This window comes from Pseudomonas sp. MAG002Y, assembly GCF_019400845.1.
In the GTDB taxonomy this organism is placed as follows: Bacteria; Pseudomonadota; Gammaproteobacteria; order Pseudomonadales; family Pseudomonadaceae; genus Chryseomonas; species Chryseomonas luteola.
In genome coordinates, this window is sequence record NZ_WOEJ01000002.1 from 228,631 (window position 1) to 286,301 (window position 57,671).

Here is a 57,671-nt window from a genome sequence, read left to right on the forward strand (position 1 = left end):
GATGAACAGCTTGACTGGAATCCCCTGCGGGAAATAGCTAAATACCAGCACGATGCCAAACTCGCCTATCACCCTTACCCAAGTAATGGCCAGTGCAGCGGCCAGCCCGCGGGCTGCCTGGGGTAGGGTGAGCCGCAGAAAGATCTGCCAGGCACAGGCCCCCAGCGTTCTACCGGCTTCTTCGGTCTCGACCGGCACCTGCTCAAATGCCGAGCGAGCCGACAGTACAAAGTAGGGGAGTCCGCCGTAAATTTGTGCCAGGACAAAGGCGGCTGCGTTGTTATTGAGTTCAAGGCCAATGGCAGAGAGCACTTCCCCCAGCGAACCATAGGCTCCGTAGGCAGATACCAACAGGATACCCAGCGCCAGGGGCGGCGCCAGCAGCGGTACGAGAACAGCCACTTCCACTGCGCCTCGCCACACGGATCGAGTTCTGGCCAGCCATACGGCCAGAGGCAGGCCAAGCAGAATGATTAACGGCAATGAGATAGCGCTCATACCCAGTGACACGGCCACTGCCTGGCCATCGCCATAGGCAAGGTGAAAGCCTGACCAGGGCGTGACCAGTACCAATGTCATGAAAGGGATGATCAACAGAAGGACCGCCGGTATCCCCAACCAGAGCGCGTTCAACTCAGATCGACCCACCTTTCGGGCGGTCATAACCGTTTTTCTCGAACAGCGCCTGGCCTTCCGGACTCTTCATGAACGCAATGAATTGTTGAGCCTGTTCAGGATGAGGTGCGTTTTTTAACACGGCGGCATAGAACACCAGCGGCTGGGTATGGAGCGTCTTGCGCTTGCCTTGCGGGTCGGTAATCTCGAAGCTGGCCTGGTTGTACCAGTCTGCCTCCATGGCCGGATTGCTCAGATTGATCTCGTCCGGCAACTTGACATAGGGCAAACCGGCTGAGCGCGTAGCACTTTCATAGCCGGAGGCTGCGTCGACCTGACCGGCTTCCAGCCGCGTCAGCAGCCCACCTTCGGCAAATACCTGCTGCGGATTTCGCGTGTCGCCCAGTACCTTTTCAGCCAGATCAGGCTGATGGTAATACCGGCTGGCCAGCATCAGCGTGAAGATAATGTTTTGTCCCTGGGGGTCGGTTACCGGATCGGTGCGGCCAAAGCGCAGTGATGGTGTCTGCAGGACTTTCCACCAAGGAGTCGCCTGCGTCGGATTTTCACTGGCGGCGCGAAATGCCTCGGCATATTTTCCCTTCGGGTTGTAGGCGATCACCATGCTGGTACTGGCGACCGGTTCGGCGGTATCGACCAGCCCGGCCTTTTGCAGAACGGCAATCGGCCCAGGCGTGATGGATACAAAAACGTCCGCTACCACTTTCCTGGACGCCAGCAGATTGGCCATGCCATAGGCGCCCTGGCCTTGTCCCTGGTAATTGACCTGTTCACGTTGCGCGAAAGCCGGGCCAAGCGACTTGTCCATCACCACGCCCATCGACCCTGCATAGGTCACACGAAAATCATCAGCCGCATGGGCGGGGGAGGTCGAGAAGAGGAGCGACACAAGTGTAACGCCCAGCAGGCGAGACGGAATAAGAGCTTTCAGAGTGAGGTTCATCATGCATAATCGCTATATAGTTAGCTATATAACGATATGGATTTTCAACGCGCTGTCAATGAACGTGACGGCGCTAGCGCTGAACGTGCTTGAGGCCACCTGTTCGAAAGCGGTTGGAAGAGCACCTTTTTGCAGGCAATAAAAAACCCGCCGAAGCGGGTTTTGCTGACCATACTCGACATCCCTGGCAAGCTGCCATCCTGGCGTGGTCATTCATCCTTGATCTCCCTGAGCGCTTCCTGCGCTGCAGTCCGATGTGTGTAGATTACGCAGGAGAAGGCGCGGGCAATAGCGCTGACTACAGGCATGCGATGTAAGCCTTTTGCTATTGCGTGAGTAAGACGCCTGTAAGTCGACCGTTAGGGCTTCTTCTCGTCAGAGGCTCTGGCAGCGGGTGCCAGTTCCTGCTTGACGCCCTGCTCGCTGGCAGGGCTGGACACGGCGCCTTGCGCCTGCTCGTTGGTAGGCTGACTGCCAGTCTTGTTGTCTTCGGAAGTCTTTTCACAGGCGGCCAAGCCAAGTGCACTGGCCAGCAAGACGGCAGAGGCAAGAGTCTTGTGCATGATGTTGTCCTCGGATGGGTGCGTTATTTCGAGCCTGCACCCGGAGGCGAGTTCCTGAGCGATCCTCCGGCACTTTCGTCCATCTGCTTTAATGACGTAACGACGAATAGAGGGAATGCTGCATGAGAATCGCATGGATACTACTGTTGGTGACAGTGGCAGGATGCTCGAAAGTGTCTACCCCAACGGAGTCCGCAGATACCCCGGACTGGTTAAAGGCCAGGATCAAGTCGTTACAGGCGCTGCCTGAGGCCAATCCGCCCAGACGTATTTTCAGGACGACGTTTGAGGGAGAGACCGCTTATTACGTTTCTCCAGCCTGCTGTGACATACCCAGTGAACTCTACCGGGTTGACGGTACGTTATGGTGTTATCCCAGCGGTGGCATCGCCGGTGGTGATAGGCGCTGCCCTACGTTCAGTCTGGATCGCCAGCGCATGGAGCCTCTCTGGCAGGACGATCGCTCCTCCAAGGCCAGCCGCACGCCTGCCAGGAACTAGGGTGCCGTTGTACTCTTGAGCCTGAACATTGGCAAAAGTGATTGCCCGCGTACGGATCCTGGCGGCTACGGCCTTGAAATACCGTTTAGCTGATCTATTCCTCAGAAATATTCTAGACGGCTGTGTTTGTTTTGGCCTGTGGTAGACTAGCCAACTCTTTGTTTTTAAAGGAAATCAAGAGGCATGCCCATGCCGAATCGGTATAGGGCAGATAGGAGCGGCATTAGACGGTAGTGTCTCGTCAGCCAATGATGGCCGCCTTTTTGCGCCAATTCTCTTTTTCTGGCGCCTTCCATTACAACGCCAAAACTAGAACAACGGGGATATACATTCATGTCCAAGCCCAAGCTTAGTCTTGCCTGGCAGATTCTCATCGGTCTTGCCCTGGGAATTGCAGTCGGAGCGCTTCTCAACCACTTCAGCGGCGAAAAAGCCTGGTGGATCGACAATATTCTCAAGCCAGGCGGCGATATCTTCATTCGCCTGATCAAGATGATTGTCATACCCATCGTGATCTCCACCCTCATCGTAGGCATCGCCGGGGTAGGGGACTCGAAAAAGCTGGGGCGCATCGGCCTCAAGACCATCGTGTATTTTGAGATTGTCACCACGATTGCCATTGTGGTGGGACTGATGCTGGCCAACTTCTTCCAGCCTGGCTCGGGGATCGACATGTCTACCCTGGGTACGGTGGATATCTCCCAGTATCAGAAGACCACGCAGGAGGTTCAGCACGACCATGCGCTCGTGGCGACCATCCTCAACCTGATCCCTTCCAATATCTTTGCTGCGGTGGCCCGTGGCGAGATGCTGCCCATCATCTTTTTCTCGGTGATGTTCGGACTGGGCCTGGGCGCGCTGCCTGACAGTACGCGTGAGCCCGTGGTTCGTGTGTTCCAGGGCATTTCCGAAGCCATGTTCAAGGTTACCCACATGATCATGCGCTACGCGCCCATCGGTGTGTTCGCGCTGATTTCGGTAACCGTGGCCAACTTTGGTTTCTCCTCGCTGCTGCCGCTGGCCAAGCTGGTGATCCTGGTTTATGTCGCCATCCTGTTCTTTGCTCTGGTGGTGCTAGGACTGGTGGCCAGGCTGTTCGGCTTCTCGGTGATGAAGCTGATCCGCATCTTCAAGGACGAGCTAATTCTGGCGTATTCCACGGCCAGTTCCGAAACCGTACTGCCGCGTATCATCGAAAAAATGGAAGCCTACGGTGCGCCCAAGTCGATCAGCAGCTTTGTGGTTCCAACAGGGTATTCCTTCAATCTGGACGGCTCGACGCTGTATCAGAGCATTGCCGCCATTTTCATCGCCCAGCTCTATGGCATCGATCTGAGCCTTGGTCAGCAACTTCTGCTGGTCCTGACCCTGATGGTGACCTCCAAGGGCATCGCCGGTGTACCGGGTGTGTCCTTCGTGGTGCTGCTGGCTACCCTGGGCAGCGTGGGTATTCCATTGGAAGGTCTGGCATTCATTGCCGGCGTGGACCGCATCATGGACATGGCGCGTACGGCCCTGAACGTAATCGGTAATGCCCTGGCGGTTCTGGTTATTGCCCGTTGGGAAGGTTTGTACGACGCTGAAAAAGGCGAGCGTTACTGGAACTCCCTGCCGCATTGGCGTCATGATAAGACGCAGGCATACGGCAACATGACCAAGTCGGATATTGCACAATCCTGATCGAAAAGAAGCCGCTGAAAAGCGGCTTCTTTTTTGGGTGCAGATTGGTGACCGGCCCGTTTTTCGTCTGTCAGGATACCTTGCTGAGCGAGATGAATCCGATGTTTTCCAGGGCCGAAGCGATCATGGCACCGGTTTCTTCGAGTTGGCTGGCAAGGTCATCGCTCGAAACCCGCATTGACCACTCTTCTTCTTCAAGCGGCGGCCAGGGTTGTTCAGGGCTGGCCTCTACCTGATCCACTGCATTCAGGAAGGCACCCAGGTCTGGCAGGAAGACGGTATAGCCATCCCCCTTGAGCGCCATGGTACGAATGCCCAGCAAACGGCAGATTTCCGCCTTTGCGCCTACTTCTTCGCGGTCCGCCTGCCGGGAGCGCTCGATCAGAGCTGCCAGCTCTGTATCCATGAGGCGCCCTCCATGAATCAGCTCAGGGCCGGACTGCCAGGTTTCAGGCGCGCAGTCCTTTAAATCCGGGCGCAGCGGAATATGCGGATTGATTTCCATGGGGTAGATCCGGCAGACCAAGGGGCGACGCTCATAGATCGAACAGCGATTACTGTCGTCCAGGTTGCGGCACGGGCCAACGTTATACGCGGCGAAGGTGATAGAGACGTAGGCCTGTGTATTGCCGCAACGAACCGGTAGCGAACGGCGTTGTACATGCTCACGCTGGTTGACAGGCACTCCGTAGCCATTGTCCAGAAAGCCTTCGACCAGAATGATCAATTGGCCGCCATCGGTTGCCCAGGCCTTGGCTTCCTGAAGCGTCAAAGGGACGTGATGATCGTTGCAGCACTTGCCGCAGCCGTTACAGGCGAATCGAGTATTCATGTCGGACCCAGAACTGGTTGAACGAGCGGCGGAAAACAGGCACCGCCGCCAGGAAAACCTCTTCCGAGCAATTAGCGCGCCAGCCTTGCAAGGGCTGGCGAACCTGTTAGTGCTCGATCATCTCGCGGATACGAATGGCCAGCTTTTCCACGGCAAAGGGTTTGGTGACCATTTCCATACCGGGCTCCAGAAAGCCGCTCGCCAGCGTCGCGTTTTCAGCATAGCCGGTGATGAACAGAACCTTCAGGTCGCTGCGTAGCTCGCGGGCGGCATCAGCCAGCTGGCGACCGTTGAGGCCGGGCAAACCAATGTCGGTGATAAGCAGATCGATAGGCTGGGATGACTGAATGATCTTGAGCCCGGACGGTCCGTCATGGGCTTGCAAGGCCTTATAACCCAAGTCCTTGAGGACCTCGACGATCAGCTCGCGAACAATGGGCTCGTCCTCGACAATCAGCACCGTCTCGCCGTGCTCGGTGCGGTAGGCGTCGGTCAGGCCTGTTTCTTCACGATCCTCTTCGTGCGAGCCCTGAAAACGCGGCAGATACAGTTTTACCGTCGTACCGATGCCCACTTCAGAATAGATAGTGGCATGGCCCTCGGACTGACGAATGAAGCCATAGATCATCGACAGGCCAAGCCCCGTACCTTGCCCGATGGGCTTGGTCGTGAAGAAGGGATCAAATGCCCGCTCGATGACTTCCCTGGGCATGCCGACGCCGGTATCGGTTACGGAGATGCACACATACTGTCCAGGCTTTATGTTGCGCTGGCGTGACGTATAGGCCTGATCCAGATGGGCATTGCAGGTTTCGATCACGAGACGGCCGCCGTTGGGCATGGCATCGCGCGCATTGATCGCCAGATTGAGGATGGCGCTTTCCAGCTGGTTGGCATCGCATAGGGTGATCCACAACCCGCCCGCAGTGACCATCTCCATCTGAATGCTCTCGCCCAAGGTGCGATGCAGGAGGTCTTCCATCGAGACGACCAGCTTGTTTACATTGACCGGCTTGGGGTCCAGCGGCTGTCGGCGGGCAAAGGCCAGCAGGCGATGAGTCAGCGCGGCAGCTCGGTTGGCGGAGGTCATCGCGGCCTTGGCGTAACGCTCGATAGCCTCGACACGGCCCTGGGCCAGGCGGGTCTGCATGATATCGAGCGAGCCGATGATGCCGGTCAGCAGGTTGTTGAAATCATGGGCGATGCCACCCGTTAGCTGTCCCAACGCTTCCATTTTCTGCGACTGACGCAAGGCTTCTTCAGCCATTCGCAGCGCTTCGGCCTGCTCCTTTTCCGCGGTGATTTCTCGACCTACGGCATGGATGAGCGTGCCATCCGGAACGGCAATCCAGGACAGCCAGCCGTAGCTACCATCCTTGCGCAGGTATCGGTTTTCGAAGCGCATGGTGGTGATTCCCTTGGCGAGACTTTCTGTCTCGGCCAGGGTGCGCTGCCTGTCATCAGGATGGGTAAAGTCGAAGTAGGAGCGGCCAATCAACTCCTTTTCGTTCCAGCCAAACAGTGTTTTCCAGGCCGGGTTGGCCGCCGTAATGGTGCCATCGAAGCGGGCCACCAGCATGACGTCTGTTGACAGTCGCCACATCCGGTCCCGGTCGGCGGTGCGTTCGGCTACCTGCGCTTCCAGCGTCTCGTTCAGCTTGCGCAGTGCCTGCTCCGCCTCCAGGCGCTTGAGTACGGCCCCGGCCGCGCGCGCCAGCGCTTCAAGCGTAGCAATCTCGGCCGGTTCAGGCGTATGGAGTCTGGCCCAGTACGCGCCGATGGCAGCGGTAGCGCGTCCATCGCTGACCAGGGGCACCATCACAAGACTCTTGATGAAGGTAGGCGTGTAAAAGCGTTTGATCAGCCTCGGATCATCCTGCACATCGGGAATCACTGCTGTTTCCAGGTGAGTCATGGCCCAGCCGGAGATGCAGTCGGTAATGGCGAACCGTTGACCCTTCCACAGCGGTTCAGGCGTGATCTCGGCAGCATAGAAACACTGATCGCCTTCGCGCAGCACGATCGCGACCCCATCGGCATTGGAAAGCCGACGTGCTGCATGACTCACGATCTCGATCAGCTCCTCCAGCGTGTGGGCGGAAGGTGCTTTCTCGATGGCCTCGGACAGCAGCTCTAGGCGGTTGCTGCGCTCATGTGCCAATTGCTCGGCCCGCTTGCGTTCGGCCAACTCGTTCTGGGCCTTGCGGAAGAGACGGGCATTGTCGATGGCAATGGCCGCCTGACCGGCAATGCCATCCAGCAGGTATTCGTGCTCTTCGGTAAACATGCCGGGCTCGGCGTGGCCAAACAGCATGCCGCCCAGTACCTCGCCGGAGCGTGAAACCACCGGGACGGCCAAATAGCTGCGCACTGGCAAATGCCCTTCAGGCATTCCTGCATGGGGGGCGCTTTTTCCGTAACGGGGGTCCTGGGTGATGTCATCAGAGCGTACGATGCCCTCGCCCTTGAAGGTTGGCGCAAAGACGGCGGTGTTACGCGGCATGGGAAAATCAGCAAACGCTTCGCGCGGTACACCCGACAGCGCATACAGCATGTAACTTTCACCCTGCTCGTTCAGCACGTTGTAGAAGAACGCGCCGAACTGCGCATGAATCAACGCAACGGCTGCATCGGTCGCTTCCTGCACCAGCTTGTCCAGGTCCAGTTCGGCGGCCAGGCGGGCACCAATCCGGTTGAGAATTTCAAAGCGATCCACGTCTGGAGTGAGCGCATCCTGCGGCATGATTGAATTGAGTTCGACATCCAACATGTAAACGGCTCTACAACGGGGCAGGCAGAAACAAAGCCGCCGGCTAGCGGGACCTTGGGTATATGAGGAGGATGTTAGGCTGCTTGACGTGGCTTCGCTCTGTTAAAAACAGGCCGCAGGGCGCGCGTGGGCGATCAAGGCGCGCAGCTACTCATCAGGCTTACCAACAACTTCATCTACAGCCGATGGGCATTGGGCGCGGAATCTACTGGCAGGAGGGGAGGCTGGCAATACAGATCTGACGATCGTCACAGTTTTATGGTCTCAAACCATTTCGTTGTCAGGTGGGGGGATGGCCTCCAAAGAGGCCATCCAGATGCTTAGAAGCGCAAGCTCAGGTTGGCTTTGACATTCTGATCAGTGGTATCGCTGCTGAGCTGACCACCATAGCTGATCCCTACGCTGACCGTTTCATTCAGGGCCATATCCACTGCACCCTCGATAACGGCTGCGTTGCGAGCAATCGGTGCGCCTTCCAGGGTGAATGTATTGCCACCCTCGAACGCTGCCTTGTGCTCGGGCGTTACGTCACCAAAGGCATGCCGCCATCCGAGGGTTGCGCTGGGCTTGAGTTGTACCCTGCCAACCGACGCCGTAGTCGATGCACGCAAGCCCAGAGTGCTGAAGGTCACGTCTGTATCCTGGGATTTGTTATCCAGCGCCAGGGCACCGCTGCGCTCATGGAAACTGTCGGTATGCACTCGGACATGGGCAAGACCCGCGAAGGGCTCCAGCGTCACCTGATCCTGCCTGATCAGATAACCCAGTTCGCCAAACACCTGCGTGGTGCCTGCATCATAGTTGGGCGACAGCCGATCGGCACTGCCCAGAACGGACAGGGTGCGCTTGGCATCAATGTCATGCCAGGTGTGCGCCGCGCCCAGCTTCAGGCTCAGGGCATCCCATTGGGCGCCGGCGTACAGACCCAGATGATAGTTGTCGCTCTTGGACGAGCCCGAGATGTGGCGCAGGTCGAAGTCACTGTAGCTATAACCTGCCAGCGCGCCCAGGCGCCAGGTATCGTTAAGCGGTGCATCAGCGCCGAACAGGATGCCGGTGGTGTGCGTATCCAGACCTGAGACGTTATGTGTGCTGTCGGTCTTGCCCCAGGCGCCAAGGGCTTGCGTCCAGACCACACCTCTAGCGTTATCGCCCATCAGGTTCTGCATGCCCGGCGCGGTATCAGCTGCCGAGACCTGGGCATTATGCAGGCGATCCGTCATGGCGTTACGGACCAGACGGCTGTCCTCGACCAATGCTGTCTGGGTAGAGGCGTGCAGTTCATTCGACAGCGCACGGAAGGTCTGCTGCGCCGTCGCCGTGTCCAACTGTGCCACCTGATCCCACAACGCACTGCCAGCTACGACGCTATCCAGCCCAGCCGCAACGGCACGCTCGTTACGGGTCGTGCCCAGGGAGGCAAAGGTAGTGCTGTTGCGCTCCAGCGCCAACTCAACACCATTGGCAGAGTAGCTGAGCGTGGGCGTCAGAAAGGCATAGTTTGAGGTGACGTTGGCAAAGGTGCCCGTAACCCCGCCATTGGCTGTCAGGATGGAATAACGCGTCAAGGGTTGCCAGTTGCCGCTCTGGACCAGCGACAGCGTGCTGTTATCGATCGTAGCGCTACCGGTCGCGACGATGCGATCCGTCTGGCCGGCCTCGTTGGTTTCAACCTGATAGACCGCTCCATTGGCGAGCGTGACATTACCGTTCACGTTCAACTGTCCGACGGAATTTCCGGGCGCGACGATGCCGCCCTGGGCCACGACGAGGGTGCCGACCGTACCGTTGCCACCCAGGGTCGAGCCCTGGTTGACGGTAACGGCAGAGTTGGCGAGGCTGCCGTTCACGGCCAGGCGGCCTTCGTTGACTGCTGTGGTACCCGAAAAGCTGCTATTGCCGGTCAGGTCCAGCGAGCCGGCTCCGGTCTTGATCAGCGAGCCGTTACCGGCAAGGGTGTTGCCCATCGTATCGTCGACGGACTGGTCCAGTACAAGGGTGGCGTTGTTGGTGATGGCACCGCTGCCAAACGCGCGGGCATAGCCCCTGAGCGTACCGCCATTGATCATCGTGCCGCCGGTATAGGTATTTTCGCCACTTAGCGTCAGCTCGCCGGTGCCATTCTTGATCAGCCCACCGCTACCGCTGATGTTATTTCGCCAGGCATCCTTGGCGTTGAAGCCGCCGAGGCTGGCATCCATGTTGACCGTTACGTCGGAGGTGAAGGCCCCGTAACCATCACCAGCCGCCAACAGGTTCAAGCGGCCATAGCCGTTGGACTCATCGATGACCACATAGCCGGACGAGATTTCGGTACTGGCCAGCACATCACGACGCTGGCTGGCGTCCAGATAGGGGAAGCGGGTTTCCAGCAGCACTTCGGCATTGACCGGCACGATGGGCGCAAGGTCTGTCGGGCCTACCGGCGCAAAGCCATAGGTCATGCGTGAGGTATACAGCGCCTTGTCCTGCGCATGTTGCGAGAAGCGGTCCGTTGCCGGGTCGATTGGATCCATGCAGTTGTTGATATCGCCACCGCACTGCTCGGTGAAGTATGCCTGCGCCTGCTGAAAGGCCTCGTTGCGAAGTTGGGCGTTATTGGTGAGGTTGTCGATCGCAAAGTAGGTCGCGGTGATACGGCCGCCTATTACATCGAACGGCGAATGCATACCTGCGACGATCCGGTTGTTACCTACCTCCGAGGCGCGCAGCATCAGTTCTTCGAAGCGCTGCGGGATGGCATAGCTCAGGGCAATCGAGGAAAGATAGGCCGCGTTGGTATGTCCACTGGGAAAGCCGCCGTCCGTTTCTGGAGTGCTGCTGCGAGCCGGCCGCAGGGAGGGCTGAATAATCTCTTCCTGGGTCTGGCGCCAGGGGCGAGGGTACTGATAGGCATTCTTGGCGGGTGTAGTGGATGCATCGTTGCGCACCGCACCGACCAGCTGGACAACCTTGCCCAGGGCGGATGAGGTCTCGCCTGCACCGTTGCCCTTGTCGTCGTATTTGACGGTCTGGTTGGAGTCGTCGAACGTGGTGATGGTGGTAAAGGCACCGGAACCTGCGCGGTATCCGTCCGCCAGTGAGCCCAGCCCATCGATGGCGCTATAGCTCTGGTTGCGACGGTCATCGTAATAGGCTGCGATTTCCTGCTCACGTGTCCGAGTATGGGAAAGGTCCACAACATACTGAACGTTACGCTGAAGAATCGGTGCCCCCAGCACGGTCGGCGTACCGGTATTCCACGTGGCGCCGGGTGTCCAGAGCGTGTTGAAGCCAGACAGCAGGTCCACACCGTTGATGGCGTTGTTATCGGCACGACCGGCCGCTTGTACTGATGCAGCCAACAGGGACAGAACGAACGATGAAGCGACCACACACGAACTGACGTTTGACGGTCTCACTAACGACTCCTTTCATGTATCCGAAGCTTTACGAAAAGGTACAAAGCGGTACAAAGGTCGAGGAGCGTACGTAGCCAGCTTTTCAGTTCTGTGGCGAGAACATGACAATTGGGTTGTGCGATGACGTTTAGGCGGCCATGAAAAAGCCCGGTCTAAACCGGGCTTCATGCTGACGCAGGCTGATTACTGCTGACCGAATACGCGCGTCAGGTGCGCCTTGTATTCGGCCTGATGACGCTCGATGTCCGGCGCCTTGATGACATCATTCGCCAGATAGGTCGGCAGGGCCTCAAGGCCTACAAACTGCTGCGACTTGTGGAAGGGGAAGTACACACCGTCCACACCTTTGCCCTCGAAGAAGTTGCCCGGCTCGTCGAACGCTTCACGCGGTGCGTTCCAGGTCAGGGACAGCATGTAGCGACGGCCCTGCAGCAGGCCACCGGTGCCGTACTGCTTGGTAGGATCGCTACGGGTACGACCGTCGTTGGCATATAGAGAGCCGTGGCCGGCGGTCAGGACCTCGTCCAGATACTTCTTGACGGTCCAGGGGGCGCCCATCCACCACCCCGGCATCTGATAAATGATGGCATCAGCCCATAGGTACTTCTGGACTTCAGCCTCAACATCGTAACCCGACTCGATCACGGTTTCCTTGACGGTATGACCCAGCTCGCTCAGATGGCCTACAGCCAGAGTGTGCAGGGTTTCGTTATAACGCCCTGCGGAATGGGCGAACGATTTGCCGCCATTGATCAACAAGATATTCATGAAAGCTCCCACTTAAACGGGTAGGGCGCAAAAGGGGTGCGCCAGAAAGCGGTACAGTGTCCTCCGCACATGCTTGTCGTTAAAGTAGATAAACTGGAAAAGATAATTGATTTGAAATCAAGAATGGCGGACGAAGGCAGGCATGAAAACCACGCTGGAAGAACATCTGGTATTCAAGACCGTTGTCGAAACGGGTTCCATAACCGCAGCGGCCGACCAGTTGGGACAAACCGTTTCGGGCGTGAGTCGCGCTCTTAGCCGCCTCGAGCAAAAGCTTGACACCACTCTGTTACGTCGCACGACCCGGCGTCTGGAGCTTACCGATGAGGGACGGCATTTCCTGACCCAGGTCCGTGCCATACTGGCCTCGGTCGATGAGGCCGAGGAGCAACTGGCGATCCGGCGGCAACGGCCGGCAGGCCGTTTGCGGGTAAATGCGGCACCGTCCTTCATGTATCACGTTGTCGTCCCGTTGGTGGGTCTGTTCCGTGAACAGTATCCCGGCATTACGCTGGAGCTGGACACGAATGACCGCTTCATCGACCTGCTGGAACAGCGCACGGATGTTGCCATCCGGATCGGCGAATTGCGTGACTCTACTCTGCACGCGCGACCGTTGGGGCAGAGCAGGCTCGGCCTGCTGGCCAGCCCGGGCTACCTGAATAGGCATGGGACACCGCTTGCTGTCGCTGACCTGCATAAACATACCTTGATCGGTTTCAGCCAGCTTGATCACCTCAATCAGTGGCCGCTACCAAACGAGCGAGGTGCTACGCTGGCGGTTTCGCCCGATATATCCGCCTCAAGCGGGATGACGATTCAGGCATTGGCACTGGCCGGACAAGGAATTGTGTGCCTGGCAGACTACATGACACGGTCGGCTCGCGAGCAGGGTCTGCTTGTTCCGATCATGAGGGATCAGGTGCAGGACTCCTTTCAGATCATCAATGCGGTTTACTACCGCAATACCCAACTCTCACTGCGGATCACGCTGTTTCTGGACTTTATTGCAGAGCATTTGCGCGAGCGCTTGTAGCGTCTGTCGACCGGTAGCGATTGCTGTTCAGGCACTTCGGCCCGAATACAGCCTCCTAATAAAATGTTATCCAGAACAGGTGATGCCTATGAGCAACGCCTGTCCGTGCCTCGAAGGAGTTTGCCATGTACCGGATCGGCTTTGCCTGCAATTACCGCCATCCCGACAGAAGCCTGCCTGCAAAAGAGATCGAAGCCATCGAGCGGCTCTACAATGGCAAGACCACCACGCTACGTTGGCTGTCCAGCCAGACAACCGAGGCGGCCGAAGAGAAGCTGCTCTATGTGATCGAGCACAATCTTCAGGCCCAGATGCGTCTGTTGCAGTATGTCAATTCCTTGCCGGCTCACCTGCACATGATGCGCATGAGCAGCGATATCCTGCCGTTCTACAGCCATCCCAGTTATGCCTATTTCTACGACTCCACGGCTATCCGGGATTTCATCTCCGAACAGTTCCAAGGTATCGGTGACTATGCGCGTACCCATGACATTCGCCTCTCCATGCACCCGGGGCAGTATTGCGTGCTGGCCTCGGATAACCCGGATACGGTGGAAAACAGCATCCGCGAATTTGAATACCACGCCGATATGATCCGCATGATGGGCTATGGACGGCAGTTTCAGGATTTCAAATGCAATATCCACATTGCGGGCAAGCTGGGCGTCGAAGGCATCCTGCATATCTGGCCGCGCCTGTCAGACGTGGCCCGCAACTGCATTACCTTTGAGAACGAAGAAAAGAAATACGGTGTCGACGCCTGCCTTGAGCTAGCCGACCACGCTCCGGTCGTTCTGGATATCCACCACTGCTGGATTCACGAAGGTCGCTACATCGACCGTCATGACCCACGGGTAAAGCGCATCGTCGAAAGCTGGCGGGGCGTACGTCCGGCCATGCACTACTCACAGTCCCAGGAAATGTTGATGGAGCTGGGCATCTCGGCTGACGAGAAGATTGAAATGGAACAGCTGCTGACTAAGGTCAACAAGCGTGACCTGTATGGTCACAGTGACCGGATGTGGAACCGCTGGTGTAACGAATACGCCAAGTCATTTCTGGACGAGTTCGACATCATGTTCGAAGCCAAGCACAAAAACCTCGCCGTGATCGATTTCTACGAACAATACATGGTTCAAAAAGCTGCCTAGGTCTCAAACCTGGACACTCTCCGGTTTCTGGCCTGCAAAGCCCCGTAAGCTGGCTATAGTCACTAAAACAATAATAAGAGGAGCACTGCCATGCCTGAACTCGCCCGTCGTGAATTCTGGAAAGAACTCCAGCCGATTCCCAACAGCTTGAAGCCCGATGCCAGGCCTGAGGTCTACATCGAGGACGCGCCGACAGAAGACGAGCGCTATTACGTGCCGTTTACCGATACCGTCTCGAGTCGCCCGTTATGGATCTCGCCCTCCGAGAACAAGTGGTGCGATGTCCTCATGGCCAAACAGGCGGGCCTGGTGAACCGTCATTACCATCCCCATGAGGTTTTTGCCTATACCATCTCTGGAAAGTGGGGCTACCTGGAGCATGGCTGGACGGCCAGAGCCGGCGACTTCGTTTACGAAACGCCTGGCGAGGGGCATACGCTGGTGGCTTATGATTATGATGAGCCGATGCGGGTCTTCTTTATCGTCAAGGGCCCTCTGATCTGGCTGGATCAGGACGGCAACGCCGCGGGCTATTTCGATGTACACGACTATATCAAGCTCTGCCGGGAGCATTTCGAGCGCGTCGGTATCGGCGCAGATTACGTCGATACCTTGTTCCGCTAGGTAAAAGCGCCCTGCGATCCTGCCTTGCAGGGCGCTACGTCATACCGGGACGTTCATATTGATACGACGCCATACCGCTTCAGCAAAGCTGTAGACCGCAAAGGCGATCAACCCCAGCGCAACCACCAGCAGAATGATATGGCCGAAAGGCAAGTTCTGAAGCCCTTTGAGAGCCTCCTTGATTCCCGGTGGGTGCATTGCATCGTAGCGTGAGCCACTGACAGCCAGCAGTACGGCAATCTCGATAAAGGCCACCCCCCGTGCAATCAGTCCGAATCGGGAGACGGGGCGTACCATGCGCATGACACCTTCATCCGCCTCGAAATACCGTTCGAAGGAGGCCTTCCACCCCTTAATGATATGGGCAATGCCTACACCCAGCGGAATCAGGGCTATCAGCCGTATCACTATATTGGAGTGGTCCCAGCTGAGCAGGTGTGAAAGAAAGTCCTGTGCCTGACCACCACCTCCAGAGCCTCCGCCCTCACCAGAAGTTTTGAAACCGCTGATCAGAAGGCCCAGGGCGAAGAGCGCCAGGAGGACATATGTCACGCCACTGGCGAGGAGTCCTGTACGGATCGTTAATCCTTTGAGATCCGTGCCGTGATGATCCGAATCTCGTAGAGCCTGTACGGCACGCCAGGCTGCAAAGGCTGCAAGCCCGATCACCACAATCCAGAGCAGGGTACTGCCGGACGGTTGCGCCAATACGGTTTGCAGGCTCTGATGACTGTCGACGGGTTGTCCTGAGCCTATGGCTGCCAGTAACGCGAAGCCACCGATAATGAGGTACACCACGCCTCGGGCAGCGTAGCCACCACGGGCCAGCCAGGTAAGGCCTCGGTTGGGAGTCATGCTGATTAGGTTTCCTGTAGTTAGGAGGGATACAGGAAAAGACCCGGCGACTGAGGCGGCGGTTCGCATTCACGGCTGGGGTAGCAAGCCAAACGGACGAAAGGCGACTGGCCAGTATTTGTAGGAAAAAGCTTACAAGGACTCTCAGCGGTTGGCTCTAGGGGAAGCGAAGGGAGAGGCGTAATCTATTTACATCGGAGCAGCGCACGGAAGCGCTCATGGTAGATCAAGGATCCGATATGACCGCCAGGATGGCAGCTTGACAGGATGTCGAGCATGGTCAACGAAACCCCGCTACGGCGGGGTTTTTCCGTTTCACCGCTGTTTAGCGGTCTATTTTCCGGGTCAGTCGACGTTCCAGACCGACGCGTCCTTTGTACGTCCTGCCCTCATCGATCCATCCTTCGGTTAAATAGAGCCCCAGCGCCGATACATTGTGGGCGTCTACTGCCAGTTGAATATGCCGGATATCGGGCCACTGCCTGCAGACCAGCTCGGGAAGCGCCCGCAGGCAGGCTTTGCCCAGCCCTCGGCCCTGTGCGCGAGCCGCGATTTGCAAGGCATGGAGCGAGCAGGCATCGGCGCTGACCCACTGGGGAGACAGGGGAGGCCGCTTGAGTAGAAACAGACCTGCCGGCAGGCCTGCTTCCAATAGGGCGAACCCTTGTACATGCCGAGGTGACTGCCCCTCAAGACTCACCAGTGCAGCCTCAGGCGTGCCTGAAAAGGCTATCTGCTCAGGGTGTAATTCAAGGCTGAGCAGCGCCTGGCGCTGGGTATCGTCAAGGGCGGTAATGGCTTCAATCAAAAGAGGGCCATCATTTCGTCGGACCTTTGAACCGTTAATGACCACTATCAATCCTGTCGATTTCTCAAGGTATCAATCACAGCGTACTGTGAAGCCTGGCTTAAGAGTAGATAGAGGTCCTTATGCCCATTGTTCAAATCATGTCAGTAGTAGGCAGTGCCGTACCTGCTGCGCTTCGGGAGGCCGGGTTTATGGTCTGCTGGTATCTGGTACGCAATGGCGAGCGCATCAGTGGTCCGTTCACGACGCGTCAGGAGGCACAAGTGCAAATGAGTACCTTGGCCGAGTTGCATACCGTCGCCTGATCAGGCGGTTCGTTTCAGCATTTCCCAGAGCCTGGGGTCGTTGAAGTCTGCTATTGCCAGATCGGCGCCGGCTGCCAGCAGTTCATCGGCTGTCAGTGTTGAGGTAATACCGACCGTAACGATTCCGGCAGCCTTGGCTGCCGTCAGGCCGGGAATAGAGTCCTCGAAAACCAGCGCCTGCCGGGGCTGGATCTCCAGCGTATTCAACGCAGTGGTATAGGGAAGGGGATCCGGCTTCGAACGTTCCAGCTCTTCACCCAGCACGACCAGGGGAAAGCGGTTTTCCAGTCCAAGCGCCTTGAGCATGTGGTGGACATTGGCACGCGGGGCATTGGTCACGATCGCGCGTTTCCATCCCTGTTGGTCCGCGTAGCTCAACAACGTTTCAAGGCCAGCGGTGGGCTCGAGTGTATTGGCTAACTCACGCAGCAAGGCTTCCTTTTCGTTTGCAATCACCGTGTGCTCATCGGGCGTCTTGTCTGGATAGAGGTCTTTGCAAACTGCGTCGTTGGCGCGACCCGAGATGTGACGCCTGAAGTCCTCTTCATTCAAGTTGCGTCCCTCGCGGGCCAGGAGTTGCTTCCAGGCCTGGTAATGAACCGGATCGGTATCAGTCAGAGTCCCGTCGAGATCGAATATCAGTGTATTGAGCATCAGCATGTCCTGAATGGCTTCAAGGATGAGCCTGAAAGGACTCAGGCTCACCGAGAGGGAGGTGGCTTACCAGATCTTGATACGTTTATCCGGGGGCAGGTACATCTGGTCGTCTGGCTTGACGTCATAGGCCTCGTAGAAACCAGGCACGTTGCTCAGCACCCCATTGGTGCGGTATTGCGCCGGTGAGTGCGGGTCGGTTTTCAGACGATTGAGCAGGTTCTGTTGTGTGTACTTGGTGCACCAGACCTGCGCCCATCCGGTAAAGAAGCGCTGTTCGGCCGTCATGCCGTCAATGACAGGGGCAGGTTTGCCATTCAATGACAGGTGATACGCCGAGTAGGAGATCGTTACGCCACCCAGGTCGGCAATATTTTCACCCAAGGTAAAGCGGCCATTGATGTGATAGCCCGGTACCGGCTCATAGGCCGAGTACTGTTCAGCCAGCGCTGTCGCACGCTTTGCGAAGCGCTCGCGGTCCGTCTTGGTCCACCATTCCCGCAGATTGCCGTCGCCATCGAACTGCGAGCCCTGATCATCGAAACCATGACTGATTTCGTGGCCGATGACTGCACCGATACCACCGTAATTGACAGCATCTTCTGCCTGCATGTTGAAGAAGGGCGGTTGCAGGATGGCGGCCGGGAAGACGATCTCGTTACGCAGCGGGTTGTAATAGGCGTTGACTGTTTGTGGCGTCATGCCCCACTCATCCGGATCGACCGGCTTGCCGAGTTTGGCAAGGTTGCGCTGATACTCGAATGTCTGGGCCCGCTGCAGGTTGCCGATCAGGTCATCCGGGGCGATGTGCAAGGATGAGTAGTCACGCCACTGGTTGGGGTACCCGATCTTGTAGGTGAACTTCGCCAGCTTGGCCTTGGCTGCCTGGCGGGTGTCTTCGCTCATCCAGTCCAGCTTATCCATAGCCTGCCCATAGGCGGCGATGAGGTTGCGAACCAGCGCCTCCATGCGGGCCTTGTTTTCCGGCGGAAAATGACGCGCGACATATTCCTTGCCCAGAGCTTCACCCAGGCTGCCTTCAACCGCACTTACGCCACGCTTCCATCGTGGACGCTGCTCCTTGGCGCCGTTCAGGGTCTGCTGGAAGAATGCGAAATCCTCCTGGGCATAGGCGTGCGGTAGTGCCTGGGCATAGGCATGCAGGACGTGCCACTTGAGATAGGTTTTCCAGGTGGAGAGCGGTGTGGATGTCAAGAGCTTGCCAAGCCCCGTGATGTAGCTGGGCTGCTCGACAATGATCGGATGCTGACCGACAAAGCCGGTCTCCTTCAGGTACGACGGCCAGTCGATGGCACGGGTCAGCGTACGCAGTTGGGTGGGCTCATAGGCATTGTAGGTCTTGATGGGGTCGCGGTTGTCGACTTTGTCCCACTGGGCCAAGGCGATCTGCTTTTCCAGTGCAGCCACTTTGCGGGCACTACCGGCAGGGTCAGGGAGGTTGGCCAGGTCCAACATGCGCTGCACGTGCGAAACGAAGCCGGAGCGGATCTCGGCGAATGACGTGTCATCGATCAGGTAGTAATCCCGGTCGGGCAGGCTGAGACCGGACTGGGCAATCTCGGCTACGTATCGCTTGGAGTCCTTAGCATCCTGGGTGACATAGGGTTCGAGCGGAACATCGATACCCAGCTGCTGGAGGCGGACCATTGTGATGAGCAGCGAGCGACGATCATGAATGGAGTCGATAGCATCGAACGCACCCTGCAAGGGTTTGAGTCCCTGCGCCTCGATGGCGGCTTCATTCATGAAGGAGGCATATAGGTCGCCGATTTTCTGCTCGTCGCTGCCAGTAGCCTTGTCGGGCTTGGCGGCCAGCGCCTCGATGATGGCGTGCAGCTGTTTCTCGGTGGTATCGGCAATGGCATGGAAGGCGCCGTAGCTGGTCTTGTCGGCCGGGATAGGGGTGTTTTTCAACCATTGACCGTTGATGGCGTTGAAAAAATCATCCTGAGGCCGGACGCCGGGATCGAAGTTCTCCTTCTTGATGCCGGACTGCAGCGTGTTGGCAGGGGTTTGGGGCTGGACAAATTCCGATTTACCGCAGGCGCTCAACGCCAGTACACAAACGGCGCCGGCAAAGATATGTCTCATGGGATCTCCATTGGGATTAGCGGTCACGCACGTGACTATAACGGGCTCGCTTATGGCGAGGCCAACGGCTTTGCAAGGGCGGGGCCAGGCACTGCCGAGGGCGTATCACACCCGTTATGTCTGCGGTGAACGTACCAGAGGCACGCGGCTCTGGCACTGTTTTGGGCTATGGAACATCCTTTTGTAGAGCCCCTGGCTGCAAAATGGTGCCCGCTATCGGCACGGTAAGGTGTCACTCCGGGCAGCTGGCCGCCAGGGTAGGTTGCTGCGCTACCTGAAGTTTTCGCAGGAGATCCCGCTTCTTGGAGTGATGCGCCTGCATGCGTGCCAGCAGATCGTGCAGAGTATGGACGGCCTTCAGAATGTGCGGACCCTTGTTCAGCATCACGCATTCGGCCCGTACGCCCATGGCGGCATCCGTAATCTCGGCCCGCGACGGCGCGCCTTTCTTGGCCAGGGTTTCCAGTACCTGGGTCGCCCAGATCACCGGCACATGGGCCGCTTCGCACAGGCAAAGTATTTCTTCCTGAAGCTCAGCCAGTCGTTCGAAGCCGCTTTCTACCGCCAGATCGCCCCGCGCGATCATGACGCCGAAACGCGGAAGATTCATGCCTGCAAAGAGCAGCGCCGGCAGGTTCTCGAAGCCTCGACGTGTCTCGATCTTGAGCACGACGCCCAGCTCATGGGCGTTCAGTCGATCGATGTGATGGAGCAGGGTCCTGACGTCATCGGCCGTGTTAACGAAAGAGAACTCGACCACGTCGGCATGCTCGGCTGCGAACGCCAGGGCTTCGATGTCATGGGGCGTGAGCGCATCGAGACGCAGATGGCTGTCCGGAAAGTTGATGCCTTTGTCGCTCTTGAGCTTGGCACCCCCAGGCGCGTGGGTGATACGGATACGCAGCGTCTCGCTCTGCACCGAATCAATAATTCCACCAATCTTGCCATCGTCGAACCAGACTGGCTCGCCAGCCCGTACATCCTCGAAGATTTCCGGCAGCGTGCAGCCGATGGACGCTGGGGTCAGGACTTCTCCGAAACTGTCGTAGGTTGCCGGATGCCCGGTATGTTGATCCTTGGTCAGAATCAGCACATCGCCCTCCACCAGCTTGATGGCCTGCTCTTGAGCCGGGAAGGGCGCAATGCGTGTCTCGCGTTTCCGGCCTTTCCTGTCCTTGATCGAGAGGGCTGTGTTCGGCGTCAGGTAGGCGGTCTTGTAGAGTTCGCCCCAGCACCCTTCGCGGGAGATATCAACGATCTCGATCTGCCGCTTCGAGCCGCGGGCATCGTGAAGGATTATCTGTGTATGTGGCTGGAGATTCGATAACCAGTCCGCTGCCACCGGCAGGCTGGCATCTGCCTGGGTCGGTGGAGCTTGAGGGTTTTCTCTGGCGGTCAGCCAGAGGCGGGCTGGCTTGACTGCTCGACCGAAATCATCGCGGGTCGGCTTGACGCGTATCACGGCCGGGCCTGCGTTGACTTGCCCGGTGCGCAGCTTGGGACCCGCAAGGTCCATCATGACGCGGCAAGGCTTGCCAAGGGCCTTTTCCGCTCGGCGTGCATGTTCAATCATCTGTTTCCAAGTCTTGGCGTCGTCATGAGCACAGTTGATGCGCATGCTGTCCATGCCGGCCGCCAGCAGATCATGCACAAGCGAGTAGTCTTGTGCGGCCTCGCTGGGCATGGTCACCATGATTCGGACTCCACGCCCTACAGGCGTTGCGCCAAACAGAGCCTCGGTGTGCTCATGCAGCAGCTGCTCGCCCCGGTCCATGCCCAGCGGCTCATAAGGAGGGCGCGCGTTCTTGCTGCCGGAGAGCTTTTGCAGGATTTCGATAAGGGTGGTGATTGCAGCCAGGATGTAGGCTTCCGAACGACCCAGCGACGACAGTCCCAGCCGTGCCAGGCGTGCCTGTAGCGGCCGGATGTCATGACGGCGTAGCGCCAGATAGTTAAGCAGGTTATGTGCGCTCTCGGTATAGCTCTGGTGCACATGCTCCGCCAGGATGGGTGCGTCACAGGCCGCCGTGATCATCTCCTCACGCAGCGCGATCAGTTCGGACAGGGCCGCTTCGATATCGGCCGGTATCAGTGAGCCTGGGGGAAGTGTCCTGGTGTTCAAGTGATAACCTCAACAGTCAAAGTCCGGATGACAACAGGCGTCATTACGTCGCGTCGGCCGAGCTAAGCACAGGTATGTGACGTTGGTATGTAGGGGTGCCCTTATGGGGACAGGCGAAGGTTTAGAAAGAACCAGGCTGTGGGTGTTCTGCAGGATAGCGGACGCTTTGTTTCATGAGATTACGGTAATGGCATATCTGCTCAGAAAGCTATCTATGTAGGCAAAGGCTTACAGGAAGTGACTGTGATTGACGCTAGGGAAGAAGGCGGCGGTGGCGTAATCTTCTTACCCATGGAATGCAGCGCAGGACGCGCTCATGAGCCTCAAGGATGAAAGACCCGCCAGGATGGCACTCGATAAGGATATCGAGCGGTCAACAAAAAACCCGCCTAGGCGGGGTTTTTTCGTTGGGCCGGAAAAAGGATCTCCTCGAAATCCTCTCCGGCAAGTCCTCACTCACGTATGGGAGTGAGGGGCTGGTGTTTCGCTCTGGGCGGTATTGGTAGGCGGCAGGTTGTCGGGCGGAATGGCCAGCGCGCGTAGCGCACCTGACATGATTTGGCTGAACACCGGTGCCGAAACCAGACCGCCGTAGTAGCCGATCTTGGTCGGGGAGTCCATCATCACGGCCAGTACCAGCTTGGGATCGCTGGCGGGCGCCATGCCTACGAACATCGAACGATAGGCATGCTCCTTGTAGCCGCCGCCCCCGGAGCGACGGGCAGTACCACTTTTTCCTGCCACCTGATAACCCGGCACTCGAGCGCGCACGACGCCGCTGGGATCTTCCACTACCTCCTTGAGCATCATGCGAATCCGATGCGCCACCTGTGGGTCCATCGCAGGTACCAGTTGTTGTGGGTTATCGCGCAGCAGCGAGAGTGGGGCAAGCTTTCCGTCATTGGCAAAGACCGTATAGGCCTGGGCCAGCTCGGCGGTATTGACGGCCAGACTATAGCCATAGGACATGCTGGCTGTGGCGATTCTGGACCATTTCACATGGTTGGGCAGATAACCTGCGTTTTCACCCGGGAAACCCAGAGACAGGGGCGAGCCAAAGCCGACCCGGGCCAGCTGTTCAAGGATAGGTTTGGGACCGACTTCCAAGGCAACCTTGCTCATGCCGATGTTCGACGAGTTGATCAGCACGCCGGTCATGGTCAGGATGTCTCGACGTGCTACGTCGCGAATCGTGTGGCCGTCGATGACAAACCAGCCCGGCGCCACACTCACCTGGGTATTTTCGTTGAATTTTCCCGTGGCCAGCGCTGCTGACATGCTGAACGGCTTGATAACCGAGCCGGGTTCGAACACATCGGTTAACGCGCGGTTACGCATGAAAGTCGGGTTGATGGATGCCCGGTTGTTCGGGTTATAAGACGGAAAGTTCGCCATGGCCAGGATCTGACCATTCTTGGGGTTGACCAGTACGGCCGAGCCGGACAGGGCACCAAACTTGGTTACGGCCTCCTGCAGGGCGCGATAGGCCTCGAACTGCAGACGCAAGTCAATGGACAGGGCAATGTCCTGGCTGGGCTTGGGCTGTTTGTCGACCTTGATGTTCTTGACGATGGAGCCGCGCGGGTTGATCAGCACCTCGCGAACGCCTGCTTTCCCGCTGAGCCACTCGTTGTAGCCCAGCTCCACGCCCTCCTGGCCTTCACCATCCAGGTTCACCAGACCAATCAATTGGGCTGTCAGGTCAGAGGTGGGGTAATAGCGCTTGTACTCCTTGAGCTGGTGCACGCCCTTGATATCGAGCGCCATGATGTCCTCGCCTTCGATGGGGGACAGGCCACGGGCCAGGTAAAGGAAATGCTTTTCCGAACGGGCGCTGATGTAGGACACAAGCTCGCTGGCGGGACGATGCAGTGCCGCTGCCAGCGCAGGCACCCGGTCCATGCTCTCCTTCATTTCCGAAGGGTTGCACCAGATCGTCGACACTTCGGTTGAGACGGCCAGGGGGGAGCCATTGCGGTCGGTAATCAGGCCGCGGGTAACGGGGATGGGGATATGACGAACGCTGCGTCGTTCGCCCTGATCGATCAGGAACTCACTGTCATGAACTCGGAGATAGACCAGCCTGGACGCGACGGCCAGAGTAAGCAGGAACAAAAAAAATAACACCGCATGAAAACGGTAGCGGTTTGAAAATCCATTCATGGTCTTGGCAACTTGACGTGTTCAATGCCTGGGCAGGCCATCGTCAGGCCTGCTGGCCCGATGAGGCGAGAAAGCGCGGATAGTACCGTAAAGGTGCCTGTAGTTGGCGATGGGTTTCGCATAGACGTAGGCATCTTTCGATCTCGAAGGCGCGACACGACCAATGGTCATTCCGCCAAACCACCGGTCTTGAGCGGCTCTCACAGGCGGGATCGCTAGCGTCTGGGTGTAATGCCGTGCTTGTGCAGCTTCCGGTAAAGCGTGTTTCGGCTTATGCCAAGGCGTTCGGCCGTGCGTGTCATCTGCCAATGTTCCTGCTCCAGTATCTGGAGCAGGGCGGTCTTTTCGGCATCTTCCAGAGGCGCATCCAGCGTCAGGGCGGACAGGCTCGTCGGGCTGGAAATCTCCTGCGGCAGATCACCCCTGCGAATCACCCCGTCCTCGCACAAGGCCACCAGGGTTCGCAGGACATTGCGCAACTGACGAACATTGCCTGGCCATTGGTACCCAAGCAGGGCCTGGCGAGCCTCGGCGTCCAGGTGCAGGCTCTGGCCCTGCGCCTCTTCAAGCAGCAAGTGATTGAGCAGCGCGGCCTTGTCGAGCCGCTCACGTACCGGCGGCAGGCTCACCACCAGACCGTTGAGCCGGTAGTACAAATCCTCCCGAAAGCTGCCGTCGCCTACCCGTATCCTGAGATCGCGGTGGGTGGCGCTAATGATGCGGATGTCAATCGTCTGCGGTTGTCCGCCCAGCGGAACGACCTGCCGTTCCTCCAGTACGCGCAGCAGGCGGGTCTGCAACATCAGGGGCATATCGCCAATTTCGTCGAGAAACAGGGTGCCGCCGTGGGCTTCGAGTAGCTTGCCACGCATGCCTTCCTTGCGCGCACCGGTAAACGTGCCACCGGCGTAGCCGAACAGCTCGCTTTCTATAAGTGATTCCGGGATCGCCGCGCAGTTAAGAGCAATAAAAGGCTTGCTGGCGCGCGAACCGGCCAGATGCAGGGCCTTGGCGAAGGCCTCCTTGCCAGTTCCTGTCTCACCGGTAAGCAGCACCGGAACATCGCGCTCCATGACCTTGCGGGCGCGCTCGAACTCCCGTGCAAGGGCAGGATCTTCGAGGCACAGTGCTGGACGCGGCGGGGTACGGACAGGCACGGAATGAACAAGCTTGTGCGGCGCTCGCAGCTGTCCATAGAAGCGTGTTCCTTCAGTGCTGTACAGCGGCCAGCAATGTGTAGGATGCGGTTGTGCACGATCAAGTAACGAAGCAAGGGGAAGCTCGATGAGCGTCTCTACGGGTTGCCTCAGAAGGGCCGGTCGCGTCGTGCCTAGCAGGTTCAGCGCGCTTTCGTTGATGGCGCTGATTCGGCCAGACTCATCAAACGCCAGCAAGCCTTCACTCAGCAGCCCGACGTAGTCCGGCTGGGTATGGAAGCGCAGCAGATAACTGTCCTCGCATTGACGCAGGAAATAGCAGCTTTCGATGAGCTTGGCCGACAGGTTGACCAGCGCCATGGTGTGAAACTGGCTCTGCCGGGAAACGGTGCGCCGCGCCGAGGACACATCCAGCACGGCCAAAAGGTCTCCGGCAGGGTCGAATACCGGGCTGGCGGAGCATGTCAGGATGGTGTGGCGATTGCGGAAGTGCTCATCCTGATGAATCGTCAGTGCATGCCGTTCGACCGCGCAGGTGCCGATGCCATTGGTGCCCTCGCAGGATTCGCTCCAGTCTGCTCCCAACCACAGGCCTGCCCGCTGAAAGGTGTCTCGTTCGGCCTCGTGGGTGATGCAATCGAGAATAAGGCCGCTGGCATCGGTAAGCAGGACGGCATGACCGGCACCCGCGAGCTGCTGATGCAGGCGATTCATCTCGCCATGGGCGATTTCCAGCACCCGTTGTGAGCGCTCGCGCTGCTCAAGGATACGAGGGTGCTCGAGTACGCTGGGCGAGGTGGCAGTGGACGGATCCAGGCGGTGCTGTTCAAGACAGCGACGCCACGAACGGGCAATGGCAGGATCGGTGTCGGCCTGGCCCAGACCATGACCAACGGCAAGCACCTGACGCGTGTGACGACTCATGGGTGTGGCAGTCATTCTTATTGTGCTCCGCAAGGTGAATTCCGGGTCCTTGATTCACAGGAACCCTCCGATTCAGCGAAGTGCGTAATAGCGCCTATGCTTGATCAGGCGCAGGTTAAATGCAATGCAGATCATCGACTGTGTCAGAAGTGGTACAGCCTGTCACGCCTGCTGTCCTGGCGCTGACACACAATGTGACACCTGCCGGTTCGTGCCGGACAGCCGAAGCCGCCTGCGGCGCACATTTGCCACAGTTGGCCCAGGCCTTGCTATTTCTCAGGTATTACCGGTCCTCATAACAAACACAACATCGGGAGAACCACCATGCGTTACGCAGCCCCTGGCAGCCAAGGTGCTCTGATCACCCTGCAATCCCGTTACGGCAATTACATCGGCGGCGAATTCGTACCGCCGGTCAAGGGCCAATATTTCACCAATACCTCGCCGGTCAATGGCTCTGTCATTGGCGAGTTTCCCCGTTCCTCTGCTGAAGATATCGAAAAAGCGTTGGATGCTGCCCATGCGGCGGCAGATGCCTGGGGCAAGACGTCAGTACAGGCGCGCTCGTTGACCCTGCTCAAGATTGCCGACCGCATCGAGCAGAATCTGGAAAAACTGGCCATTGCCGAAACCTGGGACAACGGCAAGGCCGTGCGTGAAACCCTTAATGCCGACGTGCCGCTGGCTGCCGATCATTTCCGCTACTTTGCAGGTTGTATCCGGGCTCAGGAGGGGACGGCGGCCGAAATCGACCAGCATACGGCGGCGTATCACTTCCATGAGCCGCTCGGCGTGGTCGGGCAGATCATTCCCTGGAACTTCCCGCTTCTGATGGCTGCCTGGAAGCTGGCGCCCGCGCTGGCTGCAGGTAACTGTGTGGTGCTCAAACCGGCCGAGCAGACGCCGCTCTCCATTACGCTCTTCGTTGAGATGATTGGCGACCTGCTGCCACCCGGTGTGATCAATATTGTGCAGGGCTACGGCAAGGAGGCGGGGGAAGCCCTGGCGACCAGCACACGCATCGCCAAGATTGCCTTTACCGGCTCGACGCCGGTGGGCTCGCACATCCTCAAGTGCGCAGCGGCCAATATCATTCCAAGTACGGTCGAGTTGGGGGGCAAGTCACCCAACATCTATTTCGACGACATTATGGGGGCCGAGCAAAGCTTTATTGAAAAGGCGGCCGAAGGGCTGGTGCTTGGCTTCTTCAACCAGGGAGAGGTGTGCACTTGCCCATCCAGGGCTCTGGTGCAGGAATCTATCTACGAGCCGTTCATGGCGGAAGTCATGAAAAAGGTTGCGCAGATCAAACGTGGGGATCCGTTGGACACCGACACCATGGTCGGCGCCCAGGCCTCTCAGCAGCAGTTCGAAAAGATAGTCTCGTACCTGGAAATCGCGCGTGGCGAAGGGGCCGAATTTTTGACTGGCGGCGCTGTAGAAACCCTGCAGGGCGACCTGGCCAATGGGTATTACATCCAGCCGACCCTGCTCAAGGGCCATAACAAGATGCGGGTATTCCAGGAAGAGATCTTCGGGCCGGTCATCGGCGTGACCACGTTCAAGGACGAGGCCGAAGCGCTTGCCATTGCCAACGATACCGAGTTTGGCCTGGGCGCGGGGGTCTGGACGCGGGATATCAATCGCGCGTATCGCATGGGTCGCGGCATCAAGGCCGGGCGTGTGTGGACCAACTGCTATCACCTCTATCCTGCCCATGCGGCATTCGGTGGCTACAAGAAGTCCGGCATCGGTCGCGAGACCCACAAGATGATTCTGGATCATTATCAGCAGACCAAGAACCTGCTGATCAGCTACGACACGAATCCGCTGGGCTTCTTCTAGGCCCGTCATGGGGGCCGGTGAATCCTCATCGGCCCCTGGGACTGCGGCGTATCTACTCCTGTGAAGGCTCAACCTGAGCCTTCCTTGAGCCAGGTCATCATTTCTGTGCCTTGTTTGCTCCAGGCTTGCAGTATGGAGCGCCGGAACGATTGACCTGTATTTGCCAGCACTACTCCATACGTCATGTATCCATGAGGGATCACGTCATGCCTAAAACAATGAAAGCTGCCGTCGTTCGTGAGTTTGGTAAACCGCTGGAAATCGAGGAGGTGGATGTCCCTACCCCAGGCGCAGGACAGGTCCTGGTGAAGATCGAAGCCTCCGGGGTGTGCCATACCGACCTGCATGCCGCCGAAGGCGATTGGCCGGTCAAACCCAATCCGCCCTTCATCCCGGGGCATGAAGGGGTTGGGTATGTGGTCGGGGTGGGTGCTGGCGTCACCCATGTGAAGGAGGGGGATCGGGTCGGTATCCCATGGTTGTACTCCGCCTGTGGTCATTGCGAACACTGCCTCGGGGGTTGGGAAACACTGTGCGAGGATCAGAAGAACACGGGCTACTCGGTCAATGGCGGCTTTGCCGAATATGCCCTGGCTGATGCCGGCTACGTGGGACGGCTGCCGGATAATGTGGGCTTTGTGGAGATTGCGCCGGTGTTGTGTGCCGGGGTGACCGTTTACAAGGGACTCAAGATGACCGAAACCAAGCCCGGGCAGTGGGTAGTGATCTCCGGAATTGGTGGCCTTGGACACATGGCCGTGCAGTATGCCAAGGCCATGGGCATGAACGTGGCCGCAGTCGATGTGGACGATAAGAAGCTGGAACTGGCGCGCCGGCTGGGGGCTGAGGTTACGGTCAACTGCCGTGAGCTGGACCCGGCGGGCTATCTGAAAAAGGAAATCGGCGGCGCCCACGGTGCCCTGGTCACGGCTGTCTCGCCCAAGGCATTCGAGCAGGCTATCGGCATGACCCGTCGTGGTGGCACCATTGCCCTGAACGGGCTTCCGCCGGGAGAGTTTCCGCTATCGATCTTCGACATGGTCCTCAACGGCACGACCGTTCGCGGCTCCATTGTCGGGACGCGGCTGGATTTGCAGGAAGCCCTGGAGTTTGCCGGTGAGGGCAAGGTCAAGGCGACGGTTGCAGCCGAACCCCTCGAAAACATCAACGATATCTTTTCCCGGATGCACGAAGGTAAGATCGAAGGACGTATCGTGATCGATATGAGCCTTTCATGATCGGACCGATTATCCGCCCGCCGTGTGCAGTCGGGCGGATAACGGCTTAACGTTCCGCTGCCATCTTGACGGCCAGCCCCGCCAACACCGTACCCATCAGCCAGCGCTGGACCACCAGCCATAGCGGCCGACCCGTCAGGAAGGCCGCTATCGAGCCTGCCGTAAAGGCGATCAATCCGTTCACGGTTACGCTGATCAAAATCTGGGTTGCGCCTAGAACGAGGGACTGGGTCAATACGCTTCCTAGCTCAGGCGAGATGAACTGCGGCAGCAGGGACAGGTAGATCACGGCAATCTTGGGATTAAGCAGGTTGGTCACAAAGCCCATGGTGAAGAGTTTGCGTGGACTGTCCTTGGGTAGATCCCTGACCTGAAACGGAGACCGTCCGCCGGGTTTCACGGCCTGCCAGGCCAGATATAGCAGATACAGCGCACCGCCTATCCGCAGCGCATCGTAGGCGAAGGGCACCGCCATCAGCAGAGCAGTGATTCCAAGGGCTGCACAGACCATGTAGAACGCAAAGCCCAGGGCCACGCCGCCAAGGGAAATCATGCCAGCCGTTCGGCCCTGGCAGATGGAGCGGGAAATCAGATAGACCATGTTTGGTCCGGGCGTCAGCGCCATGCCCAGGGTGATAGCCGCAAAGGCGAGCAGGTGTGAAAGTTCAGGCATGACGACTCCGTTCAAGACATTGTTTCTAGGCTATCTATATATCATCGGAAAACGTTCAATGGATTGAATAATAAGCCAGCAGGAAAGGGCTAAGCTTAGAGCACTCGCTATATACAACAAGAACAAGGTGAAAGGCCCATGAATGCGCAACAACCCTTTCTCTCTCCATTATCTGCTGTTATTGAGGAGATTCAGGCATTTCTCGGTGAGCGGATCGTAACCAGTCTCGCGGAGCGTGAGCAGCATGGTCATGGCGAGTCCTACCATGCGACCCGGATGCCTGATGCCGTCTGCTATGCACATAGCACCGAAGAAGTCTCCCGCATCGTCAAGGTCTGCGCCCACTACGGCGTACCCATCGTTCCCTTTGGGGGCGGCACCTCGCTGGAAGGGCATGTCTGTGCGCTCAAGGGTGGCATCTGTATAGACCTTAGTCGCATGCAGCGCATCCTGGCGGTTCGCCCGGGCGATCTGGATGCCACGGTTGAAGCCGGAGTGACGCGCCAGCAGCTCAATACCGAACTGCGGGCCACGGGACTCTTCTTTCCCATCGATCCGGGCGGAGAAAGCACCCTGGGCGGCATGGCGGCAACACGTGCCTCCGGGACCAATGCCGTACGCTACGGGACCATGCGGGAGAATGTCCTGTCGCTGACCGTGGTGTTGGCCGATGGCCAGATCATCAAGACGGCCAACCGTGCCCGCAAGTCCTCGGCGGGTTATGACCTGACGCGGCTGTTTGTGGGCTCGGAAGGTACGCTGGGGATCATCACCGAAGTGACCTTAAGGCTCTATGGCATTCCGGAAACCACGTCCGCTGCGGTATGTACCTTTCCCGATGTAGAGAGCGCTGTGACCTCGGTGGTAACGATCATCCAGTACGGTATTCCTGTCGCCCGGGTCGAGCTGCTGGATGCGCGGACTATCATGGCTGTGAACCGCTATTCAAAGATGACGCTGGATGAGCGGCCCACCTTGTTCTTCGAATTTCACGGCTCACCGGCAGGCGTTGCCGAACAAGTAGAGCTGACCCAATCGATCACCGAGGGTAACGGGGCGCTGAACTTTGTCGCTGCGGCCGATGCCGACGCGCGTAACGCGCTTTGGAAGGCCCGTCATAATGTGCACTACGCCATGCAGGCCATGCGGCCGAATGGGCGGGTATGGAGTACCGACGTGTGCGTGCCTATCTCGCAGCTGACGCCCTGTATTACGGAAACTGAAAAAGACGTGCTGGCCGCCTCGTTCTTTATCGCGATGGTTGGACATGTGGGGGACGGTAATTTTCACCTGGGGCTGGTGGTCGATCCGTCCAGTGAGGCTGAACTGGCGGAGGCCGAAGCGCTCAATGAACGGCTGGTGCGCCGCGCCATCGCCCTGGACGGGACCGCCACGGGCGAGCATGGCGTAGGGTCGGGCAAGATCAAGTTCATGACGCTTGAGCATGGCGCCGCAGTGAACACCATGCGCACCCTTAAAATGGCGCTGGACCCTCAGGGAATTCTCAACCCGGGCAAGGTGCTCCCGGACGCCGATGTCTGACGCCTCGGCAAGCAGGCCCGCCTGGAAATAACAGCGGGCCAGCTTTACATACCTTTTTATAGATCGGATTTTTGTATACCCCAGGAAAGGCGCAGGGTGTACTTCCTGGGACAGAACAGGGGCGGACGATAGGATCAGGCGAACCCGCCATTGGCGCGTATGACTTGCGCGTTGATCCAGCTGCCTGCTGGGCTTGCCAGAAACGCCACCACCTCGGCGATGTCCTCAGACGTACCGAGGCGCTCAAGCGGTGTAGCCTGTTCGATCTGCCGGATCTGCTCCTCACTTTTGTCATTGAGAAAGAGCTCGGTTGCCACCGGGCCGGGCGCAATGGCATTGACGGTGATGTCCTGGCCGCGCAATTCATTAGCCAATACTCTGACCAAACCTTCAACGCCAGCTTTTGTAGCGATATAGGGGCCGTACGTGGGCAGCGATTTGGCGATCACGCTGCTGGATAGCGCAATGATCCGGCCGCCACGCTCTACCTGCTGCGCCGCCTGGCTCAACACCAGAAACGTGCCGCGCAGGTTGACGGCCATCATCCGGTCAAACGCCTCCAGGTCACCTGCCGAAACAGGAGTATTGGTCATGATACCGGCGCTGTTCACGACTATATCGATCCGTCCGTAGGCTTCCTTGGCCGCCTTGAACAGGGTCTGCACATCTTCCAGGGTGGCAACGTCGCCTCTGACCGCGAGGGCATTACCTCCCAGTGACTCTATTTCAGCCACCAAAGCCTCCGCAGGGCCTCGGCTGTGGGCGTATTGAATGGCAACGGAAAAGCCTGCCTGGGCGAGACGTTTGGCAATGGCGTGTCCGATACCACGGGAAGCGCCGGTAACAATGGCTGTACGGGATGAATGCGGCATGTCCGACTCCTAAAGGCAGGGCCGGAACGTCCAGCCCTTTCATGGCTGTCATTTTTTGCAATTCATTGGCATTGGATAAATGCACAGAACTTGGTAAGACCGTTCAACAGGCACCAACAATGGGCTGAGGCCATGGATAGATTCGAGTCGCTGCGGCTGTTTACCCGTATCGTCGAGCTGGGCAGCTTCACGCAGGCAGCCAATGCCTTAGGTATCCCCCGTGCTACGGCAACCCACGCGGTTAAGGAGCTGGAGAAGCGGTTGGGAACGCGCCTGCTGGAACGTACAACCCGACAGGTCCGCACAACGCTCGATGGTCAGGCCTACTACGAGCGATGCTCTCGTATTCTGGCGGATCTGGAAGAGGCTGAATCTTCCCTGAGTGCCATTGCGGCCAATCCGCGTGGCATGCTTCGCGTCGATCTGCACGGCAGTCATGCCACACGAATCATCCTTCCTCGAATCGCCGAATTCCGGCAGCGTTATCCAGACATTGAGTTATCCATCAGCAGCGGTGATCGGTTGGTGGATCTGGTGCGTGAAGGAATCGATTGTGTGGTACGGGCAGGGCACCCTAGGGACTCAACGCTGGTTGCAAAAAGGCTAGCGCTCATGCCCGAGGTGGTCTGTGCAAGCCCAGGCTATTTTGCCCGCTATGGCGTGCCAAAACACCCAGATGAGTTGACCCACCATCAGGCCGTTGGCTTCTTTGCCAGCAGCCACGACATTCGTTACCCCTTCACCTTTCAGGTTGAGGGGCAGGTTATCGAGTGCGATCTTGGCGGTTGGATCTCGGTCAACGATGCCGAATGCTATACCCGCGCAGCCCTGAGCGGTTGCGGTTTGATTCAGGTGCCTCGCTTTCGAGTAGAAAAATACCTGAAAGCGGGGCGGCTGAAGGCGGTTCTACAAGAGTTTGCTACGCCGGGCCTGCCGGTTTCATTGCTCTATCCCCAACACAGGCAGATATCGCCTCGAGTGAGAGTTTTTGTGGAGTGGCTGACCGACCTGTACCGCGACCGTTTTGACCCGATAACCTGAGCTGTCAGTTGGTTTTATTTGGCAGGATGGATTTCTTGCCAGAGGTGGACCTTGTTGACGAAGGCTTTGCCAATGGAGACCGCCATCGGCTCTACCCCGAACACCTCAAAACCGCAACGCTCATAAAGGCGCAGTGCGGTGTGGTTGCCTTCCGTGACGGTAAGCTGTACCAGCCTGATGTCTTCGCGATGTCGGGCATGCTCCAGTACCGCCTGGATCAGATGAAAGCCGATGCCTTGACGGCCAAACCGCTGTGGAACGTACATGCCAAACAGAGTGGCCTTGTGCCTGATCTTTTCTCGAGTTTCGAAGGAAAGTCCTGCTACACCCAGCAGCTGATCCTTATCGAATGCGCCAAATACCGCATCGCTTTCCAGCCGGGATCGCCACCAGTCCAACGGTAGCGCTGCGCGCTCCGCCTCGCTGGAGGTAAAAGCTTCTGGATGCAGCACGTAAGCCTCAAGCATCAAGGTGCGGTAACTGATTACATGATCTGGACGAAGACGGTGGATGGGCATGATAGGTATCGACGTGTTAGGTGAGGTTGAACGTTTCACACGCTTTTGACAGCGCCTTTGTGGTAAGCGCAGCACAGACAGGCGTGGCCAGTGATGAGTTGTCGCGTATGGCGATGGACCTCAACGGTATAATCCGGCGGTTCGTTCTATAACGCAGTTGCCTACCGCTTGAAACTTCTTTTCACGTAGTGAAAAAAGCGGCTCATAAGAGCCGCTTTTTTCAGGCGCAATCTATCACCATCAAGGATAGCGACGGCGCTCAGGCGCTGGCGGGAAGTACTGATACAGCCATGTTTCGCTGAGCGTTCGGTCGTTGGTGCGGATGAACAGGCGCATGTCTACCGGGTCCACGCTATCGCTGGTCGGATACCAGTCGAAGATCACACGATACCCTTTGATGTCCGGTATCCAGAGGACGTGGAAGTCTTTCAGCTCACCGCTCGAGACCTTGACGACGGGCTCGATTCCGGTGCCTTGGGGAAGGGTATCCAGGCCACCGCCCACGAAGTCCACCGCAAAGCGGCGGGCCCAGACGTCTGGATAGTGCTCACCCGGCGCCCACCCCTCTACGAAGCCGCCCATGCCGGAGCGCGTCGCATGGACTTGTGCCAGCGGTGTTCTAACCGGCGGCAGCGCGCTCCAGTAGAGCTTGTAGCCATAGCGCAGCTCTTTGCCCGCCGTGATAGGCACTTTGGGGTTCCAGCAGGCCACGATGTTATCGAGCGTTTCGCCGGTTGTCGGGATTTCCAGTAGATCAATGCTGCCTTCACCCCATTCCGTAGTGGGCTCGACCCACAGGCTTGGGCGGCGGCTGTACCAGTCCACCGTATCTTGATAGCTGGAAAACTCATGGTCGCTCTGCACGAGGCCAAAACCCTTGGGGTTTTTGTCTTCGAACGCATTGAACTGAAGCTTGGCGGGGTTATTCAGCGGACGGCACACCCACTCGCCATTACCGCGCCACATATAGAGGCGGTCGGAGTCGTGGATCTGCGGGTGGATGGTGTCGCACATGCGGCGCTCATGGGTGCCGCAGCTGAACATGCTCGTCATCGGCGCAATACCCAGCTGCTTGATTTCCTTGCGCGCATAGATATTAGCGTCGATTGCCATTACCACCTGCGTGGCGCGGCAGTCGATGTCGAAGCGATATGCACCGGTCGCGCTGGGCGAGTCGAGCAGGGCATAGACTACAAAGCGCGTGCTGTGCGGCTCGGGCGTCTCGAACCAGAACTTGGTGAAGTTCGGGAATTCCTCCACCGTATCCGAGAAGTTATTGATGGCAAGGCCACGGGCTGACAGGCCGTACTGCTTGGTGTCGTCTACCGCACGGAAATAGCTTGCACCCAGGAACGAGACGATATCGTGCTGCGTCAGCTCGGGTGACTTGAACACCTTGAAGCCGGCGAAGCCCAGATCACCCTTGAGTTGTGACTTATCGACGCCGCTGTTCTCGTACTTGAACATCTGAGGTCGGAAATGGATTTCCGTGGCCTGCTTTTTCTTTGGATCAACGCTATACATGCGGACCGGCTGTTTGAAGCCCATGCCAACATGGAAGAACTGAACATCGAGCTGGCCTTTCAGGTCATGCCATAGCGACTCGTTGGCATCGTACTGAATGGCGTTGAACTGCTGTGGCGTCATTTTTGCCAGCGTGGGCGGCAACTGCTGAGACGTATCCACATAGGCACTGGCTGCCATCTGCTTGGCCTGATTTTTCAGCAGATCGAACTCGAACGGTTCTACATCCTGGCTGGAGGCGCCAGACAGGGATTGAGCGGCGAATACGGTCGTCGAAGGAAGACCGGTATACGCGGCAAAGGCCAGTGAAGCTTTCAGAAGATCTCTGCGGTGCATACATGAACCTATGTGACTAAGGTGTCGTCAAGCGCTGTGGCAACGGGGCCGGCTCTGTCCGATAACAAAAACCTGTCTCGAATAATCCTCAACGCAGCGGCTGAGGGTAAGAGATGTTTGCGAACGAGAACAGTTCGATTCTGTTTCGGAAACTGTAAAACACCGCACAAAGCTGTCGATTTGGGTCTGGAATGCCTTTTCAGGGTGTTTCCAAGGGGTTGTCTCATCTGGCCTGATGGGGCAGACGAGACATAGTCCGACCACGAATCCTGTCAGGCGCGGCGCAGCAGTATGCGCTCGATGGCGCTCAGCAGCACCCCATAGAGCGGCAGGAACAGGAGCAGGCTGACGCTGAGCTTGACGGTATAGTCGACCCAGGCAATCTCGACCCAATGCTCGGCCATGAAAGGGTTGTCGCTGTGCCAGAAGGCAATAGAGAAAAAGGCGAAGGTATCGAGCAGGTTGCCCAGGATCGTCGAGGCGGTAGGTGCTATCCACCATTGCTGCAGCTGGCGCAGACGATCAAAGACATGGATATCTACCAGCTGGCCCAGCACATAGGCAAAAAAGCTCGCCAATGAGATACGCAGTACAAAGGTATTGAACTGCGCCAGGGCGTCCAGACCGCGGAACGCACCCTCCTGAAACAGCACGGAAAGAATGTACGAAACGACCAGCGCCGGCACCATGACCCGGGCAATGACCTGGCGCGCCGGGCCTTTGCCGAGAATCCGCACCGTCAAGTCAGTGGCTAAGAAGATGAACGGAAAGCTGAATGCGCCCCAGGTTGTATGCCAGCCAAACAGGTTGAGCGGCAGCTGGACGAGGTAGTTACTTGCGATGATGATCAGGATATGAAAGCCAATCAGGCCGGCCAATGCCGAGCGCCTGACGGAAGAGGTCAGTTGCATAATGCATCCTTTTTAGTGGAATGGGGTGAGGGAACCCATGACGTTGATCTGCTCTTGGGAGCAGGGCGCGCATTCTAAGCGCAGTGCCGACTAAATCGTAGCGAAATTCGCCGGGCGTTATTGACGCACCCAGGAAAAAGCCCACCAGGCGGTGGGCTTTTCAACACACAGGGCTTACAAGCGGAACTGCGCGACCTGCTTGTCCAGTGACTGGGCCAGATGCTGAATGCTCGATGCATTGCGTGAGGCGCTTTCAATGGAATGGCTGTTGGTCTCTGCCATCTGCGCGATGCGCTCCACGCTGCGAGCTACATCCTGGCTGGCAGCAGATTGTTCACGCAGTGCCATGGAGATCTGATCAACCACGGAGATGATGCGATCCGAGCCACCGCGAATCTCGTCGATGGCCTGGCTGGCCGAGTGAGCCAGTTCCACACCCTGGTTCACCTGAGTCACGCCCACGTTCATGCTGCTAACCGCGTCCTGGGTGCTCGCCTGGATCTTCTTGATCATGTCGGCGATTTCCTGGGTTGACTTGCCGGTGCGCTGCGCCAGCAGGCGAACTTCATCGGCGACCACCGCAAAGCCGCGGCCCTGGTCACCTGCACGGGCGGCCTCGATGGCTGCGTTCAGAGCCAACAGGTTAGTCTGCTCGGCAATCTCGCTGATCACGTTCACGATGGAGGTGATCTGATCGGCGTGGCGGTCCAGCTCGGAAATCTGTTCAGCCGAGCTCTGCACCGTACCGGCGATCTGCGTCATGCTGTCCAGGGTTTGCTTGATGACATTGCCACCCTGGATGGAGCGCTTGCCGGAGTCAGTAGAAATACCATGGGCCTCGTTCGCGCTGGTCGAGACATGGCTGATGCTGACGGTGAGTTCTTCCACGGTAGCGGCCATGGAGGATGCCGAGCTTGACTGGTCCCGTGCGGCGACAGCCAGTTGCTCCGAGGTGTTGGAGATATCGCGAGCGGCCGTCAGAAGCTGCTCGGCACCACCCTTGATCTCGGAAATCATTTCCCGCAGGCGCTGCTGCATGGCGTTGAAGGCCTTAAGCAAGCTGCCAATTTCATCTTCGCCGGTGCTGCGGATCTGAGTATCCAGACGGCCAGCGGCAATGGCCTGAGCAACCTGAATGGCATCATTCAGACGGCGCTTGATGGATACGGATAGGCTGAAGGCAATGACTATGGCCGCTAGGGCAGCCAGGATTCCACCCCCGATAAGCGTCCAGATAGCAACCTGTTCGGCAGACTGCATGGCTTCATTACGCACGCCCAGCAGCTTGGACTCATCGTTGCTGAAGTCAGCGATGATCTTGCGCATCTTGTCCATCTTGGCCTTGTCCTGACGGTCGATGATGCGTTGCACCATGTCGTCCATGGAGGAGGCACCTTGTACGACTGCGCGGCGTAGCTGGATGGAACGCTCGATGTCTTCGCTCAGCCACTTCATTTGCGTGGCCTTGAGTTCATCCAGACGGCTTTGTTGGGTCGGGTTATCCGACGTCAGGTTTTTAAGCTTCGTCCAGGTTTGCTCGAACGCCGTTTTCCCAGCGTTGTAAGGTTCCAGAAAGTCATCCTGACCGCTGAGGGCAAATCCACGCATAGCCGTTTCGATGTTGGTCAGGCTAATCAACAGGTTGTTAGCCCCATCAATGGTCTGATAGGTATGGATGTTCCACTTGACCGAATTATCGACCTCGGTAAAGCCGTGGCGGGCTACATACACCAGGATGCAGATGATCGCGATGATAAGCCCAAAGCCTGCACCAAGCTTTTTGGCAATACTTAAATTGGACAACATGGGACGCGCTCCGATAGGAGAAGGCAGTAAAGGTTTCACCTGCTCTGTATCGGTAAAAAAATGAAATATCTTTAGGCTGGACGCACCCTGCAGATGGCGATTATTCGGCAGCCGCTCTAGCGCGGCTATCTAAAGCGCTCCGTTGGTAAGAGGAGCGCTTTGAGCCTTGCGGCCTTATGAAAGGGGTATTCCCAGCTGCTCTTCACAGCGCTTGAGCGAGCGCGCCTGGGTCTCGGCGTACAGGGCCAGCTCATCCAGTACCGACGCGCCCAGTGCCTGCTCGAAGCGGTCCTTACTGGACGCCTCGGCATACTGCGTCTGAGCCTGATCGCCCAGGTTAGACTGGAAAATACCGGCCGCGCTGACCGGCAGAAAGTCCTCATATACCAGTGGCTCATAGTGGATATAACCTGACTGGATCAGGGCATCCAGATCTCTTGGCCCATCCTGGGTAACCGCATCGTCCTTGTCGGTGACGAAGTAACGAAAATAGGCCAGCCCCTGCTTTCTCAAGGATTCATAGCTGTCCGGCAGCTCTGCGAATATGTCGGTCAGTGCCTGCATGTATGCCTGGGCGTTGCTCTCGCTGGGAGCCTGGGTGCGGGCAATGTTCAGGAGCTTGTCGTACAGTGCGCGTCCCTTAGGCGTCAATGCGACACCGCGCTGCTCGATCTCGCCAAAGCGGGCTGTGTGACTGCCGGCAACGGCATTGCCTTGCTCATCGATGAAGGTCACCTTTTCCTGCAATGCCTTGAAGCTCGTCTGGCGAAGCAGAACAGGGCAGCGGCGGGGCGGCGGTCCTTCGATAACTGCCTTGGGCGTAATCCCCCGTGACGGCATGCCTTGCTGGATGGCATCAATATCCAAGGTCCGGGGCGTCAGGTGATTAATGTGCGGCCCCTTGAACGCCACGATATCGGCAATCAGGCGATGCTGGTCGTGCAGTTGTTGATACACCTCGGCGCTGACTGTGGCCTCGCCGTGCCAACGGAAGGTTTCCAAGGCTTCACGCACGAAGGCATCGGCATCGCTTGCGCTCAGCCCGCCTTCGGTCTCGCAGCGGGCGATCAATTCCAGCGCACGTGATGTAAAGATAATGCGCTGCGCCAGAATCGCTGCGGCTTTCTGTTTGAGTGCTTCGTCCTCGATCAGCTCCAGACGGAGCAGAGAGGTAAACACGCGAAAGGGACTCTTTTGCAGCGAAGCCTCATGGACGGCACGAAACGCGGTGGAGTGCACCGGCACGCCTGCTTCGGAAAGATCGTAATAACCCACCGGATACATGCCCATGACTGCGAACAGGCGCCGCAGCGTAGCCAGCTCCTGCGCCGTACCTACACGGATCGCCCCATGGCGCTCCTGATCCAGCCGCTCGATTTCACCCGTCTGGCGCAGCTGCTCTGCCAAGGTCGGATTGTTTGCCAGCGTACGCTGATTGATATCGCTCACCAGCTCCAGCAATGTTCCATACAGGGGCACTTCGGCCTTGTACATGTCGGACATGGCTCGGGAGAACCGGGCGCGAATCTCATCGGGATCGACAAAAGCCTGCGTCGTCATGGCATACCGCTCCTTAGATGGGCCGGACTATAGAGGTATCAGTCCATTCTGCTGGCCGCTTTCCTGCCTTACAAATGACAAAAATTCACCCATTCATTCATAAAGGGAATCAGACAAGCCGCTCAGTCGTGCCGCTTCTCACTGTCCATGTGAGCCAATTGAGCGGCGGGATAGCGTTCTCCTGCCGCGGCGTTGGCGGGAATGGCCTGCTCGATTCTGGCCAGCTCCTCGGCGGTTAGCATGATATCCAGTGCACCCAGCGACTCATGCAAACGTTCACGGGTACGTGCGCCTACCAGCGGGACAATATCTTCACCGCGCGCCAGCACCCAGGCGATTGCCATCTGTGCCGCGGTAACTCCTTTCTCTTGAGCAATGACCTTGAGCGTGTCGGCCAGCTTGAGGTTGGCGTCCAGATTGCTGCCCTGAAAACGCGGGCTGATGGTGCGAAAGTCCTGCTCACCTCCGCGGTCTTTTGACCAGTGACCGCTGATAAGGCCACGTGAGAGCACGCCATAGGCAGTGATCCCGATGCCAAGTTCACGGCAGGTAGGCAGGATGTCCGCTTCGATTCCGCGTGAAATCAGTGAGTATTCGATTTGCAGATCAGCGATAGGGGTAACGGCCGCGGCCCGGCGGACCGTATCGGCCCCGACTTCGGAGAGACCGATATGGCGCACATAGCCTGCCTTGACCATTTCGGCGATGGCGCCCACGGTATCTTCGATAGGAACGTCTGGATCGAGGCGGGCAATACGGTAGATATCCACATGATCCGTATTCAGGCGTTTGAGCGTGTACGCCAGGAAATTCCGGATAGCCTTGGGGCGACCGTCGTAACCCATCCAAGCCCCGTCTGGCCCTCGCAGGGCACCGAACTTTACGCTGATCGTTACTGCCTCCCGGCGATCCCTGAGCGCTTCGGCAATCAACAGCTCGTTATGGCCCATGCCGTAGAAATCACCGGTGTCGAGCAGGTTGACGCCCGCTTCCAGCGCCGCGTGGATCGTGGCAATGCTTTCGGTACGGTCCGCCGGACCGTACAGGTCCGACATGCCCATGCATCCTAGTCCGAGCGCTGATACCTGGGGGCCGGTCTTGCCGAGCGTGCGTGTAAACATGGCGAAAGCTCCTAAAAGAAGGCGTTCACCATAGACCGGTCCCTGGCCGCATCTACGCCCTGGGAGCGCAGCATTAACTTGGCTAATCGCTCACTCAGTGATGAGCGGCTTCTTCCTCGACTCGTGCCGCACGCTCTGAAGAACGTACGGCCGGTGTGGCGGCCAGCTTGTCATCCAGCTCTTCCAGCTTGAATTCGACGTCTCTGAGTTGCGTGTTGATGGCGACCAATTGGTCTTCCAGCAGGCGAGCACGCGCCAGTGTTTCCCTGATGATTTTAAATGACGGGATTCCTACGACGACGATAAGAATCAAGGCAATGATCGAGGCGATGCTCATGGGTGGGGTCCTTTTATCGGCAGTCATCAAACTGCGGCATTCCATTACCAGGGGCTTTCCCGCATGAGTCTCGGAAAGTATGGCGAGTCGATACCGCGTCTGGTCTCGGCTACGCTTTTAGACGTGCGCCGATCCGTGGTTAAGGGCGAGATGATGCTCTAATGCCATCAACTCTCGCTGTGACAGTGCAAATGATGTTTTGATCCTCAATGCAACCGCGTTCGCAGACAAAAGGTCGCCGTCGCGGTATGGATTCGTGTGGAAAAACAGGTTCGGGCTGCGTACCAGACACGCTGGCGCAAGGTCTGGTGGTGGAACCACGACAGCGGCCTGCAAGTCACACCCGCAGGCGCCCCAGATGCTCTGCAGGCGGCTGGCGCCGTTGATCTGCCAAAAGGAAAAACAATGACTCCATCCCTAAAGAAACTGATAACCCTGGGGCTGCTTATGGCGCCTCTGGGTGCCTTCGCTCAACCCGGCGCGTTGACTGAGGTAGGCATCGACAGTGGCCGCTTGAAAGGCAGCCAGTCGGGCGATGTCATCTCCTTCAAAGGCATTCCCTTTGCGGCCCCGCCGGTGGGTGAGAACCGGTGGCGTGCGCCTCAGCGTGTGAAGCCCTGGCGCGGAGTGCGTGAGGCGACTGCCTATGGCGCAGACTGCATGCAAAAGCCGATGGCCAGCGATGCAGCTCCCTTGGGCGTAGAGCCCTCCGAGGACTGCCTGTACCTCAACGTCTGGCGTCCAGCGCAGGAGACGGCAAACCGCAAGGCCACGCTGCCGGTTGTCGTCTGGATTTATGGCGGTGGCTACGTCAATGGCGGTGCTTCGCCGTCGGTCTATGACGGTAGCGCTTTTGCCCGCGATGGCGTGGTCTTTGTCAGTTTCAACTACCGGATCGGCCGCTTCGGCTTTTTCGCCCATCCTGCGCTGACGGCTGCAAAAGAAGGTCCGCTGGGCAACTATGGCTATATGGATCAGATCGCTGCGCTGCAATGGGTGAAGCGCAACATCCGTCAGTTCGGCGGTGACCCAAACAACGTTACCGTCATGGGTGAGTCTGCTGGCGGCGGCTCGGTGCTCAATATCACCACCACGCCACTGACGCGGGGGCTGTTTGACCGTGCCATCGTCATGTCAGGGGGCGGACGTTCCTTGATGGGTGAGCTGCATGAGATCAGCCGTGACTTGCCCGGCAATCCCTCCGCCGAGACCATCGGCAAGAATTTCGCCCGCAGTGTTGGTGTTGAAGGCACTGGTTCCGAGGCATTGAAGGCGCTTCGTGAATTGCCGGCCAACCGTGTGCTGGGCGACCTGAACATGATGACCATGGGCAGCAATGCCTCTACTTACGTGGGCGGACCGGTACTCGACGGGCGGGTCGTGGTGGGTACACCGGAGCAGGTCTACAGCGCCGGTCAGGAAAACAAGGTGCCCATGCTGATCGGTTCGACCAGCGCCGATCTTGGCTTTAATACGGCCAAGACAATGGAAGAGCTGTTCGCACCGTTTGGGCGTGAAGCAGAGCGGGCCCGTCAGTTATACGACCCGGAAAATACAGGCGATGTGCAGGCGGTAGGGGCCGCAGTTGCTATGGACCGGATGATGACGGAGCCGGCTCGTTTCGTTGCCAGCAAGATCTCCCAGCATGATCGCCAGGCATTTCTCTATCGCTTCTCCTACGTCGCCGATTCGCTGCGCAGTGAGACCAAAGGGGCGCAGCATGCCAGCGAAATTCCCTATTTCTTCAAAACGCTGGAAGCGCGGTATGGCGACAAGGTAACGGACAAGGATCAGGACATGGCCAGCGATGCTCACGCCATCTTTGTTAATTTCATCAAGACGGGTAATCCAAACGGTACAAATGTGGCGCGCTGGCTCCCGTTCAACCGTGAGGGCAATCTGGTCATGGATTTCGCGGCCGATGAAGGTCCGGTTCTTAAAGAGGACCCCTGGAAAGAGCGCCTCGACCTGATCGAGAAAACTCAGCACGCCAAACCGTAAGCTATTCGTCGAGCCGGTCATGGCCGGCTCGACATGCCTGTTTTCCCTGTTTTTCTCTCTCTGGCAACCCATCCGCCATCACACTTCGCAGATTGACAACCGTGCCAATTCTTCTCATAGTTTTGCCACGCAAACGTTTGCGCCATAACAAAGACAACAATGGAGTGCACCATGAACGCATCCCGCCCTATGCGGCTTCTCGCTGCTGCTGTTCTGTTTTCCACGACTTCCGCTTTTCTGCCCTTGTCCGCGGCTTATGCTCAGGATGCAGATAAACCCAAGGTCGCGCTGGTGATGAAGTCTCTCGCCAATGAGTTCTTCCGCACCATGGAAGACGGTGCCAAGGGTTATCAAAAAGAGCATTCTGACCAGTTCGATCTGATCTCCAATGGCATCAAGGACGAAACTGACACGTCCAGCCAGATTCGTATTGTCGAGCAGATGATCGTGTCCCAGGTCGATGCTATCGTCATCGCACCGGCAGATTCCAAGGCGTTGGTGCCCGTCATCAAGAAAGCCATGGATGCAGGCATCAAGGTCGTAAACATCGACAACCGTCTGGATCAGGACGTACTCAAGAGCAAGCAGCTTGACGTGCCCTTTGTAGGCCCGGACAACCGCAAGGGTGCCCGTCTGGTAGGTGAGTACCTGGCCAAGCAGCTCAAGGCCGGTGACGAAGTTGGCATCATCGAGGGTGTTTCCACTACCTTCAATGCCCAGCAGCGCACCGCTGGCTTTAAGGACGCTATGGAAGCGGCCAACATGAAGATCGTGGGTGTCCAGTCCGGCTCCTGGGAGATCGACAAGGGCAACGCCGTGGCCTCTGCCATGATGAATGAACATCCCAACCTGAAGGCGCTGCTGGCTGGTAATGACAGCATGGCCCTGGGCGCCGTCTCTGCCGTTCGCGCTGCGGGCAAGAAGGGTGAAGTGCTGGTGGTAGGTTATGACAACATCAATGCCATCAAGCCCATGCTCAAGGACGGCCGCGTTCTGGCTACGGCTGACCAGTACGCCAGCAGGCAGGCGGTCTTTGGTATCGACGCTGCGCTCAAGCTGGTCAAGGGTGAGTCCACCGGTGCTGTCGACGGTGTGATCGAAACGCCTGTCGAGCTGGTAACCAAGCCGTAATCCATCTTTACCCGCCGGGCTTTGGCGCGGAGTCGATCGTATTCGCCTCTGCACCGGAGTCTTGCGGGGCACCTGAGTTTTAAAGGAGACCGTCATGTCGGGCAGGCCAGTCCTTTCCATTACCGGCATCGGCAAGACCTATGCGCAACCCGTTCTGGGAGAGGTCAGCCTTGAGCTGTATCCCGGCGAGGTGTTGGCGCTGACAGGTGAGAACGGCGCCGGCAAGAGTACGTTGTCCAAGATCATCGCGGGGCTGACTCCGCCCACGACCGGGCAGATGACCTTTCTCGATCAGCCCTACACCCCCGGTAGCCGCACCGAGGCCGAGCGCCTGGGCGTGCGCATGGTTATGCAGGAGCTCAACCTGCTGCCGACCCTGACCGTTGCCGAAAACCTGTTTCTCGATAACCTGCCCAGCCGGGGCGGGTGGATTTCCCGCGGGAGGCTGCGTGAGCAGGCACGACTGGCCATGGCGCAGGTCGGGCTGGATGCCATCGATCCGGATACCCTGGTCTCTGACCTGGGGGTCGGCCACCAGCAGATGGTCGAGATCGCCCGTAATCTGATCGGTGACTGCCGCATCCTGATTCTCGACGAGCCTACCGCCATGCTGACGGCGCGCGAGGTCGACCTGTTGTTCGAGCAGATCGAGCGCCTGCAGGCCCGTGGTGTCGCCATCGTCTACATCTCTCACCGCCTGGAAGAACTCAAGCGCATCTCCCAGCGGATCGCGGTTCTGCGCGATGGCCGGTTGGTCGCCGCCGAGTCCATCAGCCGTTACAACACCGATCAGCTGGTAGCGCTGATGGTAGGGCGTGAGCTGGGTGAGCATATTGACCTGGGCGAGCGCCACATTGGCGCGCCGATACTGAAAGTGGACAAGCTGAGCCGTGCCGGCAAGGTCTGCGATGTATCGTTCGAGGTTCGCGCTGGAGAGATTCTTGGTATTTCCGGCTTGATCGGCGCGGGTCGTACCGAATTGCTGCGGCTCATCTACGGCGCCGACCGCGCCGACAGCGGGCGTGTTTTTGTGGGTAATCCGCTGCGTGAAGTCAACATCAGCTCGCCAGCCGAGGCGGTACGCAATGGCATCGCCCTGATCACCGAAGATCGCAAGGGGGAGGGGCTGTTACTCACCCAGTCCATCTGCGCGAATCTGGCACTGGGCAATATGCCTGCCGTTGCCAAGCGCGGCGTGGTTCAGTCTGCGTCCGAACTTGCGTTAGCTGAGCGGCAGATCAAGGCCATGCGAATTCGCAGTTCCAGCCCTCATCAGCCGGTGGGTGAGCTTTCCGGCGGTAATCAGCAGAAGGTCGTGATCGGCCGCTGGCTGGAGCGTGATTGTCAGGTGCTGTTGTTCGATGAGCCTACCCGGGGCATCGACATCGGCGCCAAGTTCGATATCTACGGCTTACTGGGCGAACTGACCCGGCAGGGCAAGGGGCTCGTTGTCGTGTCCAGTGACCTGCGTGAATTGATGTTGATCTGCGACCGGATCGCCGTGTTGTCTGCCGGCCGTCTCATGGAAACCTTTGACCGTAACGATTGGAGCCAGGATCGCCTCCTGGCCGCCGCCTTTGCCGGATACAGCAGCCGTGAAGCGATGCTGGGCGAAGCGGTTTCTCCCATACAGGAACTCTCCGTATGAACACTACCGTAACTCCGGCCGCGCCCAAGCGCAGCAGCAGTGTGTCCGGCCTGGGCACCTACCTGGGATTGGCCGGTGCCTTGCTGGCCATGATCGTGTTGTTCTCCGCCATGAGCAGCCATTTCCTGTCCTATAACACCTTCACAACCCTGGCCAATCAGATTCCGGACCTGATGGTGCTGTCGGTGGGCATGACGCTGATCCTCATCATCGGTGGGATCGACTTGTCCGTAGGCTCGGTGCTGGCACTGGCGGCCTCGGTCGTTAGCGTGGCTACGCTCAACTGGGGATGGGGCATTTTCCCAGCCGCGGCCCTGGGTATGGTTTGCGCAGCCTTGGCAGGCACCGTGACGGGCAGCGTAACCGTGGCATGGCGGATTCCTTCATTTATCGTCTCCCTGGGTGTGCTGGAAATGGCGCGGGGCTTGGCCTACCAACTGACGGATTCGCGCACGGCCTACATCGGTGACGCCTATGGTTGGCTGTCCACACCATTCGCCTTTGGGATTTCGCCTTCCTTTATCATCGCGCTGCTGGTGATTGCTGTTGCCCATGCCTTGCTGACGCGCAGCGTGTTTGGCCGCTATCTCGTCGCCATCGGCACCAATGAAGAAGCAGTGCGCCTGGCGGGTATCAACCCCAAGCCTTACAAAATCCTGGTTTTTGCTCTGATGGGTCTGTTGGCAGGGTTGGCCGCGTTGTTTCAGGTGTCCCGTTTGGAAGCGGCTGACCCCAACGCCGGCGCCGGGCTTGAATTGCAGGTCATCGCGGCGGTGGTGATCGGCGGAACGAGCCTCATGGGCGGACGCGGTTCGGTCATCAGCACGTTCTTTGGCGTGCTGATCATTTCCGTGCTGGCCGCCGGGCTTGCACAGATTGGCGCCAGCGAGCCGACCAAACGCATCATTACCGGTGCGGTGATCGTGGTGGCCGTGGTGCTGGACACCTACCGCAGCCATCGCGCCAAGCGCCGAGGCTAACCATGGCGACCATCAAGGACGTTGCGGCACTGGCCGGTATCTCCTATACCACCGTGTCGCACGTGCTCAATGGTACTCGCCCGGTTAGCCCCGAAGTACGCACCAAGGTCGAGGCGGCCATTGACCAGCTGGGCTACGTTCCCAGCGGTGTAGCCCGCTCGCTCAAGGCCAAGGCCACCAGTACCATTGGGCTGCTCGTGCCCAATGGCAGCAACCCGTACTTCGCGGAGCTGGCGCGGGGTATCGAGGATCACTGCGAGCGTAACGGCTACAGCGTCATCCTCTGCAACTCCGATGATAATAACGACAAGCAGCGCCGTTACTTGCGTGTGCTGCTGGAGCGTCGTATCGACGGCTTGATCGTGGCCACCGTGGGCGGCGACGGTGAGTTCGCCCAGGCCTTGGCCGCAGTCAAGGTGCCGATGGTGCTGGTCGACCGCCCGCTGGAAGGCGTGGAGGCGGATCTGGTGCAGATCGACCATGAAGAGGGCGGCTATCTGGCAACAAGGCACCTGTTGGCGTTGGGTCATCGGCGTATCGCCTGCCTGGGTGGACCTGCCGAAACGCTGGTCGCTCAGGAACGTCTGGCCGGTTATTGCCGTGCGATGAAGGAAGCTGGGCAGACGATACAGCCTGCGTGGCTGCTCAATACCGAGTTTACTAGCGCCGCCGGTTATACCGCTGCCGCACACTTGTTGGAAAAGAGTGCACCCACGGCTATTTTTGCCGGGAACGACATGATCGGAATCGGTATCCTGCGCGCCGCCGCCGAGCGCGGCCTGCGCGTTCCGCAGGAGCTGTCCATCGTAGGTTTCGACGATATTGCCGTGAGCCGCTACCTTTATCCGGCATTGACCACGGTGGGGCAGTCCATCCTGCAATTGGGCGAGCGCGCTGCCGGACAGCTACTGGCCCGGCTCGGGCAGCGGCACCGGCCCACACCCGAACATACCGTGGTGGCGCCTACCCTGGTGGTACGCGAGTCCACTGCGTCTATCGAATTGAACGAGAGTCCATAAGATGCAAGCAAAAATAGTGATCGTGGGGAGTCTGAATATGGACCTGGTCGTACGAACCCCCCGCGTGCCGGTAGGCGGCGAGACCCTGGCGGGCCGCAGCTTCGTGACAGCGCCTGGTGGCAAGGGTGCCAATCAGGCAGTGGCGTGTGCCCGTTTGGGCGCCCAGGTCACCATGATCGGCTGCGTAGGCCGTGACGCCTACGGCGAGCAGCTGCGCAGTGGATTGGAAGCCGAAGGCATCGAGTGCTCCACGGTCGAATCCGTAGAGGGTGTACCGACCGGTATCGCCTCCATTCTGGTCGATGATAATGGGCAGAATTGCATCGTGATCGTGGCGGGGAGCAATGGCGAGCTGTCGCCCGAGCACCTGACCCGCCACGACGCCGCATTGCAGGCTGCCGATGTAGTCATCGCCCAGCTGGAAGTGTCGGTCGCTACGGTCGAAAAGACGTTGACCCGCGCTCGTGAACTGGGAAAGACGGTCATTCTCAACCCAGCACCAGCCGTAGGCCCGTTGCCTGCTCATTGGTATGGTCATGTGGATTACCTGGTTCCAAACGAGAGCGAGGCCGGCCTTCTGACCGGTATTGAGGTTAACTCGCTGGAAACAGCCGCCCAGGCTGCCCAGCAACTGCTTGATGCAGGCGCCAAGCGTATCCTGCTGACGATGGGCTCACAGGGCGTGCTGTATAAGGATACCGAACGGCAGCAGCACTTCCCGGCGCAGGTTGTCCAGGCGGTGGATACCACGGCGGCCGGAGACACCTTTGTTGGCGGATTTGCCGCTGCCCTGGGTGAAGGTCTTCCATTGGAAGAGGCCGTTCGTTTGGGCCAGCAGGCGGCTGCGTTGTCCGTCACCCGTGCCGGAGCGCAACCCTCCATTCCCTATCGCCGCGAATTGAACATCTGAGAGCGCCCATGAAAAAGACTCCTTTGCTTAACAGTGCGCTATCCCGCGTGATCGCCAGCCTTGGTCATGGTGATGTGATCGTGATCGGTGATGCCGGCATGCCCGTACCGCCCGGCGTGGAATGTATCGATCTGGCTGTGACTCATGGCGTGCCCGACTTCGCCACTACGCTACGCGTCATCGTGAGTGAAATGCAGGTCGAGGCCCATGTCCTCGCCGAGGAGACTGTTGTCCAGCATCCGCCTGCCTTAGCTGAAATCCAGCGGTTAAGCGCCGCGGGCGAGTTGGGCAAGCGCCAGCTGGTAAGCCATGAGGACCTCAAGGCGCTATGCAAAAAGGCGCGCGTTCAGGTCCGCACCGGCGAATGCCAGCCCTATACCAATATTGCATTGATTGCTGGCGTCACTTTCTGAGACACCGGCAGGGCACGCTCACTGAGGCAGTCTATTCAGTGAGCGTGGCTCATGAATGGGGCAACCGTTGAACTGCCCCCTGAACCCGGATGACATCTCGTAGGCCGGCTTGCGAGAACGCATCACACCCCCAATGGGACGATGCGCTGCCAGGCCATGCCAGGGTGAGAACGCCATGCTGTCGTCTACTTCCCTGGCGCGGGCCTCCGTCCAGGTGGGCTGCGGATCGACTTCGATCCGGGCTACGGTGATATAAGGGCTTTCTTCCTCCGGCCACTGTGCTGAAGCATCCTCGACGGGCATCTTCTTCGCATCGGTAGCCAGCTGAACCCGCATCTCCCATACGCCACCCTGCCTGGCAAAGAATTCGCTTACCGCCTCGCGTAGCCCATTGGGTTTGCCGTTTACATTCAGCGGTGCGTCGGTCAGGGCCGTCAGCTCGGGAGAAGCAGGCGCCACGCTGAGTTTGGCGTAATAAGGGCCATACAGCAGGGGCACGCTGGTGTAGAAGGTTTCGCCCAGGATATGGGTTTCCGGATGGCCACCCAAGGATTTGAGCGTTGCACTTTCACCGCCAACGGCTTCGATTACCTTTTCAGTACCGCGCAGAACAGCCGACAGCGCTTTCTTGAGGCCCGGTGCCTTGTCGGTGGTTGCGGCCAGAAGCTTCAGGCTTTTCAGAAAGGCCTTTGGTGTTGCTGCCGAAAAAGCCGGTGCATTCACCATTACGAAATCCTGAGTCAGCTGGCCTTCACTACCCGGTAGGCGATCTCCCTCCACACCAATGACCTTGAGCGCCAACCCCCGCGGCGAGGAGACGCTATCGTCCAGCAGATCTCCAGGGTTGGTCGAAAAGCGCAGCACGACAGGGTAGTCACCCATCTTGGCAAAGACACCCTGGGCAAGCTCCGGTGGCAGACCTTCCAGTACCTTCAGACGTCCCTGCAACAAGCCATGGCTCTTGGCATGAACACTGCGTACGGCGTGCCCATAATCCTCGGAGGTCGTCTCGATGATCTTGCGCATCGTTTCGACAAGCTCGCGAGTGGTCTCGGCCTCATCCTCCGGGATCTGTTCAAATGATGGATCAAACAGCAGTGGGCGAATGGGAAGGGTGGTCGACATGGAAAGTCCTCAGCTCATCAGGGTGCGTTATGTGGCATCGTTGTTATGGCGTGCGTACTGGCCACAAGCCTTCCTAACTCTGGACAAGCCCTGCTATCGACTGTTCATGAATGGCGTTGATGAATGACAATAGATAGCATTTTGTATACAAAACCCTGGCTTTACCGTCTCGTTTGGAGCGAATCGAATCTTTTCCGCTGCACATTCCGCTTAAACGCAACAAAACGCTACGAAATAAAACCCTTCCTACTGGCCGCAGTCCGTTAAAGAACGGTCTACCAGAGGAGAACGTCATGTCTGCCCCAGCACTTCCCATGATGCCGCCGGCTCGTATAGCCCAGGTCAACGGTATCCAGATGGCCTATTACGAGGCCGGCCCTCGAATGACCGGCTCCAAACCAGCCATTCCCATTGTGCTCTGCCACGGTTTTCCCGAGCTGGCCTTTTCCTGGCGTCATCAGATCAAGGCGCTGAGTGAAGCGGGGTATTGGGTCATCGCGCCTGATCAGCGCGGCTATGGGCTGACCGATCGGCCCGAGGCTGTTGAGGCCTACGACATGGAGCACCTGACCGGTGATCTCGTCGGTCTGCTGGACCATCTGGGCGTGGAAAAAGCCATTTTCTGTGGTCATGACTGGGGCGGTCTGCTGGTCTGGCAGATGCCGCTTTTGCATCCTGACCGTACCGCCGGTGTGATCGGCCTTAACACGCCGTATTTGCCACGTCCGCCCGTCGAACCGATCGAGGCGATGCGCAAGCGCATGGGCGACGAGATGTATCAGGTGCACTTCCAGAAGCCCGGCGAGGCAGACAGCGTTTTCAACCGAGATGCCCGTAAAGTGTTCAGTTTCCTGATGAAAAAGCCTGGAGGAGACGAGGTCGACGGGGCGGGTATCGCAAAGGCCAAGGCATCCGAGCAGGGCTCAGCCTTTGCACTGGTGCGCTGGCTGGAGGCCTATCAGCCCGAACAGGATACTCGGGAAACTTTTCTGACCGAGGAGGAGTTCAACGTCTTTGTTGAAACCTTCAGCCGGACCGGCTTTACCGGTGGCATTAATTGGTATCGCAACATCACACGTAACTGGGAGCGTTCGGCCAATCTGCCGACGGAAATAAACGTGCCTTCGCTCATGGTCACTGCGGATCAGGATGCCTTCCTGCCGCCTTCCATGTCGGAAGGCATGGAAACGTACGTGCATGACCTTCAGCGAGGCGCCATCCAGTCCTCCGGTCACTGGACCCAGCAGGAGCGGCCCGATGAGGTCAACCGCGTCTTCCTGCACTGGTTGCTGCTGCGGTTTCCGCTAGAGGCCCGCTGACAGGGTAGGGCACCCGTTGATGCCGCTCAGGCTGCGACAGCTTGAGCGGCTCGCATGATTCGGTTGCGGCCTTGCTGTTTACCCTGGTAAAGCGCCTTGTCGGTGCGCTTGATTGCATCCTTCAGACACTCGCACTCGCCAATCACGCAGGTCGCCAGCGTGGCCGTCACCATGATGGTGGCACCCTCTACCTCTAAACGTATTGCGCGAATTTCATTCAAGATCCGCTCGGCAATCTTGTCGGCATTTTTGAGGTCGGTATTACGCATCAGGATCAAAAATTCCTCACCACCCCAGCGTGAGGCCACGTCCGTGCCTCTCACCGACGCGGCAATGACCGATGACACCTGCTGCAGGACCGTGTCGCCCACGTCGTGGCCAAAGGTATCGTTGATGTTCTTGAAATGATCTACATCCAGCATGATCAGTGAGATCGGCTTGAACGTTTGAGGGCTGCGGTACAGCCGCTGCGCCTCGCTGTGCAGGCGTCCGCGGGTATATAGATTGGTCAGGCTGTCCTTGTTGGCCAGGGTAAACAGGTCTGCCTGCATGGCAATCGAGCTGGAAGCCGTCAGGGCCGAAATATAGACCAGCATCACGATGGCCGAGCTCAGATTGAACAGGCTGAACAGCTCTGTAACCTTGGGGCTCAACATGAGCAGGGGTTCAACGGCGAAAAACAGATCCGTAACCTTGCCTATCAGTAGGCAAGTACAAATCAGTATGCAGGTTACCCAGCGCCAGAAGGGGGCAACGGTGTAATTGAACAAGGCAATCGGAACGATGCAGAGCAAGTAGTAGTAAAACCCGGTATGCCATCCTATGACCACGGTTGCGACCACGGCATGCATGACGATTTCCGACATCAGCAGCGTGCTTGTCAGTCGATAGCGCTTGGCCTTCAGTAACTGTAGGCAATAGAAGTGGATAGCCACGCTGCCAATATTGGTCAGCCAGAGGGCTTTGACGTCCAGCGCAATGAACGTCAACAGAAAAATGATGTGAATACCCAGCACCGCCCTGATGCCAAGCACACCCCTGCTCCAGAAGCGATCCGTTGCTGTTTCCAAAATCTGGGCGCGATCAGACGCCGAAAGATCACTATTCATTAAGTCCGACCCGACTTACACATGCATGGCGCTGCACGTTTCAGCCCGTGAAAGTTGTTACAGCGCATCGGCTGGACCTGGCAAGTCTTGAGCGAGAGCAGTTTGAAAAATAAGCCGCTTGATAAACGGCAGAGCACAGGATCCAACAATTAGTAAGGGTACGGGGCTTACAGTAAGCTAGCTAATAAGACACGCTTATCCCTGAGTATGAATAAGCCTATTGAACCGGCACCCCATAACGCCGGACACCTATTACCTGATGAGTATCGAGACGCAGCCCGAATGGCTTGCGTGGAGTTGATGTGTGCTGCCCAACAAACTGATCCTTGCCGTGCTGATTGTCGGCATTTCTGTCGTCGGCCTCAGTATCGGCGCCACCATTCCCGTCGTGGCGCTACGCCTGCACGAAGCGGATATCCCCAACCTGACCATTGGCATCCTTTCGGCCTTGCCGGCCGCCGGTATGCTCGTAACGGCCTTTATCGTCGAATGGCTCACCGCACGGCTTGGCCGCAAGCACATCTACCTGCTGTGCTTTCTTCTCTCCATGATCAGTATCGCCATGCTGGAAGTCTTCAGAACCGAACTCATCTCGCTAGGGTTATTCCGCTTTCTGATGGGGGTAGGGGCAGGGCTGATCGTTATTCTGGGGGAGGCCTGGGTCAACGAGATTGCCGATGAATCCAACCGTGGTCGTGTTGTCTCCCTGTACGCCACATTCTTCACCGGTTTTCAGCTGCTTGGGCCTGCCATGGTTTCCGCCTTGGGCCCGAGCAGTGCCTGGGTGACAGGCATCGTTCTGGCGATCTTTGCTGTGTGTTTGCTGGCTACCGCGCGATTTCTGCCCAACCCCATCGCCGGTAAGGCTACCGTCGAGGAAAAAACCTTTACTGTGTTGGGCTTTCTGAAGGTCGCCCCTGTGATCTGCGCAGGCGTCGTGTTCTTCTCCTTTTTTGATAGCGTCGTGCTGTCCATGTTTCCCGTGTTTGCCTTGAGCCACGGTTACGAGGTTGCACTGGCCGCACTGATGGCGACCGTTATTCTGCTGGGTGACACCTGCCTGCAATACCCGCTGGGTTGCCTGTCTGATCGCTTCAACCGCAACCACCTTTACCTCGGCTGCGGCCTGATTGCCTTGCTGATCGGCCTCGCGCTGCCCTGGTTGATCCAGATGCAAGCGTTGCTTTGGCCTGTGCTGGTCATACTGGGTGCGGTAGCCGGTGGCGTCTATACCTTGGCTATCACCCTTATCGGGCAGCATTTTCAAGGGCAGGACCTGATTACCGCCAATGCCAGTGCAGGGTTTCTGTGGGGCGTGGGAAGTCTTGCTGGTCCCATCCTGAGTGGCGCAGCCATGTCCGCAGGACCAAATGGTCTGCCACTGGTATTGGCCGCAGCGGCTGGCTTATTCGTACTGTGTGCCCTGAAGGCAAGGGGCGGACGTGCCCTCAGACTGGAGCAACATGATTAGAGATTCGATAGACGAGAGCCATGCGTTCTCGCAGAGTGGCTGATGAGCTTTGTTCCCCGGCAGACAGGGGCGCGGCTGCAACCATAAAAGCTCTTGCCAGCCTTGGCCGTGCGCAGGCTCATGGGCGCCGAGCAGAACGGGCAATTCTCCGCGTTGGCCTGCCAGGGTGTAACCAAAGGTGCATTGGCAGCAATGATCGAATGGTGCGGCGCGGGTTTTTGAGGTACTCGACTGCTGCGCAACCCTTCATAGACGCTCCAGGCTACCAGTACGCCAACAATACCCAGCATGATCGCGGCATCGCTGACGGAAAGTGCCCCGGCCGCCGCATCCTCGGCCCATGTCAGGCAAGGTAGAAGAAAAAGCACTGATCCAGTGAATGCCTTTTGCGTAAGCGGCATGCGTCCCATGACTCTATCCATTTGGCTGATGCGCGGCGCACAGTGCGCCTGATATGCGAGGGCTATCGGCAAAGGACATTCAAGCTTAAGCCGGAGACAAAAAGCCCCGACCAGCGGAGTGTCGGGGCTTTGTTTTGTCATCAATGAATGGGAGAGGTGGCATTCATGGCGAGAGCATGCAGGCGCTCATCAATGCGTCTCGGTTACCTTTTTCAAGTAACGCGGCTGATCAGGGTTGCAACCGCGCGCCTTGGCCAATGCCTCGGCAAGAACATAAAAGCTCTGGATCAGAGTGAAAGGCTCCAGCATGGCATGGTCGGTCCGGGCGCTGGGTAAATCGACGCCGTCATTATCCTCGGTTGCAACCACCAATACCTGGGCCCCACGCGCACGCATCTCTTGGGCGAACGCTAGCGTGCCGGCCTGCTCGGGACCTGCAGGCGCAAAAACCAGAACCGGATACCCTTCGGTAATGATCTCCATCGGGCCGTGCTTAACCTCTGCACTGGAAAAGGCTTCGGCCTGTATGCCGCAGGTTTCCTTCAGCTTCAGGGCTGCTTCCATGGCGATTGGCAGGGCTGGGCCTCTGCCGATGACCAGCATCCTGTCGGCCGGTGTCAGCACCTCGATGGCCCTGGACCAGTCTGCCTCCACGGCACGCTCCATCTGCTGAGGCAATGTCTGGAGCGCCTGTAGTAGGTCTGACCCCATATCCAGGTTGCGCTCCAGATAACCTACTGTCTGGGCGGCTGCCATCAGCATGGCAACATAGCTCTTGGTGGCAGCCACACTTTGCTCAAGTCCGGCAGGCAGCAAGACTTCACCATCAGCAATTGCCGCCAGAGGCGAATCGGGGGTGTTCACCAGGGCAGTGGCCCTAGCGCCGCGGGATTTCAAATAACGAACGCTGGCAATCAGGTCCGGACTCTTGCCGGACTGGGAAAGCGCCGCCACCCAGGCATTGTTGAAGCGCAGGGGTGGCTGATTGAGGCTGACCAGCGAAAGCGGCATGGAAAGGCTGGGAATGCCGATCCGGCACATCATTAGATGAGCGAAATAGGCGGCTGCGTGATCCGAGCTGCCCCGCGCCACGGTCATCATGAGATCGGGCAGATTGCGAGCCAGACGGTCTGCCAGTGCCGTAACCGCACTGTCATCGTCCAGCATACGTTGCAGGACGGCAGGAATGGACTGGGTTTCATTCAACATCAGGGACATTGCAGTTACCTTCGGGATGTCAACCTTCGGACGCTGTAGCGTCCGGTGTGGAAAGAAGCTCGGTTTGGCTCAGGATCTGCTCGGGGATAAAAGCAAGCCCGGCGGCATCCATAGCCATACTCAGCGCGCCCCATAGAGGCGCGTCGTGCGTGAAATGCGCCGTGACGATTTCAGGCGCAAAGGGAACAGTACGGTTGATCATGTGCTTGATGAGCGGGGCCAGCGTTGCCGCTTGCCGATAAAGCCCTCCACCAATGGCAATGCGGCCAACATCCAGGGCGATCGCCAGATTGGCCACCTGAGCGGTACAGGCAGCAATCCGCACATGCAGCGCCTGCTGAGCACGAGGCTCCTGGCTGGCGAACAGGTCGAGCGCCTGGTGGCCCGGCCCGAGCAGCTCAACGGCCAGCTGATTCAGGGCCGTTCCGGAAAATAGCTCCTCCAGCGGGGCGCCACCTTGCTCGTGGCTGTACCAGTCCGATACGCGCTCAGGGTCCAGAAAAGGTGACAACATATAGCCAATCTCCATGGCGGCGCCGTTATGCCCACGGATCAGCTGCCCATTGGCAATGGCTGCGGCAGAGAGCCCCGTGCCCAGATTCAGGTAGAGGGCATGATCGATACCTTGCAGGCTACCCCAACGTGCCTCGGCCAATGCACCGGCCTTGACGTCGTTGTCCAGCATGACCGCAGGCGTACCCAACCCTTGAGCAATCAAGCCGTGCAGGTCGAGCCCTTCAAAGCCGGGTGTATTAGGTGCCATCAGCAAGGTATGACCACGTACGACACCCGGGAACACGCCTGCCACGCTGCGAATGGTCGTTGCGCCGAGTTGCTGTGCACATTCCCGTGCGGCCTCAAGCAGGCGCATCAGGGCCGGCTCGCCAAGCAGGCCCTCTGCATGGGTCGCCAGGATCCGAGTCGCCAGCTGTTCGCGGGCGGGGTCATAGCAGGCAATGTGGGTTTTAGTACCGCCAACATCGATGGCCAGCAGTACGCCCTGATCAGGCATGGTGAGACTCTCTTTTTCAAGTGCTTGTGTCATGGCGCTACAGTCAGGAGAGCCGGTGTGTACGCGCCCACAGGAGATAGGCGCCGCCACCCACCAGCAGCCAGACCAATGACCACTGGATCGGGTAGGCACCGGGTGCGTTATGGTTGGAGGCCATGTAGATATAGACCCAGCCCACCAGCGCAATAACGGCCGGCACCGGGTAAAGCCACATCGCATAAGGCCGTTTCAGGTGCGGTTGGTTCTTGCGCAGCACGAACAGTGCAATGATCTGGGCAACAGACTGCACCAGAATCATGACGGTTGTCAGAAGCTGGATCAGCGTGGTCAGGTCGCTCAACCGGCCGATCATGAAGCCGATCGACGTCAGCACACCCATGCTCAGCAGCCCATACGTTGGGAACTCATGGCGGGCATGCACCTTGGCAAACGCCTGGAAGAACACCTTGTCCCTCGCCGCTTCATACGGCACCCGCGAGCCGCCCAGAAGCCCTGCGAACACTGAAGCCAACGCAGTGATCAGAATCAGAACCGTCACGACATTGGCCGCTGTAGCGCCCCATGTTTCGCTCAGTACCACCGAGGC

At 58.2% G+C, this 57,671-nt stretch carries 49 protein-coding genes (2 of these 49 only partly in view); 20 read left to right on the forward strand and 29 right to left on the reverse strand.

Annotated features, from left to right (window positions below; all coding sequences use genetic code 11):
* The 3 genes from GM154_RS04005 to GM154_RS04015 form a co-directional block, all read right to left on the reverse strand.
* Positions 1-663 carry the 5' portion of an ABC transporter permease subunit gene (locus tag GM154_RS04005; RefSeq protein WP_219651072.1) on the reverse strand. Its footprint begins 123 nt before the window's first position, so 663 of the gene's 786 nt are visible here — the first part of the coding sequence; it begins with the start codon at positions 661-663; its stop codon lies off the left edge, out of view.
* Positions 635-1,582, reverse strand: coding sequence for an extracellular solute-binding protein (locus GM154_RS04010; protein WP_258019708.1), 948 nt, complete (start codon positions 1,580-1,582; stop codon positions 635-637). The genes GM154_RS04005 and GM154_RS04010 overlap by 29 nt, the downstream gene beginning before the upstream one ends.
* Before the next feature lie 356 nt (positions 1,583-1,938).
* Positions 1,939-2,142 (reverse strand): hypothetical protein, encoded by a 204-nt coding sequence (locus GM154_RS04015; RefSeq protein WP_010795748.1) that lies wholly within the window; start codon positions 2,140-2,142, stop codon positions 1,939-1,941.
* Positions 2,143-2,264: 122 nt separating this feature from the next.
* On the opposite strand from GM154_RS04015, the gene GM154_RS04020 reads away from it, so the two are divergent.
* A complete protein-coding gene (locus tag GM154_RS04020) occupies positions 2,265-2,642 on the forward strand; it encodes a DUF6970 domain-containing protein (RefSeq protein ID WP_219651073.1) in 378 nt (125 codons plus the stop codon).
* Between the two features lie 333 nt (positions 2,643-2,975).
* Complete coding sequence (gltP, locus tag GM154_RS04025) at positions 2,976-4,322, forward strand: glutamate/aspartate:proton symporter GltP (protein WP_219651074.1); 1,347 nt, start codon at positions 2,976-2,978, stop codon at positions 4,320-4,322.
* 70 nt (positions 4,323-4,392) lie between these two features.
* Here gltP and GM154_RS04030 read toward each other — a convergent pair whose 3' ends face one another.
* From GM154_RS04030 to GM154_RS04045, 4 genes are all read right to left on the reverse strand, one after another.
* On the reverse strand, positions 4,393-5,154 hold the full coding sequence (locus GM154_RS04030; RefSeq protein ID WP_010795745.1) for a YkgJ family cysteine cluster protein: 762 nt from the start codon (positions 5,152-5,154) through the stop codon (positions 4,393-4,395).
* A 106-nt stretch (positions 5,155-5,260) separates the two neighbouring features.
* Positions 5,261-7,924, reverse strand: coding sequence for a GAF domain-containing protein (locus GM154_RS04035; protein ID WP_219651075.1), 2,664 nt, complete (start codon positions 7,922-7,924; stop codon positions 5,261-5,263).
* 320 nt (positions 7,925-8,244) lie between these two features.
* Complete coding sequence (locus tag GM154_RS04040; protein WP_308460587.1) at positions 8,245-11,325, reverse strand: autotransporter domain-containing protein; 3,081 nt, start codon at positions 11,323-11,325, stop codon at positions 8,245-8,247.
* A gap of 183 nt (positions 11,326-11,508) precedes the next feature.
* The gene (locus GM154_RS04045) at positions 11,509-12,093 is read right to left on the reverse strand and encodes an NAD(P)H-dependent oxidoreductase (protein WP_010795742.1); all 585 of its coding nucleotides are present in this window, start codon (positions 12,091-12,093) and stop codon (positions 11,509-11,511) included.
* A 142-nt stretch (positions 12,094-12,235) separates the two neighbouring features.
* On the opposite strand from GM154_RS04045, the gene GM154_RS04050 reads away from it, so the two are divergent.
* From GM154_RS04050 to GM154_RS04060, 3 genes are all read left to right on the forward strand, one after another.
* Positions 12,236-13,129, forward strand: a complete 894-nt coding sequence (locus tag GM154_RS04050) for a LysR substrate-binding domain-containing protein (RefSeq protein WP_074822125.1) — start codon at positions 12,236-12,238, stop codon at positions 13,127-13,129.
* 125 nt (positions 13,130-13,254) lie between these two features.
* Positions 13,255-14,280 (forward strand): UV DNA damage repair endonuclease UvsE, encoded by a 1,026-nt coding sequence (gene uvsE / locus GM154_RS04055; protein ID WP_219651076.1) that lies wholly within the window; start codon positions 13,255-13,257, stop codon positions 14,278-14,280.
* A gap of 90 nt (positions 14,281-14,370) precedes the next feature.
* Positions 14,371-14,904: a 2,4'-dihydroxyacetophenone dioxygenase family protein gene (locus GM154_RS04060; protein ID WP_010795739.1), complete on the forward strand. Its 534-nt coding sequence runs from the start codon at positions 14,371-14,373 to the stop codon at positions 14,902-14,904.
* A 39-nt stretch (positions 14,905-14,943) separates the two neighbouring features.
* Here GM154_RS04060 and GM154_RS04065 read toward each other — a convergent pair whose 3' ends face one another.
* Together GM154_RS04065 and GM154_RS04070 are read right to left on the reverse strand one after the other, a co-directional pair.
* Positions 14,944-15,759, reverse strand: a complete 816-nt coding sequence (locus tag GM154_RS04065; protein WP_219651077.1) for a DUF1206 domain-containing protein — start codon at positions 15,757-15,759, stop codon at positions 14,944-14,946.
* A 325-nt stretch (positions 15,760-16,084) separates the two neighbouring features.
* Entirely contained in the window at positions 16,085-16,567 is a 483-nt protein-coding gene (locus GM154_RS04070; RefSeq protein WP_219651078.1) for an N-acetyltransferase, read from the reverse strand.
* A 122-nt stretch (positions 16,568-16,689) separates the two neighbouring features.
* Between GM154_RS04070 and GM154_RS04075 the strand changes: the two genes are divergently transcribed.
* Positions 16,690-16,872 carry a hypothetical protein gene (locus GM154_RS04075; RefSeq protein ID WP_010795736.1) on the forward strand — a complete coding sequence of 61 codons (183 nt, stop codon included), beginning with the start codon at positions 16,690-16,692 and terminating at the stop codon, positions 16,870-16,872.
* Here GM154_RS04075 and GM154_RS04080 read toward each other — a convergent pair whose 3' ends face one another.
* The 5 genes from GM154_RS04080 to GM154_RS04100 all read right to left on the reverse strand — a co-directional run bounded on the left by GM154_RS04080 (position 16,873) and on the right by GM154_RS04100 (position 26,019).
* Complete coding sequence (locus GM154_RS04080) at positions 16,873-17,526, reverse strand: HAD family phosphatase (protein WP_219651079.1); 654 nt, start codon at positions 17,524-17,526, stop codon at positions 16,873-16,875. It lies immediately after the preceding gene.
* Positions 17,527-17,592: 66 nt separating this feature from the next.
* Positions 17,593-19,638: a M13 family metallopeptidase gene (locus GM154_RS04085; protein ID WP_258019709.1), complete on the reverse strand. Its 2,046-nt coding sequence runs from the start codon at positions 19,636-19,638 to the stop codon at positions 17,593-17,595.
* 232 nt (positions 19,639-19,870) lie between these two features.
* Positions 19,871-21,760, reverse strand: a complete 1,890-nt coding sequence (locus GM154_RS04090) for a pyruvate kinase (protein ID WP_219651080.1) — start codon at positions 21,758-21,760, stop codon at positions 19,871-19,873.
* A gap of 456 nt (positions 21,761-22,216) precedes the next feature.
* Positions 22,217-23,923: a penicillin-binding protein 2 gene (locus tag GM154_RS04095; RefSeq protein WP_219651081.1), complete on the reverse strand. Its 1,707-nt coding sequence runs from the start codon at positions 23,921-23,923 to the stop codon at positions 22,217-22,219.
* A 215-nt stretch (positions 23,924-24,138) separates the two neighbouring features.
* On the reverse strand, positions 24,139-26,019 hold the full coding sequence (locus GM154_RS04100; RefSeq protein WP_219651082.1) for a sigma-54-dependent Fis family transcriptional regulator: 1,881 nt from the start codon (positions 26,017-26,019) through the stop codon (positions 24,139-24,141).
* A 309-nt stretch (positions 26,020-26,328) separates the two neighbouring features.
* Here GM154_RS04100 and GM154_RS04105 point away from each other — a divergent pair, with 309 nt between their 5' ends.
* Positions 26,329-27,849 carry an aldehyde dehydrogenase family protein gene (locus GM154_RS04105; protein WP_074822141.1) on the forward strand — a complete coding sequence of 507 codons (1,521 nt, stop codon included), beginning with the start codon at positions 26,329-26,331 and terminating at the stop codon, positions 27,847-27,849.
* A 206-nt stretch (positions 27,850-28,055) separates the two neighbouring features.
* Positions 28,056-29,087 (forward strand): alcohol dehydrogenase AdhP, encoded by a 1,032-nt coding sequence (gene adhP / locus GM154_RS04110; RefSeq protein WP_010795729.1) that lies wholly within the window; start codon positions 28,056-28,058, stop codon positions 29,085-29,087.
* A gap of 46 nt (positions 29,088-29,133) precedes the next feature.
* Here adhP and GM154_RS04115 read toward each other — a convergent pair whose 3' ends face one another.
* Positions 29,134-29,760 carry a LysE family translocator gene (locus GM154_RS04115; RefSeq protein ID WP_074822146.1) on the reverse strand — a complete coding sequence of 209 codons (627 nt, stop codon included), beginning with the start codon at positions 29,758-29,760 and terminating at the stop codon, positions 29,134-29,136.
* A gap of 138 nt (positions 29,761-29,898) precedes the next feature.
* Between GM154_RS04115 and GM154_RS04120 the strand changes: the two genes are divergently transcribed.
* The gene (locus GM154_RS04120) at positions 29,899-31,302 is read left to right on the forward strand and encodes an FAD-binding oxidoreductase (protein ID WP_074822148.1); all 1,404 of its coding nucleotides are present in this window, start codon (positions 29,899-29,901) and stop codon (positions 31,300-31,302) included.
* A 134-nt stretch (positions 31,303-31,436) separates the two neighbouring features.
* Here GM154_RS04120 and GM154_RS04125 read toward each other — a convergent pair whose 3' ends face one another.
* Positions 31,437-32,174 carry an SDR family oxidoreductase gene (locus GM154_RS04125; RefSeq protein WP_074822151.1) on the reverse strand — a complete coding sequence of 246 codons (738 nt, stop codon included), beginning with the start codon at positions 32,172-32,174 and terminating at the stop codon, positions 31,437-31,439.
* 132 nt (positions 32,175-32,306) lie between these two features.
* Between GM154_RS04125 and GM154_RS04130 the strand changes: the two genes are divergently transcribed.
* Positions 32,307-33,215 (forward strand): LysR family transcriptional regulator, encoded by a 909-nt coding sequence (locus GM154_RS04130; protein WP_219651083.1) that lies wholly within the window; start codon positions 32,307-32,309, stop codon positions 33,213-33,215.
* Between the two features lie 14 nt (positions 33,216-33,229).
* Here the strand turns inward: GM154_RS04130 and GM154_RS04135 are convergent, their stop codons facing one another.
* From GM154_RS04135 to GM154_RS04165, 7 genes are all read right to left on the reverse strand, one after another.
* Entirely contained in the window at positions 33,230-33,733 is a 504-nt protein-coding gene (locus GM154_RS04135; protein WP_219651084.1) for a GNAT family N-acetyltransferase, read from the reverse strand.
* 240 nt (positions 33,734-33,973) lie between these two features.
* Positions 33,974-35,593, reverse strand: coding sequence for a glucan biosynthesis protein D (locus GM154_RS04140; RefSeq protein WP_010795723.1), 1,620 nt, complete (start codon positions 35,591-35,593; stop codon positions 33,974-33,976).
* Between the two features lie 272 nt (positions 35,594-35,865).
* Positions 35,866-36,504: a 7-cyano-7-deazaguanine/7-aminomethyl-7-deazaguanine transporter gene (locus GM154_RS04145; RefSeq protein WP_010795722.1), complete on the reverse strand. Its 639-nt coding sequence runs from the start codon at positions 36,502-36,504 to the stop codon at positions 35,866-35,868.
* 174 nt (positions 36,505-36,678) lie between these two features.
* Complete coding sequence (locus tag GM154_RS04150; protein ID WP_219651085.1) at positions 36,679-38,310, reverse strand: methyl-accepting chemotaxis protein; 1,632 nt, start codon at positions 38,308-38,310, stop codon at positions 36,679-36,681.
* A 174-nt stretch (positions 38,311-38,484) separates the two neighbouring features.
* The gene (locus GM154_RS04155) at positions 38,485-39,870 is read right to left on the reverse strand and encodes a VOC family protein (protein ID WP_074822168.1); all 1,386 of its coding nucleotides are present in this window, start codon (positions 39,868-39,870) and stop codon (positions 38,485-38,487) included.
* Positions 39,871-39,992: 122 nt separating this feature from the next.
* Positions 39,993-40,991 (reverse strand): aldo/keto reductase, encoded by a 999-nt coding sequence (locus tag GM154_RS04160; RefSeq protein WP_219651086.1) that lies wholly within the window; start codon positions 40,989-40,991, stop codon positions 39,993-39,995.
* Between the two features lie 94 nt (positions 40,992-41,085).
* A complete protein-coding gene (locus tag GM154_RS04165; protein WP_181123610.1) occupies positions 41,086-41,328 on the reverse strand; it encodes a hypothetical protein in 243 nt (80 codons plus the stop codon).
* Between the two features lie 405 nt (positions 41,329-41,733).
* On the opposite strand from GM154_RS04165, the gene GM154_RS04170 reads away from it, so the two are divergent.
* The 7 genes from GM154_RS04170 (at position 41,734) to rbsD (ending at position 49,430) form a co-directional block, all read left to right on the forward strand.
* Positions 41,734-43,329, forward strand: a complete 1,596-nt coding sequence (locus GM154_RS04170; RefSeq protein ID WP_258019710.1) for a carboxylesterase/lipase family protein — start codon at positions 41,734-41,736, stop codon at positions 43,327-43,329.
* A 171-nt stretch (positions 43,330-43,500) separates the two neighbouring features.
* A complete protein-coding gene (locus tag GM154_RS04175) occupies positions 43,501-44,460 on the forward strand; it encodes a sugar ABC transporter substrate-binding protein (protein WP_010795716.1) in 960 nt (319 codons plus the stop codon).
* A gap of 94 nt (positions 44,461-44,554) precedes the next feature.
* Positions 44,555-46,108 (forward strand): sugar ABC transporter ATP-binding protein, encoded by a 1,554-nt coding sequence (locus tag GM154_RS04180; RefSeq protein WP_219651088.1) that lies wholly within the window; start codon positions 44,555-44,557, stop codon positions 46,106-46,108.
* Positions 46,105-47,088, forward strand: a complete 984-nt coding sequence (locus tag GM154_RS04185; RefSeq protein WP_019365989.1) for an ABC transporter permease — start codon at positions 46,105-46,107, stop codon at positions 47,086-47,088. Before GM154_RS04180 ends, GM154_RS04185 begins: the two co-directional genes overlap by 4 nt.
* A 2-nt stretch (positions 47,089-47,090) precedes the next feature.
* Positions 47,091-48,107 (forward strand): LacI family DNA-binding transcriptional regulator, encoded by a 1,017-nt coding sequence (locus GM154_RS04190; protein ID WP_219651089.1) that lies wholly within the window; start codon positions 47,091-47,093, stop codon positions 48,105-48,107.
* Between the two features lies 1 nt (position 48,108).
* A complete protein-coding gene (gene rbsK / locus GM154_RS04195) occupies positions 48,109-49,017 on the forward strand; it encodes a ribokinase (RefSeq protein ID WP_026003976.1) in 909 nt (302 codons plus the stop codon).
* Positions 49,018-49,025: 8 nt separating this feature from the next.
* Positions 49,026-49,430, forward strand: coding sequence for a D-ribose pyranase (gene rbsD / locus GM154_RS04200; protein ID WP_010795711.1), 405 nt, complete (start codon positions 49,026-49,028; stop codon positions 49,428-49,430).
* 18 nt (positions 49,431-49,448) lie between these two features.
* On the opposite strand, the gene GM154_RS04205 is transcribed toward rbsD, so the two are convergent.
* Positions 49,449-50,555 carry a catalase family protein gene (locus tag GM154_RS04205; RefSeq protein WP_074822181.1) on the reverse strand — a complete coding sequence of 369 codons (1,107 nt, stop codon included), beginning with the start codon at positions 50,553-50,555 and terminating at the stop codon, positions 49,449-49,451.
* Here GM154_RS04205 and GM154_RS25570 point away from each other — a divergent pair.
* A complete protein-coding gene (locus tag GM154_RS25570) occupies positions 50,554-50,682 on the forward strand; it encodes a hypothetical protein (protein WP_258019711.1) in 129 nt (42 codons plus the stop codon). The genes GM154_RS04205 and GM154_RS25570 overlap by 2 nt on opposite strands.
* Positions 50,683-50,848: 166 nt before the next feature.
* The gene (locus tag GM154_RS04210) at positions 50,849-51,874 is read left to right on the forward strand and encodes an alpha/beta fold hydrolase (protein WP_219651090.1); all 1,026 of its coding nucleotides are present in this window, start codon (positions 50,849-50,851) and stop codon (positions 51,872-51,874) included.
* 26 nt (positions 51,875-51,900) lie between these two features.
* Here GM154_RS04210 and GM154_RS04215 read toward each other — a convergent pair whose 3' ends face one another.
* Entirely contained in the window at positions 51,901-52,983 is a 1,083-nt protein-coding gene (locus GM154_RS04215; protein WP_219651091.1) for a diguanylate cyclase, read from the reverse strand.
* A gap of 304 nt (positions 52,984-53,287) precedes the next feature.
* On the opposite strand from GM154_RS04215, the gene GM154_RS04220 reads away from it, so the two are divergent.
* Positions 53,288-54,454, forward strand: a complete 1,167-nt coding sequence (locus tag GM154_RS04220) for an MFS transporter (protein WP_074822190.1) — start codon at positions 53,288-53,290, stop codon at positions 54,452-54,454.
* On the opposite strand, the gene GM154_RS04225 is transcribed toward GM154_RS04220, so the two are convergent.
* From GM154_RS04225 to GM154_RS04240, 4 genes are all read right to left on the reverse strand, one after another.
* Positions 54,451-54,864 carry a topoisomerase DNA-binding C4 zinc finger domain-containing protein gene (locus GM154_RS04225; protein ID WP_074822194.1) on the reverse strand — a complete coding sequence of 138 codons (414 nt, stop codon included), beginning with the start codon at positions 54,862-54,864 and terminating at the stop codon, positions 54,451-54,453. The genes GM154_RS04220 and GM154_RS04225 overlap by 4 nt on opposite strands.
* 180 nt (positions 54,865-55,044) lie before the next feature.
* Positions 55,045-56,073 carry an SIS domain-containing protein gene (locus GM154_RS04230; RefSeq protein ID WP_219651092.1) on the reverse strand — a complete coding sequence of 343 codons (1,029 nt, stop codon included), beginning with the start codon at positions 56,071-56,073 and terminating at the stop codon, positions 55,045-55,047.
* Positions 56,074-56,092: 19 nt separating this feature from the next.
* Positions 56,093-57,118, reverse strand: a complete 1,026-nt coding sequence (locus GM154_RS04235) for an ROK family protein (protein ID WP_258019712.1) — start codon at positions 57,116-57,118, stop codon at positions 56,093-56,095.
* Between the two features lie 10 nt (positions 57,119-57,128).
* A protein-coding gene (locus tag GM154_RS04240) for an APC family permease (protein ID WP_125887499.1) crosses the window boundary here: on the reverse strand, positions 57,129-57,671 show its 3' portion. 849 nt of this gene lie beyond the right edge of the window; only the last 543 of its 1,392 coding nucleotides appear in the window; its start codon lies beyond the right edge, outside the window; its stop codon occupies positions 57,129-57,131.

Excerpts from the sequence above, each read along its gene's own strand:
- GM154_RS04065 (WP_219651077.1), bottom strand. The coding sequence starts at position 15,759 with ATGACTCCCAACCGAGGCCTTACCTGGCTGGCCCGTGGTGGCTACGCT.
- GM154_RS04190 (WP_219651089.1), top strand. The coding sequence starts at position 47,091 with ATGGCGACCATCAAGGACGTTGCGGCACTGGCCGGTATCTCCTATACC.
- GM154_RS04030 (WP_010795745.1), bottom strand. The coding sequence starts at position 5,154 with ATGAATACTCGATTCGCCTGTAACGGCTGCGGCAAGTGCTGCAACGAT.
- GM154_RS04160 (WP_219651086.1), bottom strand. The coding sequence starts at position 40,991 with ATGTTTACACGCACGCTCGGCAAGACCGGCCCCCAGGTATCAGCGCTC.
- GM154_RS04085 (WP_258019709.1), bottom strand. The coding sequence starts at position 19,638 with ATGAGACATATCTTTGCCGGCGCCGTTTGTGTACTGGCGTTGAGCGCC.
- GM154_RS04235 (WP_258019712.1), bottom strand. The coding sequence starts at position 57,118 with ATGACACAAGCACTTGAAAAAGAGAGTCTCACCATGCCTGATCAGGGC.
- GM154_RS04205 (WP_074822181.1), bottom strand. The coding sequence starts at position 50,555 with ATGTCGACCACCCTTCCCATTCGCCCACTGCTGTTTGATCCATCATTT.
- GM154_RS04125 (WP_074822151.1), bottom strand. The coding sequence starts at position 32,174 with ATGCCGCATTCATCCCGTACAGCCATTGTTACCGGCGCTTCCCGTGGT.
- GM154_RS04225 (WP_074822194.1), bottom strand. The coding sequence starts at position 54,864 with ATGGGACGCATGCCGCTTACGCAAAAGGCATTCACTGGATCAGTGCTT.
- GM154_RS04045 (WP_010795742.1), bottom strand. The coding sequence starts at position 12,093 with ATGAATATCTTGTTGATCAATGGCGGCAAATCGTTCGCCCATTCCGCA.
- GM154_RS04075 (WP_010795736.1), top strand. The coding sequence starts at position 16,690 with ATGCCCATTGTTCAAATCATGTCAGTAGTAGGCAGTGCCGTACCTGCT.
- GM154_RS04015 (WP_010795748.1), bottom strand. The coding sequence starts at position 2,142 with ATGCACAAGACTCTTGCCTCTGCCGTCTTGCTGGCCAGTGCACTTGGC.
- GM154_RS04165 (WP_181123610.1), bottom strand. The coding sequence starts at position 41,328 with ATGAGCATCGCCTCGATCATTGCCTTGATTCTTATCGTCGTCGTAGGA.
- GM154_RS04080 (WP_219651079.1), bottom strand. The coding sequence starts at position 17,526 with ATGCTCAATACACTGATATTCGATCTCGACGGGACTCTGACTGATACC.
- GM154_RS04060 (WP_010795739.1), top strand. The coding sequence starts at position 14,371 with ATGCCTGAACTCGCCCGTCGTGAATTCTGGAAAGAACTCCAGCCGATT.
- gltP (WP_219651074.1), top strand. The coding sequence starts at position 2,976 with ATGTCCAAGCCCAAGCTTAGTCTTGCCTGGCAGATTCTCATCGGTCTT.
- GM154_RS04175 (WP_010795716.1), top strand. The coding sequence starts at position 43,501 with ATGAACGCATCCCGCCCTATGCGGCTTCTCGCTGCTGCTGTTCTGTTT.
- GM154_RS04115 (WP_074822146.1), bottom strand. The coding sequence starts at position 29,760 with ATGCCTGAACTTTCACACCTGCTCGCCTTTGCGGCTATCACCCTGGGC.
- GM154_RS04020 (WP_219651073.1), top strand. The coding sequence starts at position 2,265 with ATGAGAATCGCATGGATACTACTGTTGGTGACAGTGGCAGGATGCTCG.
- GM154_RS04135 (WP_219651084.1), bottom strand. The coding sequence starts at position 33,733 with ATGCCCATCCACCGTCTTCGTCCAGATCATGTAATCAGTTACCGCACC.
- GM154_RS04100 (WP_219651082.1), bottom strand. The coding sequence starts at position 26,019 with ATGACTGCCACACCCATGAGTCGTCACACGCGTCAGGTGCTTGCCGTT.
- GM154_RS04215 (WP_219651091.1), bottom strand. The coding sequence starts at position 52,983 with ATGAATAGTGATCTTTCGGCGTCTGATCGCGCCCAGATTTTGGAAACA.
- GM154_RS04050 (WP_074822125.1), top strand. The coding sequence starts at position 12,236 with ATGAAAACCACGCTGGAAGAACATCTGGTATTCAAGACCGTTGTCGAA.
- uvsE (WP_219651076.1), top strand. The coding sequence starts at position 13,255 with ATGTACCGGATCGGCTTTGCCTGCAATTACCGCCATCCCGACAGAAGC.
- GM154_RS04170 (WP_258019710.1), top strand. The coding sequence starts at position 41,734 with ATGACTCCATCCCTAAAGAAACTGATAACCCTGGGGCTGCTTATGGCG.
- GM154_RS04095 (WP_219651081.1), bottom strand. The coding sequence starts at position 23,923 with ATGAATGGATTTTCAAACCGCTACCGTTTTCATGCGGTGTTATTTTTT.
- rbsK (WP_026003976.1), top strand. The coding sequence starts at position 48,109 with ATGCAAGCAAAAATAGTGATCGTGGGGAGTCTGAATATGGACCTGGTC.
- GM154_RS04230 (WP_219651092.1), bottom strand. The coding sequence starts at position 56,073 with ATGTCCCTGATGTTGAATGAAACCCAGTCCATTCCTGCCGTCCTGCAA.
- GM154_RS04130 (WP_219651083.1), top strand. The coding sequence starts at position 32,307 with ATGGATAGATTCGAGTCGCTGCGGCTGTTTACCCGTATCGTCGAGCTG.
- rbsD (WP_010795711.1), top strand. The coding sequence starts at position 49,026 with ATGAAAAAGACTCCTTTGCTTAACAGTGCGCTATCCCGCGTGATCGCC.
- GM154_RS04140 (WP_010795723.1), bottom strand. The coding sequence starts at position 35,593 with ATGCACCGCAGAGATCTTCTGAAAGCTTCACTGGCCTTTGCCGCGTAT.
- GM154_RS04185 (WP_019365989.1), top strand. The coding sequence starts at position 46,105 with ATGAACACTACCGTAACTCCGGCCGCGCCCAAGCGCAGCAGCAGTGTG.
- GM154_RS04010 (WP_258019708.1), bottom strand. The coding sequence starts at position 1,582 with ATGATGAACCTCACTCTGAAAGCTCTTATTCCGTCTCGCCTGCTGGGC.
- GM154_RS04210 (WP_219651090.1), top strand. The coding sequence starts at position 50,849 with ATGTCTGCCCCAGCACTTCCCATGATGCCGCCGGCTCGTATAGCCCAG.
- GM154_RS04180 (WP_219651088.1), top strand. The coding sequence starts at position 44,555 with ATGTCGGGCAGGCCAGTCCTTTCCATTACCGGCATCGGCAAGACCTAT.
- GM154_RS04145 (WP_010795722.1), bottom strand. The coding sequence starts at position 36,504 with ATGCAACTGACCTCTTCCGTCAGGCGCTCGGCATTGGCCGGCCTGATT.
- GM154_RS25570 (WP_258019711.1), top strand. The coding sequence starts at position 50,554 with ATGGAAAGTCCTCAGCTCATCAGGGTGCGTTATGTGGCATCGTTGTTA.
- GM154_RS04105 (WP_074822141.1), top strand. The coding sequence starts at position 26,329 with ATGCGTTACGCAGCCCCTGGCAGCCAAGGTGCTCTGATCACCCTGCAA.
- GM154_RS04120 (WP_074822148.1), top strand. The coding sequence starts at position 29,899 with ATGAATGCGCAACAACCCTTTCTCTCTCCATTATCTGCTGTTATTGAG.
- GM154_RS04155 (WP_074822168.1), bottom strand. The coding sequence starts at position 39,870 with ATGACGACGCAGGCTTTTGTCGATCCCGATGAGATTCGCGCCCGGTTC.
- GM154_RS04035 (WP_219651075.1), bottom strand. The coding sequence starts at position 7,924 with ATGTTGGATGTCGAACTCAATTCAATCATGCCGCAGGATGCGCTCACT.
- adhP (WP_010795729.1), top strand. The coding sequence starts at position 28,056 with ATGCCTAAAACAATGAAAGCTGCCGTCGTTCGTGAGTTTGGTAAACCG.
- GM154_RS04150 (WP_219651085.1), bottom strand. The coding sequence starts at position 38,310 with ATGTTGTCCAATTTAAGTATTGCCAAAAAGCTTGGTGCAGGCTTTGGG.